The sequence below is a fragment of the Streptomyces ardesiacus genome, assembly GCF_003112575.1.
In the GTDB taxonomy this organism is placed as follows: Bacteria; Actinomycetota; Actinomycetes; order Streptomycetales; family Streptomycetaceae; genus Streptomyces; species Streptomyces ardesiacus.
Genome location: NZ_BEWC01000011.1, coordinates 113,848 through 171,518 on the forward strand (window position 1 = coordinate 113,848; position 57,671 = coordinate 171,518).

45 protein-coding genes (2 of these 45 only partly in view) are annotated in these 57,671 nt (G+C 72.6%); 23 read left to right on the forward strand and 22 right to left on the reverse strand.

The features are described 5' to 3' along the window. The 7 genes from ngcE to Sdi02f_RS32515 all read left to right on the forward strand — a co-directional run. Positions 1–1,276, forward strand: the 3' portion of a protein-coding gene (gene ngcE / locus Sdi02f_RS32485) for an N-acetylglucosamine/diacetylchitobiose ABC transporter substrate-binding protein (RefSeq protein WP_030404414.1). Its footprint begins 173 nt before the window's first position; only the last 1,276 of its 1,449 coding nucleotides appear in the window; its start codon lies beyond the left edge, outside the window; its stop codon occupies positions 1,274–1,276. An 85-nt stretch (positions 1,277–1,361) separates the two neighbouring features. After that, entirely contained in the window at positions 1,362–2,288 is a 927-nt protein-coding gene (locus tag Sdi02f_RS32490) for a carbohydrate ABC transporter permease (RefSeq protein ID WP_108934518.1), read from the forward strand. 3 nt (positions 2,289–2,291) lie between these two features. Then, entirely contained in the window at positions 2,292–3,215 is a 924-nt protein-coding gene (locus Sdi02f_RS32495; RefSeq protein WP_030404412.1) for a carbohydrate ABC transporter permease, read from the forward strand. Positions 3,216–3,428: 213 nt separating this feature from the next. Then, positions 3,429–4,640, forward strand: a complete 1,212-nt coding sequence (locus Sdi02f_RS32500) for an ROK family transcriptional regulator (RefSeq protein ID WP_030404411.1) — start codon at positions 3,429–3,431, stop codon at positions 4,638–4,640. A gap of 133 nt (positions 4,641–4,773) precedes the next feature. Then, positions 4,774–5,877, forward strand: a complete 1,104-nt coding sequence (locus Sdi02f_RS32505; RefSeq protein WP_030404410.1) for an ABC transporter substrate-binding protein — start codon at positions 4,774–4,776, stop codon at positions 5,875–5,877. 159 nt (positions 5,878–6,036) lie between these two features. Then, positions 6,037–6,828 carry an ATP-binding cassette domain-containing protein gene (locus tag Sdi02f_RS32510; RefSeq protein WP_030404409.1) on the forward strand — a complete coding sequence of 264 codons (792 nt, stop codon included), beginning with the start codon at positions 6,037–6,039 and terminating at the stop codon, positions 6,826–6,828. Continuing rightward, complete coding sequence (locus Sdi02f_RS32515) at positions 6,825–8,117, forward strand: sugar ABC transporter permease (protein WP_030404408.1); 1,293 nt, start codon at positions 6,825–6,827, stop codon at positions 8,115–8,117. Before Sdi02f_RS32510 ends, Sdi02f_RS32515 begins: the two co-directional genes overlap by 4 nt. Before the next feature lie 113 nt (positions 8,118–8,230). On the opposite strand, the gene Sdi02f_RS32520 is transcribed toward Sdi02f_RS32515, so the two are convergent. Continuing rightward, positions 8,231–9,754 carry a chitinase gene (locus Sdi02f_RS32520; protein WP_053664834.1) on the reverse strand — a complete coding sequence of 508 codons (1,524 nt, stop codon included), beginning with the start codon at positions 9,752–9,754 and terminating at the stop codon, positions 8,231–8,233. A gap of 419 nt (positions 9,755–10,173) precedes the next feature. On the opposite strand from Sdi02f_RS32520, the gene dxs reads away from it, so the two are divergent. Together dxs and Sdi02f_RS32535 are read left to right on the forward strand one after the other, a co-directional pair. Next, a complete protein-coding gene (gene dxs, locus Sdi02f_RS32530) occupies positions 10,174–12,102 on the forward strand; it encodes a 1-deoxy-D-xylulose-5-phosphate synthase (protein ID WP_030404406.1) in 1,929 nt (642 codons plus the stop codon). Positions 12,103–12,253: 151 nt separating this feature from the next. Next, positions 12,254–13,765 carry an amino acid permease gene (locus Sdi02f_RS32535; protein WP_030404405.1) on the forward strand — a complete coding sequence of 504 codons (1,512 nt, stop codon included), beginning with the start codon at positions 12,254–12,256 and terminating at the stop codon, positions 13,763–13,765. Positions 13,766–13,812: 47 nt separating this feature from the next. On the opposite strand, the gene Sdi02f_RS32540 is transcribed toward Sdi02f_RS32535, so the two are convergent. After that, the gene (locus Sdi02f_RS32540; RefSeq protein WP_030404404.1) at positions 13,813–14,190 is read right to left on the reverse strand and encodes a PIN domain-containing protein; all 378 of its coding nucleotides are present in this window, start codon (positions 14,188–14,190) and stop codon (positions 13,813–13,815) included. A 79-nt stretch (positions 14,191–14,269) separates the two neighbouring features. Here Sdi02f_RS32540 and Sdi02f_RS32545 point away from each other — a divergent pair, with 79 nt between their 5' ends. Both Sdi02f_RS32545 and Sdi02f_RS32550 read left to right on the forward strand, forming a co-directional pair. Beyond that, positions 14,270–15,298: a PLL family lectin gene (locus Sdi02f_RS32545; protein ID WP_030404403.1), complete on the forward strand. Its 1,029-nt coding sequence runs from the start codon at positions 14,270–14,272 to the stop codon at positions 15,296–15,298. Positions 15,299–15,427: 129 nt separating this feature from the next. Further along, the gene (locus tag Sdi02f_RS32550; RefSeq protein ID WP_030404402.1) at positions 15,428–16,552 is read left to right on the forward strand and encodes a PLL family lectin; all 1,125 of its coding nucleotides are present in this window, start codon (positions 15,428–15,430) and stop codon (positions 16,550–16,552) included. A gap of 83 nt (positions 16,553–16,635) precedes the next feature. Here Sdi02f_RS32550 and Sdi02f_RS32555 read toward each other — a convergent pair whose 3' ends face one another. Further along, on the reverse strand, positions 16,636–17,724 hold the full coding sequence (locus tag Sdi02f_RS32555; protein WP_108934519.1) for an LCP family protein: 1,089 nt from the start codon (positions 17,722–17,724) through the stop codon (positions 16,636–16,638). A 376-nt stretch (positions 17,725–18,100) separates the two neighbouring features. Here Sdi02f_RS32555 and Sdi02f_RS32560 point away from each other — a divergent pair, with 376 nt between their 5' ends. Continuing rightward, a complete protein-coding gene (locus tag Sdi02f_RS32560) occupies positions 18,101–21,979 on the forward strand; it encodes a bifunctional glycosyltransferase/CDP-glycerol:glycerophosphate glycerophosphotransferase (RefSeq protein ID WP_438363752.1) in 3,879 nt (1,292 codons plus the stop codon). An 80-nt stretch (positions 21,980–22,059) separates the two neighbouring features. On the opposite strand, the gene Sdi02f_RS32565 is transcribed toward Sdi02f_RS32560, so the two are convergent. After that, positions 22,060–22,968: an endonuclease/exonuclease/phosphatase family protein gene (locus Sdi02f_RS32565; protein ID WP_030404399.1), complete on the reverse strand. Its 909-nt coding sequence runs from the start codon at positions 22,966–22,968 to the stop codon at positions 22,060–22,062. A 71-nt stretch (positions 22,969–23,039) separates the two neighbouring features. Between Sdi02f_RS32565 and Sdi02f_RS32570 the strand changes: the two genes are divergently transcribed. Both Sdi02f_RS32570 and Sdi02f_RS32575 read left to right on the forward strand, forming a co-directional pair. Further along, positions 23,040–24,524 carry a hypothetical protein gene (locus tag Sdi02f_RS32570; RefSeq protein WP_031085481.1) on the forward strand — a complete coding sequence of 495 codons (1,485 nt, stop codon included), beginning with the start codon at positions 23,040–23,042 and terminating at the stop codon, positions 24,522–24,524. Positions 24,525–24,569: 45 nt separating this feature from the next. After that, positions 24,570–26,078, forward strand: a complete 1,509-nt coding sequence (locus Sdi02f_RS32575; RefSeq protein WP_030404397.1) for a hypothetical protein — start codon at positions 24,570–24,572, stop codon at positions 26,076–26,078. A 63-nt stretch (positions 26,079–26,141) separates the two neighbouring features. Here the strand turns inward: Sdi02f_RS32575 and Sdi02f_RS32580 are convergent, their stop codons facing one another. The 5 genes from Sdi02f_RS32580 to Sdi02f_RS32600 form a co-directional block, all read right to left on the reverse strand. Further along, entirely contained in the window at positions 26,142–28,271 is a 2,130-nt protein-coding gene (locus Sdi02f_RS32580) for a 3-hydroxyacyl-CoA dehydrogenase NAD-binding domain-containing protein (protein ID WP_108934520.1), read from the reverse strand. After that, the gene (locus Sdi02f_RS32585) at positions 28,268–29,485 is read right to left on the reverse strand and encodes a thiolase family protein (protein ID WP_030404395.1); all 1,218 of its coding nucleotides are present in this window, start codon (positions 29,483–29,485) and stop codon (positions 28,268–28,270) included. The genes Sdi02f_RS32580 and Sdi02f_RS32585 overlap by 4 nt, the downstream gene beginning before the upstream one ends. 205 nt (positions 29,486–29,690) lie before the next feature. Next, on the reverse strand, positions 29,691–30,977 hold the full coding sequence (locus tag Sdi02f_RS32590) for a ribonuclease D (RefSeq protein ID WP_030404394.1): 1,287 nt from the start codon (positions 30,975–30,977) through the stop codon (positions 29,691–29,693). 188 nt (positions 30,978–31,165) lie between these two features. Beyond that, the gene (locus tag Sdi02f_RS32595) at positions 31,166–31,828 is read right to left on the reverse strand and encodes a response regulator transcription factor (RefSeq protein ID WP_003972894.1); all 663 of its coding nucleotides are present in this window, start codon (positions 31,826–31,828) and stop codon (positions 31,166–31,168) included. A 289-nt stretch (positions 31,829–32,117) separates the two neighbouring features. Next, positions 32,118–32,825, reverse strand: a complete 708-nt coding sequence (locus tag Sdi02f_RS32600) for a DUF3000 domain-containing protein (RefSeq protein ID WP_108934521.1) — start codon at positions 32,823–32,825, stop codon at positions 32,118–32,120. Positions 32,826–32,975: 150 nt separating this feature from the next. Between Sdi02f_RS32600 and hemE the strand changes: the two genes are divergently transcribed. Beyond that, complete coding sequence (gene hemE, locus Sdi02f_RS32605) at positions 32,976–34,043, forward strand: uroporphyrinogen decarboxylase (RefSeq protein ID WP_030404392.1); 1,068 nt, start codon at positions 32,976–32,978, stop codon at positions 34,041–34,043. 261 nt (positions 34,044–34,304) lie between these two features. Here hemE and Sdi02f_RS32610 read toward each other — a convergent pair whose 3' ends face one another. Next, complete coding sequence (locus Sdi02f_RS32610; RefSeq protein ID WP_108934522.1) at positions 34,305–35,825, reverse strand: glycoside hydrolase family 3 protein; 1,521 nt, start codon at positions 35,823–35,825, stop codon at positions 34,305–34,307. A 459-nt stretch (positions 35,826–36,284) separates the two neighbouring features. On the opposite strand from Sdi02f_RS32610, the gene Sdi02f_RS32615 reads away from it, so the two are divergent. Genes Sdi02f_RS32615 through Sdi02f_RS32635 form a run of 5 tightly spaced genes read left to right on the forward strand, consistent with a single transcriptional unit; the run spans position 36,285 to position 41,650 of the window. After that, a complete protein-coding gene (locus Sdi02f_RS32615) occupies positions 36,285–37,376 on the forward strand; it encodes a phytanoyl-CoA dioxygenase family protein (RefSeq protein ID WP_108934523.1) in 1,092 nt (363 codons plus the stop codon). Next, positions 37,358–38,683 carry a DUF6271 family protein gene (locus tag Sdi02f_RS32620; RefSeq protein ID WP_030404389.1) on the forward strand — a complete coding sequence of 442 codons (1,326 nt, stop codon included), beginning with the start codon at positions 37,358–37,360 and terminating at the stop codon, positions 38,681–38,683. Before Sdi02f_RS32615 ends, Sdi02f_RS32620 begins: the two co-directional genes overlap by 19 nt. After that, complete coding sequence (locus tag Sdi02f_RS32625; protein WP_108934524.1) at positions 38,680–39,900, forward strand: type III PLP-dependent enzyme; 1,221 nt, start codon at positions 38,680–38,682, stop codon at positions 39,898–39,900. Before Sdi02f_RS32620 ends, Sdi02f_RS32625 begins: the two co-directional genes overlap by 4 nt. Further along, complete coding sequence (locus tag Sdi02f_RS32630; RefSeq protein WP_107087430.1) at positions 39,893–40,447, forward strand: GNAT family N-acetyltransferase; 555 nt, start codon at positions 39,893–39,895, stop codon at positions 40,445–40,447. The genes Sdi02f_RS32625 and Sdi02f_RS32630 overlap by 8 nt, the downstream gene beginning before the upstream one ends. A gap of 6 nt (positions 40,448–40,453) precedes the next feature. Then, a complete protein-coding gene (locus Sdi02f_RS32635) occupies positions 40,454–41,650 on the forward strand; it encodes an MFS transporter (protein WP_030404386.1) in 1,197 nt (398 codons plus the stop codon). 7 nt (positions 41,651–41,657) lie between these two features. On the opposite strand, the gene Sdi02f_RS32640 is transcribed toward Sdi02f_RS32635, so the two are convergent. Further along, complete coding sequence (locus Sdi02f_RS32640; protein WP_031085466.1) at positions 41,658–42,476, reverse strand: rhomboid family intramembrane serine protease; 819 nt, start codon at positions 42,474–42,476, stop codon at positions 41,658–41,660. A gap of 134 nt (positions 42,477–42,610) precedes the next feature. Here Sdi02f_RS32640 and Sdi02f_RS32645 point away from each other — a divergent pair, with 134 nt between their 5' ends. Next, positions 42,611–42,955, forward strand: a complete 345-nt coding sequence (locus tag Sdi02f_RS32645) for a hypothetical protein (protein WP_053664819.1) — start codon at positions 42,611–42,613, stop codon at positions 42,953–42,955. 45 nt (positions 42,956–43,000) lie between these two features. On the opposite strand, the gene Sdi02f_RS32650 is transcribed toward Sdi02f_RS32645, so the two are convergent. Then, entirely contained in the window at positions 43,001–44,398 is a 1,398-nt protein-coding gene (locus Sdi02f_RS32650) for an FAD-dependent oxidoreductase (RefSeq protein ID WP_030404383.1), read from the reverse strand. A 37-nt stretch (positions 44,399–44,435) separates the two neighbouring features. After that, positions 44,436–45,407 (reverse strand): DUF4349 domain-containing protein, encoded by a 972-nt coding sequence (locus Sdi02f_RS32655; protein WP_108934525.1) that lies wholly within the window; start codon positions 45,405–45,407, stop codon positions 44,436–44,438. 456 nt (positions 45,408–45,863) lie between these two features. On the opposite strand from Sdi02f_RS32655, the gene hemG reads away from it, so the two are divergent. Together hemG and hemQ are read left to right on the forward strand one after the other, a co-directional pair. Next, on the forward strand, positions 45,864–47,348 hold the full coding sequence (gene hemG, locus Sdi02f_RS32660; RefSeq protein WP_108934526.1) for a protoporphyrinogen oxidase: 1,485 nt from the start codon (positions 45,864–45,866) through the stop codon (positions 47,346–47,348). A 5-nt stretch (positions 47,349–47,353) separates the two neighbouring features. Beyond that, complete coding sequence (gene hemQ, locus Sdi02f_RS32665) at positions 47,354–48,085, forward strand: hydrogen peroxide-dependent heme synthase (RefSeq protein ID WP_030404097.1); 732 nt, start codon at positions 47,354–47,356, stop codon at positions 48,083–48,085. Here the strand turns inward: hemQ and Sdi02f_RS32670 are convergent, their stop codons facing one another. The 9 genes from Sdi02f_RS32670 to Sdi02f_RS32710 form a co-directional block, all read right to left on the reverse strand. Beyond that, complete coding sequence (locus tag Sdi02f_RS32670; RefSeq protein WP_108934527.1) at positions 48,086–49,687, reverse strand: alpha/beta hydrolase; 1,602 nt, start codon at positions 49,685–49,687, stop codon at positions 48,086–48,088. Between the two features lie 117 nt (positions 49,688–49,804). After that, on the reverse strand, positions 49,805–50,602 hold the full coding sequence (locus Sdi02f_RS32675) for a TIGR04222 domain-containing membrane protein (RefSeq protein ID WP_108934528.1): 798 nt from the start codon (positions 50,600–50,602) through the stop codon (positions 49,805–49,807). A gap of 114 nt (positions 50,603–50,716) precedes the next feature. After that, complete coding sequence (locus Sdi02f_RS32680) at positions 50,717–52,033, reverse strand: MbnB/TglH/ChrH family RiPP precursor modification enzyme (protein ID WP_031085461.1); 1,317 nt, start codon at positions 52,031–52,033, stop codon at positions 50,717–50,719. Between the two features lie 103 nt (positions 52,034–52,136). Further along, entirely contained in the window at positions 52,137–52,895 is a 759-nt protein-coding gene (locus Sdi02f_RS32685; protein WP_055468895.1) for an aminoacyl-tRNA hydrolase, read from the reverse strand. Positions 52,896–52,961: 66 nt separating this feature from the next. Beyond that, entirely contained in the window at positions 52,962–53,201 is a 240-nt protein-coding gene (locus Sdi02f_RS32690) for a hypothetical protein (RefSeq protein WP_108934529.1), read from the reverse strand. A gap of 17 nt (positions 53,202–53,218) precedes the next feature. Further along, positions 53,219–54,106, reverse strand: a complete 888-nt coding sequence (locus Sdi02f_RS32695; protein WP_031085457.1) for a polysaccharide deacetylase family protein — start codon at positions 54,104–54,106, stop codon at positions 53,219–53,221. Positions 54,107–54,199: 93 nt separating this feature from the next. Next, a complete protein-coding gene (locus Sdi02f_RS32700; RefSeq protein ID WP_031085454.1) occupies positions 54,200–55,720 on the reverse strand; it encodes an FAD-dependent oxidoreductase in 1,521 nt (506 codons plus the stop codon). A gap of 66 nt (positions 55,721–55,786) precedes the next feature. After that, on the reverse strand, positions 55,787–57,154 hold the full coding sequence (locus tag Sdi02f_RS32705; protein WP_030404105.1) for a PhoX family protein: 1,368 nt from the start codon (positions 57,152–57,154) through the stop codon (positions 55,787–55,789). Between the two features lie 170 nt (positions 57,155–57,324). Next, positions 57,325–57,671, reverse strand: the 3' portion of a protein-coding gene (locus Sdi02f_RS32710) for a SulP family inorganic anion transporter (protein WP_031085452.1). The gene runs 1,144 nt beyond the window's last position; only the last 347 of its 1,491 coding nucleotides appear in the window; the start codon falls outside the window, past its right edge; it ends in the stop codon at positions 57,325–57,327.

The window sequence follows — 57,671 nt, forward strand, 5'->3', positions numbered from 1 at the left end:
GAACCCGCTGGCGGTCAACGAGAGCGCCCAGATGGAGTTCGTCCTCTTCGACGGAGGCTTCGGCAAGGAGTACGCCGAGGACGCCGTGAAGCTGTACGAGAAGGCCTTTCCGAAGGCCAAGGTGAAGTTCGCCGCCACCCAGAAGATCCAGTCGACCCTGCAGCCGCGCTTCAACGGCGGCAACCCGCCCGACCTCGTCGACAACTCCGGCGCCGAGCAGATGGACATGGGCGTCCTGGTGGGCAAGAAGCAGCTCGCCGACCTCACCCCGCTGCTGGACGCCCCCTCCTACGACGACCCGAGCAAGAAGGTCCGCGACACGCTGCGCCCCGGCATCGTGGAGATGGGCCAGTTCGACGGCGACCCGGTCTGGATCCTGTACTACGCCTACACGGTCTACGGGAACTGGTACTCCCAGAAGGCCCTGGACTCCCTGGACGCGGAGTACCCCAAGACCTGGGACGAGATGATCGCGGTCTGCAAGAAGGCCAAGAAGAAGGGCATGGCCGGCTGGACCTACGCCGGCAAGTACCCGTACTACATCCCCTTCTCGATGTCCCCGATGATCGCCAAGGTCGGCGGCCGCGAGGTGCTCGACGCCATCGACAACCTCGAGCCGAACGCCTGGAAGCACCCGGCCGTCAAGACCGTCTTCGAGGCCTGGTACGAGCTGTACAAGGGCGGTTACGTCCTCAAGGGCACCCCGGGCCTGGACCACATCCAGTCGCAGACCGCGTGGGCCAAGGGCGACGCCCTGTTCCTCCCCAACGGCTCCTGGGTGGAGAACGAGTCGGCCAAGGTCATCCCCGCCGACTTCGGCCTCGCCGTCTCCGCCCCGCCCGGCATCGACGACAGCGACAAGATGCCCTTCGGCACCATCTGGGCCTCCGGCGGCGAGCCCTTCATCGTCCCCGCCAAGGCGGCCAACGGCTCCGGCGGTATGGAGCAGCTGCGCATCATGCTCAGCGAGGAGTCCTCCAAGAACTTCACGAGCAAGGTGAAGTCGCTGAGCGCCTACAACGGCGGCACCGACGGCATCGAGCTGACCCCGGGCCTCAAGTCCGGTGTCGCGGCGCTCGAACTGGCCGGCGACAACGTGGTGAACCCGCGCATGCAGGACTGGTACGTGCAGCTCCAGAAGGAGAAGATCGGCGTCTCCTGCCTGGGCGAGATGATGGCGGGCCGGATGACCCCCGCCGAGACCATCAAGAAGATCCAGGGCTACGCGGACGAAGCCGCCAAGGACTCGTCGATCAAGCACTACAAGCACCAGTGAGGACGCGTCACCAGGGCCTGTCCGGCGCCACCGCGCCGGGCGGGCCCTGGCGGCGCCATCCGCGCGCAGATCGGGGTCGGTAGCAATGCAGCACGGCAAGTACCGGTTCATCGTGGGGTTCCTCGCGGTCCCCCTGGGACTGTACGCGCTCTTCGTCATCTGGCCGTTCATCCAGTCCATCTACTACTCGTTCACGGACTGGACCGGGCTGAGTCCCGAGTTCAAGATGGTCGGCTTCGACAACTACTCGCGGATGCTCGACGACGACATCTTCTGGAAGTCGTTGCAGCACAGCGTGATCTTCGCCCTGCTGGTGCCGTTGGTGACACTCAGCCTGGCACTGTTCTTCGCCTTCATGATCAACGTGGGGGGACGCCGCCGCCGCGGCGGGCCCGCCATCTCCGGCGTGCGCGGCTCGGGCGTCTACAAGATCGTGTACTTCTTCCCGCAGGTGCTCTCCATCGCGATCGTCGCCCTGCTGTTCCAGTTCGCCTACAACCCGGACAGCGGCGCGATCAACTCCCTGCTGCGCGGGATCGGCCTCGACTCCGTCCAGCCCCTGTGGCTCGGCGACCCCAGCATCGCCCTGTGGTGCGTGATGGCGGTGCTCGTCTGGTCGACGGTCGGCTTCTTCGTGGTGCTCTTCTCCGCGGGCATGGCCTCCATCCCGGCGGAGCTGTACGAGGCCGCGCTGCTGGACGGGGCGAACCGCGCCACCACCTTCTTCAAGGTGACCCTGCCGCTGCTGTGGGACACCGTGCAGTCCGGCTGGGTCTACATGGGCATCCTCGCGCTGGGCGCCGAGTCCTTCGCGGTCGTGCAGATCATGACGACCGGACCCGGCGGACCCGACTACTCGACCACCGTCATGGTCCTGTACGTGTACCAGAAGGCGTTCCGTGACGGTCAGGCCGCCTACGCCACCACCATCGGCGTCGCCCTGCTCGTCGTCACGCTGGCCTTCGCCGCCGTCGTGACGCGGCTGGGCCGGCGCGAGCGGCTGGAGTTCTGATCCATGAAGACGACCGAGACCCCCGCCCCCGTGCCCGCGGAGCCCGGCACGCCCGTCCTGAAGACCCAGGCCGCCCCCGGTGGACCGAAGAAGGGGAAGAAGGAGGGCACCACCCTCAACGTCTTCTCCCACGGCGTCCTGGTCATCTGGGCGATCATGGTCGGTATGCCGCTGGTGTGGGCGGTGATGACCTCCTTCAAGGACGACGCCTCCATCTTCGGCTCGCCCTGGTCGCTGCCCGACAAGCTGCACTTCGACAACTGGTCGCGGGCCTGGTCCCAGGCGCACATGAGCGACTACTTCCTCAACACCGTCCTGGTCGTGGGCGGTTCGCTCATCGGCACCCTGGTGCTGGGTTCCATGGCGGCCTACGTCCTGGCCCGGTTCGACTTTCCGGGGAACCGGTTCATCTATTACTTGTTCATCGCCGGCATGAGTTTCCCGATCATGCTCGCCCTGGTCCCGTTGTTCTACGTCGTGGACAACATGGGAATGCTGAACACCATCCACGGGCTGATCCTGGTCTACATCGCCTATTCGCTGCCCTTCACGGTGTTCTTCCTGACCGGGTTCTTCCGCAGCCTGCCCAGTTCGGTGGCGGAGGCCGCGTTCGTCGACGGGGCCTCGCACACCCGGACGTTCTTCCAGGTCATGCTGCCGATGGCCAAGCCCGGCCTGATCAGCGTGGGGATCTTCAACTTCCTGGGCCAGTGGAACCAGTACATGCTGCCGACCGTGCTGAACACGGACCCGGACAAGCACGTCCTCACCCAGGGCCTGGTGCAGCTGGCGGTCAGCCAGGGGTACAAGGGCGACTGGTCGGGCCTGTTCGCCGGCCTGGTCATGGCGATGCTGCCGGTGCTGGCCGCATACATCATCTTCCAGCGCCAGGTCGTCCAGGGGCTCACGGCGGGCGCGCTGAAGTAGCGCCCGGCCCGGTCCCGGACCCCCGGGACCTCACCCGCATGCCGCTCCCGGTGCCCGGGGGCGGCATGCTCGTGTGTGCGCAGCCGCACTCACGGGATACCCGGATGCCGTTCAACCTCTTGACGGTAGGTGACCCGAACGGCTCTGCTTAGGGTTCACTAGTTGCACATGGAAGGGGCCTCATCGAAGCGGCCCCGCGCGCAGGAGGTCGTCGTGGAGACTCCCGGGTCGCAGTCGTCGCTGCACCGAGCCAACCTGGAACGCGTCGTACGGGCGGTACGGCTCGCCGGTTCGCTCACGCAGGCGGAGATCGCGAGGACGACGGGCCTGTCCGCGGCCACGGTCTCCAACATCGTCCGGGAGCTGAAGGACGGCGGAACGGTCGAGGTCACGCCCACCTCCGCGGGCGGCCGGCGGGCCCGCAGCGTCTCGCTGAGCGGCGACGCCGGGATCGTCATCGGCGTGGACTTCGGCCACACCCACCTGCGCGTCGCCGTCGGCAACCTCGCCCACCAGGTGCTCGCCGAGGAGTCCGAGCCCCTGGACGTCGACGCGTCCGCGGCCCAGGGCTTCGACCGGGCGGAACAACTGGTCAGCCGTCTGATCGCGGCCACCGGCGTGGACCGCGCCAAGATCGCCGGGGTGGGCCTCGGCGTGCCCGGCCCGATCGACGTGGAGTCCGGGACGCTGGGCTCCACCGCGATCCTGCCCGGCTGGGGCGGCACCCGGCCCGCCGAGGAGCTGCGGGGCCGGCTCGGCGTACCGGTGCACGTGGACAACGACGCCAACCTCGGCGCCCTGGGCGAGCTGGTCTGGGGCAGCGGCCGGGGCGTGCGGGACCTGGCGTACATCAAGGTCGCCAGCGGTGTCGGCGCCGGTCTGGTGATCAACGGGAAGATCTACCGCGGACCCGGCGGCACGGCGGGCGAAATCGGGCACATCACCCTCGACGAGGCCGGTCCCGTCTGCCGATGCGGAAACCGGGGTTGCCTGGAGACCTTCGCGGCAGCACGCTATGTGCTTCCGCTCCTCCAGCCCAGCCACGGCACCGATCTCACGATGGAGGGCGTGGTGCGGCTGGCCCGGGACGGTGACCCCGGTTGCCGTCGGGTGATCGCCGACGTCGGCCGTCACATCGGCAGTGGAGTCGCCAACCTCTGCAACCTGCTCAACCCGAGCCGAGTCGTCCTCGGCGGTGATCTCGCCGAGGCCGGGGAGCTGGTGCTCGGGCCGATAAGGGAGTCCGTCGGGCGTTACGCCATCCCCAGCGCGGCGCGCCAACTGTCCGTACTTCCGGGGGCCCTTGGAGGCCGTGCGGAGGTGCTCGGGGCGCTCGCGCTGGCCCTGAGCGAGATGGGCGATTCGACGCTGTTGGACGGATCTGCGACCGGCGCTCTGCCGACGGCCACGCCTGCCTTCACTTAGAGCACGGATGGCACCGTTGTCATCTCGTTAAGGATTTACTTCTTGACGTCGCACGTGCGGCCGAGTTGACTTCCAGCCACCTCGGCCGCAACGTCGCGGCCTCGTCAGGGAGGTTTCTGAAGTGAACACGCGTATGCGTCGTGCCGCCGTTGCCCTCGCCGCTGGTGCCATGGCCGTGTCCCTCGCCGCCTGTGGCAGCGCCAAGGAGTCCGGCGACGGCAACGAATCGTCCGACTCGGCGGCGAAGAAGGGCGACGACATCACGGTCGGTCTGCTCCTTCCGGAGAACCAGACCGCGCGGTACGAGAAGTTCGACAAGCCCATGATCGAGAAGAAGGTCAAGGAGCTCACGAACAACAAGGGCAAGGTCGTCTACAACAACGCCAAGCAGGACGCCAGCCTGCAGAACCAGCAGGTCGAGACGATGATCACCAACAAGGTGGACGTGCTGATCATCGACGCGGTGGACTTCAAGGCCATCGCCGGCTCGGTGAAGAAGGCCCACGACGCCGGCATCAAGGTCGTCGCCTTCGACCGCCTGGCCGAGGGCCCGATCGACGCCTACACCTCGTTCGACAACGTGACCGTCGGCAAGACGCAGGGCGAGGCCCTCCTGAAGGCGCTGGGCGACAAGGCCAAGGACAGCCAGATCGTCATGATGAACGGTTCCTCCACGGACCCGAACGCCGCCCAGTTCAAGGAGGGCGCCCACTCCGTCCTCGACGGCAAGGTGAAGATCGGCCGCGAGTACGACACCAAGGAGTGGAAGCCGGAGAACGCCAACGCCAACATGGACGCGGCGATCTCCGCGCTCGGCAAGGACAAGATCGACGGCGTCTACTCGGCCAACGACGGCATGGCGGGCGGCTCCATCACCGCCCTCAAGCGCGCCGGCATCACGAACATCCCGGTCACCGGCCAGGACGCCGAACTCGCGGGCGTGCAGCGCATCGTCACCGGTGAGCAGTACATGAGCGTCTTCAAGTCCTACCCCAAGGAGGCCGAGACCGCGGCCGAGATGGCCGTCGCGCTGGCCAAGGGCGAGTCGCTGGACTCCATCGCCAACGACAAGGTCGACAGCGCCACGACCAAGGGCGTTCCCACCGTCATCGTCCCGGTCGTCGCACTGACCAAGGACAACATCAAGGAGACCGTCATCAAGGACGGCTTCTACACGGTGGACGAGATCTGCACGGCCAAGTACAAGGCCGCGTGCGACAAGATCGGCCTCAAGTAAGCGGACCCGCGTCCCGCGCCGCCCGAGCGGCCCGGACCGACCGCCCCGGCTCCTCCGGCGCCCCGCAGTCATCAGCCCCGCAAGCTACGCGGGGCGCCGGACGGAACACCCCCCAACAAACTTCTGCACAACCTCCCGCCGGGTCAGGCGGCGAAGGAGATGGTTCACGTGTCCGCTACGCCCGTGCTGGCGTTGCGCGGGGTCTCCAAGCGATTCGGTGCCGTCCAGGCGCTCACCGACGTCGAGCTTGAGGTCCACGCCGGTGAGGTGGTCGCCCTGGTGGGCGACAACGGTGCCGGAAAGTCCACGCTGGTCAAGACGATCGCCGGCGTGCACCCCATCGATGAAGGCGCCATCGAGTGGGACGGAAAGTCCGTCACGATCAACAAGCCGCACGACGCCCAGAACCTGGGCATCGCGACCGTCTACCAGGACCTCGCGCTGTGCGACAACATCGACGTGGTCGGCAACCTCTTCCTCGGCCGGGAGATCCGCCGCCGCGGCGTCCTGGACGAGGTGGAGATGGAGCGCCGCTCCCGCGAGCTGCTGGACACGCTGTCCATCCGCATCCCCAGCGTCCGCATCCCGATCGCCTCGCTCTCCGGCGGCCAGCGCCAGGTGGTGGCGATCGCCCGGTCCATGCTCGGCGAGCCCAAGCTGGTCATCCTCGACGAGCCCACCGCCGCCCTCGGCGTCGAGCAGACCGCGCAGGTCCTCGACCTCGTGGAGCGGCTGCGCGAGCGCGGCCACGCCGTCATCCTCATCAGCCACAACATGGCCGACGTCAAGGCGGTCGCCGACAAGGTCGCCGTCCTGCGCCTCGGGCGCAACAACGGCATCTTCGAGGTCAAGTCGACCTCGCAGGAAGAGATCATCTCCGCCATCACCGGCGCCACGGAGAACGCCGTGACCCGTCGTGCGGCGCGCACCAATGGGGAGATCAAGAAGTGAGCATCGACAAGACCTCCACCCCCGCCGAGGACAAGGCGGTCGGGAACCCCGCCGCGGCCTCCGGCGCGGCCACCGCGGTCGACCCGCGGCTGCTGGTGCGCGAGCAGGGACTCGCGGGCTACCTCGGCGAGTTCAAGCGGAAGATGAAGGCCGGTGACCTCGGGTCCATACCGGTCGTCGTCGGACTGCTGATCATCTGGGCCATCTTCACCAGCCTGAACTCCAACTTCCTCACCGCCGGCAACTTCTCCGACATGTCGGTCGCCATGGTCGGCACCGGCATGATCGCTGTCGGCATCGTCTTCGTCCTGCTGCTCGGCGAGATCGACCTGTCGGTCGGCTCGGTCAGCGGTGTCGCGGGCGCCACCTTCGCGGTGCTCAGCGTCACCCACGGCATGAACGAGTGGCTCGCCCTGGTGCTGGCCGTCCTCACCGGCACCGTGGCCGGCGCCATCCACGGCTTCGTCTTCGCCCGCATCGGTGTGCCGGCCTTCGCCGTGACGCTGGCCGGCCTGCTGTTCTGGCAGGGCTTCATGCTGCAGATCCTGGGCAGCAACGGCACGATCAACCTCGACTCCGAGGGTGTGGTCGTGAAGATGACCAGCTACTACTTCAGCGACGTGGCCGCCGCCTACGGCCTGGCGGTCGTGGTGACCGCGGGGTACTTCCTCACCGCGTTCTTCGACAACCGCCGCCGCGAGGCCGTGGGGGTCCCCTCCCGGCCGCTGAACGAGATCATCGTGCGCACGGTGCTGCTCGCGGTCCTGGCCTTCGCCGTGGCGATCGTCTTCAACCAGTACAAGGGCCTGCCGCTGGCCGTGGTGATCTTCCTGGCGTTCCTGCTGCTCACGGACTTCGTCCTGCGCCGCACCGCCTACGGTCGCAAGATCTTCGCGCTCGGCGGCAGCGTCGAGGCGTCCCGCCGTGCCGGCATCAACGTGGAACTGATCCGGATCTCGGTCTTCGCGATCGCCGGCGGTTTCGCCGCGATCGGCGGTCTGTTCGTGGCGTCGAAGATCGCCGCGGCCAACCAGGGCGCGGGCACCGGCGAGTTCCTGATGAACGTCATCGCCGCGGCCGTGATCGGCGGCACGTCCCTGTTCGGCGGCCGCGGCCGCACCTGGGACGCGCTGCTCGGTGTGATGGTCATCGTCTCGATCCAGTACGGCCTCGCCCTGGAGGGCATCGCCTCGCCGGTCCAGTACATGATCACCGGTGGCGTGCTGCTGGCGACCGTCGTCATCGACGCGATCACCCGCAAGACGCAGAAGACGGCCGGCCGCGCGTAGCACCGCCCCGCACGGCCGACTACGGTCCGTCCACCCGCCCCGCTGAGCCCTGGGCGGGCGGGCGGACCGCTTCGTTCGCAGGGCTGTGCCCTACCGCGGGGTCCTCGTGGTCGTCAGCAGGCGCCGAGGTCCTGCCAGACGCCCCACTGGCCGGTGGTCCCGGGCTCCTCGCCGGTCGTCCACCACTTGGCCTTCCAGGTGTGCCCCTGGTGGGAGACCTGCTGGCCGCCGGTGTAGACCGCGCCCGCGCTCCACGGGGCGGCGGTGCACTGGCTGCCGTTGCCGCCGGTGACGGTCAGGGAGTACGTGGCGCTGTGGCTGCCGGACGCGCTGGTGCCGGTGACGGTGACGGAGTACGTCCCCGAGACCGCCCGGTCGGTGGTGGCGAGGGTGAGGGTCGACTGCCCGCCCGCCGTGACCGAGGCGGGACTGAAGGACGCGGTGACCCCCGCCGGGACCCCGCTCGCGCTGAACCGCACCGTCTCCGCCGTCCCCGACTTCACCGCGGTCTTCACCGTGGTGGTGGCCGAGGCGCCCGCGGTCACCGTGCCGGAGGCCGGGGCGGCGGAGAGGGAGAAGTCGTTGGCCGGGGCGGTGCCGCCGCCGGTGAAGGGCGCGAAGATGTGCGAGAAGTCCCAGGTGTTCTGCTGGATGCCGGAGCAGTTGTCGGCCGCGCCGCCGCCCGCGCAGGTGCCGTTGTCCCGCTGGAGCGCCCAGAAGGAGAGCGTGTTGATGCCCTGCTTGAGGGCCCAGTCGTAGACGGTGCGGGCGTTGGCCAGGGTGAAGGTCTCCGCCGGGCCGAAGTCGTCGACGCCGATCATCTCGATGACGCCGATCATGTGCCACAGCTCGGCGGAGGACTTGGCCGGGTAGAGCCGGGCCAGCACGTCGTGCAGGCCCTGGGTGGCCGTCTGCGTGTCCTTGGCCATGTCGTGCTGCTGGTTGTCGTAGTAGTCGAACGTCATGAGGTTCACGACGTCGACCTTCGTGCCGTTCTTCACGGCGTTCTCGAGCAGGGCGACGCCGTTGCCCGCCAGACCCCGGGTGGTGGTGGGCAGCGTGTAGGAGATCTCGACGGTCCGGCCGTTCGCGGCGGCCCAGTCCTGGACCAGCTTGATCGCCTTGTTGCGGCGGTCGATGCCCGCGGTGTTGTCCAGCGAGTCGATCTCGATGTCCATGTCGAGCCGGGTGACGTCGTAGGTCGTGATGACCTTCTCGTAGGCCGCGGCGATCTGCTGGACGTCGGTGCAGCTGTCGGCGATCTCGGTGCCCGTGGTGTCGGCCGTGTAGCCGCCGAACGAGGGGATGACGTCGCCGCCGTTCGCCTGGATGGTGTCGACGTCGGCACCGAAGGTCGACTGCGCGATCGGCATCGACGTGTCGCCGTTCCAGTACGGCGTGCAGGAGCCCGCGGTGGCCGTCTGGAGGAAGGCCATCGTCAGGTGCTTGGCACCCGACTGGGCGGACAGCGCGGCCGGGCTCTCGCCGGTCCAGGCCTCGAAGTACGGGGCGAAGACCCGGTCCGGCAGCGGGGTCGCCGCCTCGGCGGCGCCGGTGCCGGAGAGGGCGAGGCCCACCGCGGCCACGGTGGTGGCGGCCGCGGTGAGGGCCGCGCGGAAGGAACGCATGCGTCTCATGTCAGTCCCGGTGTGTGTGGGGAGGAACGTCGATTCCCGTGCTGTGCTGGGGTGTTGCCGGGTACGGGGATATCGCCGGAGGACTGGGGGACGCAATGGTCTGGACCAGAATGGGACTAGACCAATCTGCGGGGCCGGACGTCACCGGGCCTGGACACCGTGCGCCCGGACGGACTGGACCACCCGGGTAAAGGTGTCCCCAAGCCGGTCGGGGGTGTGCCGGACGGCGCGGACGGGGAAACGGGGGGAAACGGGGAGACGGGGGAAACGGGGAAGGCGTCGACCGGCGACACGTAGAACGGCCCGCCGGTGGGTAAGGCCGAACGCGTGACGTACGACGCACCGCCCGGACACGTTCCGCCGGAGCGGAACATTAGACTCGACGAGCCCGGCAACAGCTCTACTGCAAGGAGGCACGGGTGCCGCTGCTGACCCGCATCACGGGACCGCGCGATCTGGACCGGCTCAGCCTGGAAGAGCTGAATCGGCTGGCCGAGGAGATCCGTACCTTCCTCGTCGACGCCGTCTCCAAGACCGGCGGCCACCTCGGCCCCAACCTCGGCGTGGTGGAACTCACCCTCGCCCTGCACCGCGTCTTCGACTCGCCGAAGGACAAGGTGCTCTGGGACACCGGCCACCAGTCCTACGTGCACAAGCTGCTCACCGGCCGCCAGGACTTCTCGAAGCTCAAGATGAAGGGCGGCCTGTCCGGCTACCCCTCGCAGGCCGAGTCCGAGCACGACGTCATCGAGAACAGCCACGCCTCCACCGTGCTGGGCTGGGCCGACGGCATCGCCAAGGCCAACCAGGTCCTGCGGCGCGACGACCACGTCGTCGCCGTCATCGGCGACGGCGCCCTCACCGGCGGCATGGCCTGGGAGGCGCTGAACAACATCGCCGCCGCCAAGGACCGCCCCCTGGTCATCGTCGTCAACGACAACGAGCGCTCCTACGCCCCCACCATCGGCGGTCTCGCCAACCACCTGGCGACTCTGCGCACCACCGACGGCTACGAGCGCTTCCTGGCCCGCACCAAGGAGGTCCTGGAGCGCACCCCGGTCGTCGGCCGCCCGCTCTACGACACCCTGCACGGCGCCAAGAAGGGCCTGAAGGACTTCATCGCCCCCCAGGGCATGTTCGAGGACCTCGGCCTCAAGTACGTCGGCCCGATCGACGGCCACGACCTGGAGGCCCTGGAGTCCGCCCTCACCCGCGCCAAGCGCTTCGGCGGCCCGGTGATCGTGCACTGCCTCACCGAGAAGGGCCGCGGCTACCAGCCCGCCCTCCAGGACGAGGCCGACCGCTTCCACGCCGTCGGCAAGATCCACCCCGACACCGGCCTGCCCATCTCCACCTCCGGCGCCGACTGGACGTCCGTCTTCGGCGACGAGATGCTCGAGCTCGGCAAGGAGCGCGAGGACGTCGTCGCCATCACGGCCGCGATGCTCCAGCCGGTCGGCCTGGACAAGTTCGCCAAGGCCTTCCCCGACCGCGTCTACGACGTCGGCATCGCCGAGCAGCACGGCGCCGTCTCCGCGGCCGGTCTCGCCCACGGCGGCGTCCACCCGGTCTTCGCCGTGTACGCCACCTTCCTCAACCGTGCCTTCGACCAGGTCCTCATGGACGTCGCCCTGCACAAGTGCGGCGTGACGTTCGTGCTCGACCGGGCCGGCGTCACCGGCACCGACGGCGCCTCCCACAACGGCATGTGGGACATGTCGATCCTCCAGGTCGTCCCCGGCCTCAGGCTCGCCGCCCCGCGCGACGCCGACCAGGTCCGCGCCCAGCTCCGCGAGGCCGTCGCGGTGGACGACGCGCCGACCGTGGTCCGCTTCTCCAAGGGCGCCGTCGGCCCCGCCGTACCCGCCGTCGGCCGCGTCGGCGGCATGGACGTGCTGCGCGCCCCCGGGACCGAGACCCCCGACGTGCTCCTGGTCTCCGTCGGCGCCCTCGCGCCGATGTGCCTGGAGGTGGCGGACCTCCTGGACAAGCAGGGCATCTCCACCACCGTCGTCGACCCCCGCTGGGTCAAGCCCGTCGACGAGGCCATGGCCCCGCTCGCCGAGCGCCACCGCGTGGTCGTCACCGTCGAGGACAACTCCCGCGTCGGCGGGGTCGGCGCCGCCGTCGCCCAGGCCCTGCGCGACGCCGGCGTCGACGTGCCGCTGCGCGACTTCGGCATCCCGCCGCGCTTCCTCGACCACGCCTCCCGCGCCGAGGTCCTCGCCGAGATCGGGCTCACCGCGCCCGACATCGCGCGCCAGGTCACCGGCCTGGTCGCCAAGCTCGACGGCAAGTACGACCGCGCGGGCGCCGAGGTGGACCAGGTGGAGGCCGCGCGCGACTGACGCCGCGCACCCCGCGCTCCGCCGGACGGGCCGGTCGCGCCACTCGTTGCAGTGGCGCGACCGGCCCATCCGCGTGAAATCGCCCATGCCGGGGCATACGCAGTACGCCCCCTCTCGATCATGTCGAGGACGACAAGCGTGGGAGGTCCCCGTGAGCAACACCCTCTTCAGGACCAAGAAGATCGAGCAGTCCATCCGTGACACGGAGGAACCGGAGCACGCGCTCAAGAAATCCCTGTCGGCACTGGACCTGACCGTCTTCGGCATCGGCGTCGTCATCGGCACCGGCATCTTCGTACTGACCGGCACCGTCGCCAAGAACAACGCGGGACCCGCCGTCGCCCTCGCGTTCGTCGTCGCCGGAGTCGTCTGCGCGCTCGCCGCGCTGTGCTACGCCGAGTTCGCCTCCACCGTCCCGGTGGCCGGCTCCGCGTACACCTTCTCCTACGCCTCCCTGGGCGAACTGCCCGCCTGGATCATCGGCTGGGACCTGGTCCTGGAGTTCGCGCTCGGCACGGCGGTGGTGGCCGTCGGCTGGTCGGGCTACATCCGCTCGCTGTTGGACAACGCCGGCTGGCACATCCCCGCCGAGCTGGGCGGACGGGACGGCGCCCAGGGCTTCGGCTTCGACATCCTCGCCGCCGCCCTGGTGCTGGTGCTCACCGCCATCCTCGTGCTCGGCATGAAGCTGTCGGCACGGATCACCTCGCTCGTCGTCGCCATCAAGGTGGCCGTCGTCCTCATCGTGATCATCGCGGGTGCCTTCTTCGTCAAGAGCGCCAACTACGACCCCTTCATCCCGAAGTCGCAGCCCGTCGAGGCGGGCGGGGGACTGCACTCACCACTGATCCAGCTGATGTTCGGCTGGGCGCCGTCGAACTTCGGCGTGATGGGCATCTTCACGGCCGCCTCGGTCGTCTTCTTCGCCTTCATCGGCTTCGACATCGTCGCCACCGCCGCCGAGGAGACCAGGAACCCGCAGCGCGACATGCCGCGCGGCATCCTCGGCTCCCTGGTGATCTGCACCCTCCTGTACGTGGGCGTCTCGATCGTCGTCACCGGCATGGAGCACTACACCAAGCTCTCCGTGGACGCCCCGCTCGCCGACGCGTTCAAGGCCACCGGGCATCCCTTCTTCTCCGGGGTGATCAGCTTCGGCGCCGCCGTCGGCCTGACGGTGGTCTGCATGATCCTTCTCCTCGGCCAGAGCCGGGTCTTCTTCGCGATGAGCCGCGACGGCCTGCTGCCGCGCTTCTTCTCCCACGTCCACCCGAGGTTCCGCACCCCCTACCGGCCGACCATCCTGCTCGGCGTCGTCATCGCGATCGTCGCCGGTTTCACCAGCCTCAGCGAACTGGCCGAGCTGGTGAACATCGGTACGCTCTTCGCCTTCGTCGTCGTCGCGATCAGCGTGATCATCCTGCGCAGGACCCGCCCCGACCTGCCCCGCGCCTTCCGTACCCCGCTGGTCCCGCTGCTGCCCGTCGTCTCCGTGGCCGCCTCGCTGTGGCTGATGCTCAACCTGCCCGCCGAGACCTGGGTGCGGTTCGGCATCTGGATGGCGATCGGCTTCGTCGTGTACTTCTTCTACGGCCGCACCCACAGCCGCCTGGCCCGCGGCGAGGACACCCCGGCCGAGCCGGCCGCGCCGAACGGTCCGTAGCGGGGCGGGGGCGCGTGCGTCGGCGGCCCGTGGGCGCCTCCCGGCCGTCACTCGGGCCGTACCGTCCTGGGCCCCGCCACCTGAGCCCCCAGCTCCGTCACCCGGCGGCGCAGTCCGCGGTCGGCCGTCACCACCAGGACGGCACGGCCGCCCGCCGCCCGCGCGACCAGCTCGACCATGTGGTCGTCCCCGCTGCCGGGCGCGGACTCGACCCGTACGCCGGGCACGGACTCCACCCCGCGGGCCGCGCCCTCGACCACGAGCACCACCTCCACGGGCCCCGCCCGCCCCGGCACCCCGTCCGCCGCCAGCCGGTCCCGCAGCCGCTCGGCGGCACCGCGCCGGTCCCGCCACCAGCCGTCGGGCACCGAGCCGACGACGTTCGCGGCGTCGACGATCACCAGCAGGGATGCGTTGTGGTCCATCCCGCCAGGGTGGCACGGCTCCCCGTCCGCAGCCGTACCCGACCGACACGGAGCCGAGGGCCCCGCTTAGAGTGATCCGGTGAATGGCGACTGGCTCCTTACCGGCCGCGACGGCCGCCTCAGTGTCTACCTCCCGTCCCACGGCGCCGCCCTGTGGCGTGCCGAACGCACGCCCGAGGGCCCCTGGGAGGCCCCGCGCCGCATCGGCGGCGACCAGGAACTGCGCCCGGACGGCGGCCTCGCGGCCGGCCGGGGAGCGAACGGCTACACCCACCTGGTCGCCTGGCGCCCCACCGGCGCCGGCCGCTGCGTCCTCGTGCACACCACGCACTTCCGGCCGCGGCTCGCGCCCCTGGACTGGCAGCCCGTCGGCCACCCCAACAAGCAGGGCGACCGCACCGGAACCCCCGCCGTGGCGGTCGACGCGCGGGGACGCGCCCACGTCTTCGTCCGCAACGGCGGCGGCGGCCTGAGCATGGTGGCCGAGCAGGAGAAGGGCGGCTGGGACCCGTGGCGGGACCTGAAGGGCCGCGGCGTCCAGGAGGCGCCGGCGGCCGTGACGTCCGACGCCGGCCTGGTCGAGGCGTACGCGCCCGTCGAGGGCGGCATCGCGCACTGGAGCCAGGACAAGCCGGGCGCCCGGCCGGCCCTGGGGGAGCGCCTCGACGCGGCGGTCCGTCCGGGCACCCTGCGCGCCCTGGCCACCTCCGCCGAGCACACCACGGTCTTCTTCACCGACGACGGCACCGGTGAGCTGTGCGCCTGGCGCCCCGGCGGAAAGGCCGTCCCGCTGGTCCCCGCCGCGGGCCCCGGTCCCGTGTCCGCCGTCCGCACCGTCATAGACGGCCACGACTGCACCCTCGTCGCCCAGCGCGCGGCGGGCAGCGGCCGCGTCGCCTTCGCCGCCTACCCCTCGGAACTGGAGGAGATGGGCGCGTCCTGGACCGAGTCGGGCCCCGTCCTGCCGGCCGACGCGACCGTCTCCCTGGCCCTGGACGCCGACGGCCGCCTGGTGGCGGCGTCCCTGTCCCCGTCGAGCGGTCAGTTGCTGCTGAGCCGGCGCAAGGACGAGGCGGGGCTGGCGCTCGGGGCGTGGGAAGCGGTCTGAGCGGTCCGGCCCCGTCCCGGCCGCCCGGCGACCGGCTCATGGGGAACTGGTGAACGAACGGCATATGATGTTCGGCGTTCGACGGTCCCTGTCCGAGGTGGGGCGGGCTTCAGGAAGGTGCAGCAGGCCATGCGGAAAAGGTCGGCAGGCCCCGTCGGCGCCGTCCGCCGGACCGGTCCCGGTGACGGGGGGCGGGAGCGCGGCGTCGTGCCGGCACCGGCCCACGGCGACTGGCTCACCCTGGGCAAGGACGGACGGCTCAGCCTCTACGCGCCCACCGACGGCGGCCTGCTGCGCTGGACGGAGACCGCCGTGGGCGGCCCCGCGTGGAGCGGACCGCACTTCGTCCCCGTCCAGGGACTGACCGACCTGACGGTCGTTCAGGGGGCGGACACCTACGTCCACTTCCTCGGCCGAAGAGAGCGGGAGCGGGCCGACGGCGGCACCGGTGTCGATGTCGTGCACGCCATCCAGTACCAGACCGGACTGGCCTTCACCGAGTGGCGCTCGCTCGGCAACCCCCACCGCGACCCCGCACAGGGCCGGGCGCTGGGACGGCCCGTCGGTGCCGTCGCGGCCGACGGGACCGTGCACGTCCTCGTGCCGGACGCGCACGGAGGTCTCGCGCTGCGCCGGGAGGCCCCGAACGGCAAGTGGCGTGCCTGGGAGGACCTGTCCGGCACCGGGATCGACACCCCGCCCGCGACCGTCTCCCTCGCCGGGGGACGGGTGGAGGTCTGCGCCGCCACCGCGTCCGGTGTCCTGCTGTGGCGCCAGGCCGCGCCCGGCGGCGACTTCGAAGGTCCCCGGGGCCTGGCCCTGCGGCCGGTGCCGGGCACGGTCGGCGCGCTGGAGACGGGGCCGGAGCGCGCCACGTTCTTCTGGGCCGACGCCGGCACGGGCGGCGTCGGCGCCTGGCGGGAGGGCGACTGGCCCGTCGCGCTGGGCGGTGCGCCGACCGGGGAGCCCTGCGCCCGGCTGCGCACGGTGGTGGACGGCTACGACAGTGTCGTCCTCGCCTGCCGGGACCGGGACGGCTCCGCCGTGCTCGGCGTGGGCGGCACGGAGAACGAGGCCGCCGGATTCTGGTGGTACGCCCTGGGCGAGTCCTGCCGGGGCGTCCCCGCGCTGGCCCGGGACGGCCACGGGCGGGTGGTGATGGCGCTGATCGGAGGCGACGGCACACCGAAGGTGGCCCGTCAGGAGGCCGGCAGCGGCCTGACCCTCACCCGCTGGCGGTCCCTGGAGGACTGAGCGGCTGTCACCGGACGTCGCGCCGGCCCCGCCCGACGGGCCCGCGCGGGTCGTCCGGCGGGCCCGTCCTCACGGAAGGGGAGTCAGCCGCCGGTCGCGGGCGACTTCTTCGCGGACTCGGGGATCTCGGAGTCCGAGCGCACGGCCTTCCACAGGTCGCCCGCCTGGGGTTCGGCGGCCACGACCCGGTTGGGGTCGACCTTGTCGTAGGCCACCGGAAGCATGATCGTCTCCATGGTCGCGGGGTCGACCCCGTTCATGCTGCGGGCGAAGTCCGCCAGGCTGGTCAGCGAGGCCAGGTCGGAATCGGTGGTGAGGGCCGCGGTGAGCGTGTCGGCGATCTTGTAGGTCTTGGTGGGGCTGCCGAACAGGTCCTGCTTCTTGACCTCGCTCAACAGCGCCATCAGAAACTGCTGCTGCAGTCCGATACGGCCGAGGTCGCTGCCGTCGCCCACCCCGTGCCGGGTCCGCACGAAGGCCAGGGACTGGGTGCCGTCCAGGGTGTGGGTGCCGGCGCTCAGGTCGAGACCGCTGGAGCTGTCCTTGATGGGCTCGTCGATGGTGACGGGCACTCCGCCGATGGCGTCGACCAGTCCCTTGAAGCCGGCGAAGTCGATCTCCATGTAGTGGTCCATGCGGATGCCGGACATCTTCTCGACCGTCTTGACCACACAGGCGGGCCCGGCCTGCGAGTACACGGAGTTGAACATCACCCGCTCCGCCTGCGGCAGGTCGGACCCGTCGGACGTGGTGCACTGCGGGCGGATGACGAGGGTGTCGCGCGGGATGCTGATCGCGACGGCCTCCTTGCGACCCTCGGGTATGTGCACCACCAGGGCGGTGTCCGAACGCGCCCCGGCGACCTTGCCGGTGCCGAGCGAGGCGTTGTCCCCGGCCCGCGAGTCCGAGCCCAGGACCAGGAGGTTCTGTCCCGACGTCGGCAGCTTCTCGGGGCGGTCGTCGCCGAGGGCCTTGTCGAGGTCCACCCCGTCGATGTTGCCGTTCAGGCTGCTGTAGAGCCAGTAGCCGGTGCCGCCGACGGCGAGCAGCAGCACCACCAGGGACAGGAGGACGATCCGGCCCCAGCGTCTGCGGCGGCGTGGGGTGCGGCGGCCGCCGTCCGGCGCGGCCCGGCGGGCACGCCGGGGCTCCGTCGTGGCGCTGTGCGACATGGTGTTCGGTTCCTCTCCTCACGGGCTCCGCGGAGACGGAGTCGCAGGGCCCGGGTGGGGGGAGGCCGGCCCGCTGTGCGGTCGTGTCAGTGCGAGAACTCTATATGCACCCACACGCAGGGATTTGACGAGCGGGGAACCATAGCGGGTAACAGCGATGTACGCCACATTAACTGGTCTTGACCGCCCATAAGAGTGACATAAGATATGGCGAACCTGTGACGGCTGTGAAGGGGGGCTTTCCGGCCGTCCGGGGTGTTCCCGGTGACGCATGAGGCGGTTGAGGGGGCCGCGAGCCGACACCGGTCAGGGGTGGGGACGTCCAGTGCGGACTGATAGCAGCCCGCTGGGCGAAATGTCTTGGTAGGAGTACGAGTTGGTGGAACATCCGCGTCTGAGTATTGTCGTGCCCTTTCAGGACGTCGAGACCTACCTGGCCGAGTGCCTGGAGTCGATCGCACGGCAGTCCTTCCGCGACTTCGAGGTGATCCTCGTCGACGACGGCTCCACCGACGGCTCGTCACGCATCGCCGCCGACTTCTGCGCGGCCGACCCGCGGTTCCGCCTGATCCGCCAGGAGCCGCACGGCCCCGGGCACGCGCGCAACACGGGGCTGCGGGCCATGCACCCCCAGGGCGAGTTCCTCGCCTTCGTGGACGGCGACGACGTCATCCCCGAGTACGCCTACGGCCTGCTGGTGCGCACCCTGGAGGGGTCCGACTCGGACTTCGTGTCGGGCAACGTGCAGATGATGAACTCCACGAAGAAGTGGCAGTCACCGCTGCACAAGGGCCCGATGCAGAAGAACCGGCGCGGCACCCACATCACCAGGTTCGAGGCGCTGATCTACGACCGGACGGTCTGGAACAAGATGTTCCGGCGGTCCTTCTGGGACCACCACTACATCGCGTTCCCCGAGGGCGTCATGTACGAGGACTCCTGGGTCAACATGTACGCCCACTTCCGGGCCGCCAAGGTCGACGTGATCACCGACATCGTCTACTTCTGGCGCCGGCGCGAAGGCGGGGCCGCGCCGTCCATCACCCAGCGCCACACCGAACTGTCCAACCTGCGCGACCGGGTAGCGGCGGTGCAGTCGGTCAGCCGCTTCCTCGCGGACCGGCGCTCGCGCCAGTACGAGGAGAGCAAGCGCAAGTACGACATGGCCTGCCTGAAGTCCGACCTGATGCTGCACCTCAAGGTGCTGCCGGACGCGGACGACGAGTACCGCCAGTCGTTCATGCAGTGGGCCAACGAGTTCCTCGACGAGGCCGACCTCACCATCATCGACGAACTGCCCGCCGACGCCCGGGTCAAGTGGCTCCTGGTGCGCGAGTGGCGGCTGGCCGAGCTCCTGGAGGTCATCGAGTTCGAGCGCCGCGGCGGCCCGATGCCCGTGCAGCGCCGGTTCCACCGCTACCTGAAGTACCCCTACCTCGGCGACCGCGGCGTCGGGCTCGACAAGAAGGCGTTCCGGCTCGACAAGGAACTCTCCCTGCACGGCACGCTCGGCGGCGCCCGCTGGAGCACCAACGGCCACCTGCTGACCCTGACGGGGACCGCGTACGTGCGCTTCATCAACGTGCACAAGCGGCACATGTCGGTGAAGGCGATCGCCCTGCGGAACAAGAAGCAGGGGCGCATGGTGATCACCACGGCCAAGACCACCTACGCGCCCCAGGCCACCGAACACTCCAACCAGAATCGTTACTGCTACGACTGGGCCGGCTTCGAGGCCCGGATCGACACGACCCGTCTCAAGCGCAAGGGGCAGTGGGTCGAGGGGACCTGGGACGTGGCCACCGGTGTCCTCAGCCGCGGGCTGTTCCGGTACCGGGGCATCGACCGCGGCGGGGCCGGGACCGCGGCCAACCCCCCGTACCGCTACGTCGACAAGAACACCCGCATCCTCCCGCTCTTCCTCCAGGGCAAGCTGAAGCTCCGGGTCGAGGTCGTGCGCTGCCGGATCACCGCGCACCGCGTCGTCGGCGACCAACTGGAGCTGCGCGGCGTGTACCTCGGCCCGCGCGTGCCCGAGTGGGGCAAGCTGCGCGTCACCAGCCTGAGCGGCTCGGGGCAGCACGACGGCAAGGTCTACTTCACCGCGGGCGGCGACGGCTGGTGCACCTTCGCGGCCCGGCTTCCGCTGCGCTCGCTGGTGCCCTCCTTCCGGGCCGACGCCGACGCCGACGCGGACGTCCCGCAGTCCTGGAGCATGGGCAGCAACGGCTGGAAGACGACCCTCCACGTGGAGGGCCGCAAGATGACCATCTACCCGGTCATGGCCGAGGACACGCCGGACGGCCACTACCGCATGCCCGACGGGCTGCAGACCCGGGAGGGCGACCGCGAGGTCGTGGTCCACCGCAACGGCTCGGGCTACCTGGTGCTCTTCGAACGGGCCACCCTGCCCACGGCGACGGCGTTCACCTGGCGTGCCGACGGGATGCTGGAGATCCACGGCCAGTACCTGGCCGCCGACCGCCTGTCGGCGCAGGAGTACCGGGACGCGCACCTGGTGGTCCGCTCCCGGGCGCACGGCGCGGAACGCGAGATCCCGATCGAGTGGCACGGCAACGAGTTCCGCTGCCTCTTCTCCCCGGCCGCCATGCGGACCCTGGCCGGGGACATCCCGCTCGCGGCCGGCCGCTGGGACTTCTTCCTGCGCCGCCAGGACCTGTCGTCCGTGGCCAGGGAGGACCGCCTCGAAGACCTCATGGTCAAGATCGAGCAGGACCTCGTCCCCGCCTTCCCCGAGGAGTACGAGGAGAACGAGCGCCGCTACGAACTCCAGGCCGAGGCGTACGACCGGCTCTCCCTGCTGGTCCACTCGGCCATGCCCGACCACGCCCGCGGTCCCTACCGGCAGAAGCTGCTGCGCACCAAGGCGTACCCGGCGGCCCGCCGGCAGCGGGTGCGCCCCGCCGTCCTCTTCGACGCCTTCAAGGGCACCCAGTACTCGGACAGCCCCCGGGCCCTGCACGAGGAGCTGCTGCGGCGCGGCACCGACCTCGAGCACCTGTGGGTGGTGCGGGACGACCAGGTGGACGTGCCGGACACGGCGATCCCCATCCGCATGTGGTCGCCCGAATGGTACGAGGCCCTCGCCACCAGCAGGTACGTCGTCGCCAACAACCACCTCCCGGACTGGTTCCAGAAGCGGGAGGGCCAGATCGTCGTCCAGACCTGGCACGGCACCCCGCTGAAGAAGATCGGCCACGACATCGAGTCGATCCACTTCGCCGACCAGCGCTACCTGGAGCGGGTCGACAAGGAGGTGCAGAACTGGGACATGCTGGTGTCGCCCAACAGCTTCTCCACCCCCATCCTCCAGCGCGCCTTCGGCTTCCCCGGCGAGATGGTGGAGTCGGGCTACCCGCGCAACGACATCCTGCGGCTGCCCGGCACCGAGCAGCGCGAGCGCGAGATCCGGGCCCGGATCGGCCTGCCCGAGGGCAAGCGGGTCGTCATGTACGCCCCCACGTGGCGCGACGACCAGTACTACGCGCCCGGCAAGTACAAGCTCGACTTCCGCATCGACCTCGCCGACGCCCGCGCCAGGCTCGGCGAGGAGCACGTCCTGCTGGTCCGCCGCCACCCCAACGTCGTCGACCCGGTGCCGGGCGCGGGCGACGGCTTCGTCTTCGACGTCTCCGACTACCCGGACATGGCCGACCTCTCCCTGATCACCGACATCATGATCACGGACTACTCGTCCCTCATGTTCGACTTCGTCAACACCGGCCGCCCCATCCTCTTCTTCACCTACGACCTGGAGCACTACCGGGACACCCTGCGCGGCTTCTACTTCGACTTCGCCGGCAGCGCCCCGGGCCCCCTGCTGGACACCTCCGAGGTCCTGGTGTCGGCGGTGGAGCAGATCGACCGCGTCCAGGAGGCCTACGCCGAGCGGTACCGCTGGTTCCAGCGGGAGTTCTGCGACCTGGACGACGGCCACGCCTCCGCGCGCCTGGCCGACCGGATGCTCGTGGCGGGCGGGGACCTCGCGCCCGGGCAGGCCCTCGCGCCGGCCGTCGGCACCGTCGGCACCCGGCAGTCGGGACGCCCCATGACCCCGGTGCGGGGACGGACGAGCAGCTGGTTCTCCACGCCGCGCCGGCCGGTGCCCGCGCAGACCGCTCCCGCCCAGGCCGTGAACACGCCGGCCGCGCTTCCCGCACCGCCCGGCGCGGAGCACACCGCCGGCGCGTGGAGCGGGCCGGCGAGGACCGAGCAGCCGGCCTGCACCCCATGACCACGCCGTCGTCCGCGCGTCCGGCGCCCGGCCCGCACCACGCCCTTGGGGCGGAGGCCGGACGCCCGTCCCGCGTCGCCTCAGCGGACGGCCACCCGCATCAGCAGCGCCCGGTGGTCGGAGACCCCGGTGTCGCGCAGCGTGCACGCGGAGACGGGCAACCCGGTGAACAGGTAGTCGAGTTTGTGACCGGACACGTGCGTCGGCCGGGCCGACCGGTCCGCGGCGCCGCTCTGGTCGCACTCCCGGTACACGTCGTAGACGACGGACGGCCACACCCGGGAAGAGGGATTGCGCGCGCCCGGCGGGTTCAGGTTGAAGTCGCCGCCGAACACGACGCGCCGCCCCGGCACCGCCGCGACCAACGCCGTCAACTGGGCGTCCCGGTACTCCCGGCCGGGGTGCGCGCGGTCGGAGCCGGGCAGGCTGAGATGGGCGTTGCACACCCGGACGCCGACGGCCCCGACGTCCGCGCACAGGATGCCGCGCCGCACTCCGGCCACCGGCTGACGCGAGGGGACCTGCCGTACGGAGGACAGTGGGCGGTCCGAGAGGATCGCGATGCCCGCCGTGCCCAGGCCCCGCCCCTCGCAGTGGACCCTCCCCTCGTTCCCGGCGCCGGTGCGCCAGGTGTAGGGACGGAAGGCCAGCCGCCAGGAGCCGCCGAGCGCGGCGCGCACCGACTCGGCGTGCGTGGCGCAGGCCTCCTGGAGCAGCACGACATCGGCCCCGGCCCGCACGAGCCGTTCCACCGCCCGCCGTTTCGCCGCGGCCCCGCCGGTGTCCGCGCAACCCCACTGCCGGACGCCGCACATGTTCCAGGTGGCCACCGTCAGGGTGCTCGCGGAGTGGCGCAGCCGCGCGCTGTGCGTGACGGCCGGGCTCAGCAGCACGGCGAGGACGCCCGACACCACGAGCACCGCGACCAGGGCGGGCAGCCCGGGGCGGGGGCGACGGCGGGGTGTGGGCGGGGAAGCCGCGGGAGGCATCCCGACATCATGTCCGATCAGATGATTCGGAGCCAATCCGACGATCTGCCCCTGAGAGTGGAGTTCCGTACATGGCGAAAGCACCCACGAGCGGCCGGAAGGTGTTCAACGGGATCGAGGCGTCGGGGGCGTTCCCGGTCGAGTACCGGTTCTCGCACGCCAAGAGCGGCAACCGCCACCTCGTCGTGGTGTTCGCCAACTTCTCGGCACCCGAGGACTACGGCTGGTCCAACGGGGTCTTCGACAACGTGCGCGCCAACATCCTGTGGATCCGCGACCGCTTCGACGGCTCGAACGCCTACTACCTCTGCCGGAACATGGACTTCGGCCTGGCCGACTCGGTCCAGACGCTCATCTCGAACGTGACGCGGTCGCTCGGGCTCACGCCGGACCAGGTCACGCTGTGGGGCGGCTCCAAGGGCGGCAGCGCCGCACTCTACTTCGGGCTGCGGTACGGCTACCGGAACATCGTGGCGATCGTCCCGCAGTTCCTCGTCGGCGACGCCCTGGAGAAGCGGCATCCGAAGGTCTCCGCCTACATGCTCGGCGAGGGACCGCAGGCGCCGCACAACGCCCGCGTCCTGGACGCCCTCCTGCCCGACCTGGTGCGCGCCGGTGCCAACCCCGGGGCCAACATCTACGTGCTCTCCTCGCCGCAGGACGAGCACTACACCGTGCAGGTGGAGCCGTTCCTCGGGATGTTCCAGGGCTACGAGAACTTCAACTTCCTGTACAGCGAGTCCCCGACGATCACCGGCCACGCCACGGTGACGCGGCGCAACGTCCCGGCGCTGGTGGGTCTGCTGAACCTGCTGGCCGACGGCTACGCCCCGCGCCTCGGCTTCGTGCGGCACGCGGCCGAGGAGTTCGACCGCGACCAGTCGGACATCACCGCCTACCTCTCGGCCACCTCGAAGGTGCAGGACACCGACGCGTTCGCGCCCCCGGTGGTCACCGCGCCCGCCTACAACGGCGAACTCGCCGACACCGGCGTCCGCTTCGAGGGGCTGGCCCCGGGAGCGGTCCGGGTGAGCATGTGGAAGAACGGCAAGTTCGTGGCCTCGCCGGACGTGGCGGCCGACGGCACCTGGTCCTGGCAGTCGGCCAAGCCGTGGGCGACGGGCAAGCACGTGGTCAAGGTCTTCGCGGTGGACCCGGCGGGCTTCCACTCCAGCCGGGTCGAGGTGCCCTTCACGGTGGTGACCGCGCCCGCGACCGGCGCCGCCCCAGCCGTGCCCGCCCCGGCCGTGCCCGCCCCGCCCGTCGTCTCCGTGCCCGCGCCGCAGCAGCAGGTGGGCGCGTCCTTCGTCTTCCACGGCACCGCCCCGGGCGCGGTGCAGGTGGGCTTCCAGGAGAACGGCGTCTTCCTGGGCGCGGTGGCGGTCGCGCCGGACGGGCTCTGGAGCTGGGACCCGGGCTGGGCCTGGCCGGAGGGGCCGCACCTGGTGGAGGTCGTCGCGGTGGACGCGCACGGTGCGCAGTCCGCGCCCGGCCCGGCCGGCTTCACCGTCGCCGGCACCCTCGTGCCCGCCGGTCACCTCCCGCCGCGGTACTGAACCGACGGCCCCTTACGACGAACACCTCACGACTGGAAGCCACACATGCCGAACGCACCGTCGAAAGCGCGCGAGCTGCTCAGCGGGACCGACACCTCGGGCGCGTATCCCGTCGAGTACCGGTTCACCCACGGGAAGGGCGGGAACCGCCATCTCGTCGTCGTGTTCTCCAACTTCGGGGTGCCCGACGACTACGGCTGGTCGAACGGCGTCCTCAACCCGGTGCGGGCCAACATCCTCTGGATCCGCGACCGGTTCCGCGGCATGCGCAGCTACTACCTGTGCGAGGGGATGGACTTCTCCCTGGAGCAGTCCGTGATCGGTGTCATCTCCAAGGTGATGAACGCACTGGAACTGACCCCGGACCGCGTGACGCTGTGGGGCGGCTCCAAGGGCGGCAGCGCGGCACTCTACTTCGGCCTGCGCTACGGCTTCGGCAACATCGTCTCCATCGTCCCGCAGTTCCTGATCGGCACCTACGTGAAGACCGTGCACCCCAAGGTCGCCCGGTTCATGCTGGGAGAGGGGGTGCCGGAGGAGAACGTCAGGACGGTCGACGCGCTCCTGCCCGACCTGGTGCGCTCGGGCGTCGGCCGGCAGGCCAACATCTACCTGCTCTCCTCGCCGCAGGACGAGCAGTACAAGGAACAGGTGGAGCCGTTCCTCGGACTCTTCCAGGGATACGACAACTTCAACTTCATCTACAGCGAATCCCCGCACATCACCCGCCACTCGGACGTCACCCGGCGCAACGTCCCCTTCCTCATGGGACTCATCAACATGCTCGCCGACGGACTGCCCCCGCGGCTGGGCATGGTGCGCAACGGCTACGAGGAGCCGCAGCGGGACACCTCGGCCATCAAGACGTACCTGGCCGCCACCTCGACGGAGAGGCCCAGCTCCATCGCCATGCCGGTGGTGACCCACCCGGTGGCGGACTCCGAGGTGCCGGTGAACGGCGTGTACTTCACCGGGTCCGCACCCGGCGCCGTACGGGTGAGCCTGTGGGAGCACGGGAAGTTCCTGGGGTCGCCGGCCGTGGCCGCGGACGGCACCTGGTCCTGGCAGCGGGACAAGCCGTGGAGCAAGGGCAAGCACCTGGTGAAGGCCGTCGCGTGGGACCCGGAGGGACGCAAGACCAAGGGGACCGTCGTCCCGTTCACCGCCCTCGCCGCCGACGCGGCCCCCGGGGCGGGCGGGGCTGCGGCGCCGGGCGCGGCGCCGGTCGACGCGGGCTCCCCGCTCGGGGGGCTGCCCGCGCCGATGGTCCACTCCCCGGTGGCGTACGAACAGATGGCGACCCCGGCGGTGCGCTTCACCGGCCTGGCCCGGGGCGCCGCGCAGGTGGGGTTCCGGGCGGGCGGCACGCTGCTCGGCGGGACGCCCGTCGCGGCCGACGGACGCTGGGCCTGGGACCCGGGCTGGCCGTGGCAGGAGGGCCGGCACGCGGTGGAGGTGTTCGCGGTGGACGCCGTGGGGAACGAGTCACCCGCCACGCAGGTCCCCTTCGCCGTGGTCCACGCCCCCGCGGGCGCGACGCCGTACGGCTACTGACCCGGCCGAGACACGCGAAGGGCCCCCGCCGGACGGCGGGGGCCCTTCACCGGACTACGGGGACTACGCCGGGACCGACGCCACCCCCGCCTCCAGGAACGGCTTGCCGTTCACGCGCTCCGAGACGCCCTCGCGGTCCAGGTACGGCGTGATGCCGCCCAGGTGGAAGGGCCAGCCGGCGCCGGTGATCAGGCAGAGGTCGATGTCCTGGGCCTCGGCGACGACGCCCTCGTCGAGCATCAGGCCGATCTCCTGGGCCACCGCGTCCAGGACGCGGTCGCGGACCTGCTCCTCGGTCAGGACGGTGTCGCCCTGCTTGAGGAGGGCGGCGACCTCCGGGTCCAGTTCGGGCTTGCCGCTGTCGTAGACGTAGAAGCCGCGCTTGCCCGCCTCGACGACCGCCTTCAGGTTCGGGGAGACCGTGAAGCGCTCGGGGAAGGCCCGGTTGAGGGTCTCCGAGACGTGCAGGCCGATGGCCGGGCCGACCAGTTCGAGGAGGACCAGCGGGGACATCGGCAGGCCGAGGGGCTCCACCGCCTTCTCCGCCACCGGCACCGGGGTGCCCTCGTCGATGACGTTCTGGATCTCGCCCATGAAGCGGGTCAGGATGCGGTTCACGACGAACGCCGGGGCGTCCTTGACCAGGACCGCGGTCTTCTTCAGCTTCTTGGCGACGCCGAACGCCGTGGCCAGCGAGGCCTCGTCGGTCTGCTCGCCGCGGACGATCTCCAGCAGGGGGAGGACCGCGACCGGGTTGAAGAAGTGGAAGCCGACGACCCGCTCGGGGTGCTTCAGCTTCGACGCCATCTCCGAGACGGAGAGGGAGGAGGTGTTCGTCGCGAGGATCGCGTGCGCCGGGGCGACCGCCTCGACCTCCGCGAAGACCTTCTGCTTGACGCCCATCTCCTCGAAGACGGCCTCGATGACGAAGTCGGCGTCCGCGAAGCCCTCGGCCTTGTCCAGGACGCCGGTCACCAGGGCCTTGAGGCGGTTGGCCTTGTCCTGGTTGACGCGGCCCTTGCCGAGCAGCTTGTCGATCTCGGCGTGGACGTAGCCCACGCCCTTGTCGACGCGCTCCTGGTCGATGTCGGTCAGGACGACCGGCACCTCCAGGCGGCGCAGGAAGAGCAGCGCGAGCTGGCTCGCCATCAGGCCGGCGCCGACCACGCCCACCTTGCTGACCGGGCGGGCCAGCGACTTGTCCGGGGCGCCCGCGGGGCGCTTGCCGCGCTTCTGGACCAGGTTGAAGGCGTAGATGCCGGAGCGGAGTTCGCCGCCCATGATCAGGTCGGCGAGGGCCTGGTCCTCGGCGTCGTAACCCTGCTGGAGGTCGCCGTTCTTGGCGGCGGCGATGATGTCCAGCGCGCGGTAGGCGGCCGGGGCGGCGCCGTGCACCTTGCCGTCGGCGAGGAAGCGGCCCTTGGCGACGGCCTGGTCCCAGGCCTCGCCGCGGTCGACCACGGGACGCTCGACGACGATCTCGCCCTTGAGGACGGACGCCGTCCAGATCAGCGACTGCTCCAGGAAGTCGGCGCCCTCGAAGATCGCGTCCGCGATGCCGAGTTCGAAGACCTGCTTGCCCTTGAGCTGCCTGTTCTGGTTGAGGCTGTTCTCGATGATGACCGAGACGGCCTTGTCGGCGCCGATCAGGTTCGGCAGCAGCGTGCAGCCGCCCCAGCCGGGGACCAGGCCGAGGAAGACCTCGGGGAGCGAGAAGGCGGGGAGCGCCGCCGACACCGTGCGGTACGCGCAGTGCAGGCCGATCTCCACGCCGCCGCCCATCGCCGCGCCGTTGTAGTACGCGAAGGTCGGCACGGCCAGGTGCGCCAGCCGCTTGAAGACGTCGTGGCCGCCCTTGCCGATGGCCAGCGCGTCCTCGTGCCGCTTCAGCAGCTCGACGCCCTTGAGGTCGGCGCCGACCGCGAAGATGAACGGCTTGCCGGTGACGCCGACGCCGACGATGTCGCCGTCCGCGGCCTCCTTCTCGACCTGGTCGATCGCGGCGTCGATGTTCGCCAGCGACTGCGGGCCGAGCGTGGTCGGCTTGGTGTGGTCGTGGCCGTTGTCCAGGGTGATCAGCGCGAACCGGCCCGCGCCCAGGGGCAGGTCGAAGTGGCGTACGTGCGCCTGCGTGACGACCTCGCCCGGGAACAGCTCGGCCGCACCCTTCAGCAGCTCTGCGGTGGTGCTCACTTGTCCCCCTCGAAGTGCGGGTTCTCCCAGATGACCGTCGCGCCCATGCCGAAGCCGACGCACATGGTCGTCAGGCCGTAGCGGACCTCCGGCTGCTCCTCGAACTGGCGGGCGAGCTGCGTCATCAGCCGCACGCCGGAGGAGGCCAGCGGGTGGCCGAAGGCGATGGCGCCGCCGTACTGGTTGACGCGGGCGTCGTCGTCGGCGATGCCGTAGTGCTCCAGGAACGCGAGGACCTGGACGGCGAAGGCCTCGTTGATCTCGAACAGGCCGATGTCGGAGATCGACAGACCGGCCTGGGCCAGGGCCTTCTCCGTGGCCGGGATCGGGCCGTAGCCCATGACCTCGGGCTCGACGCCCGCGAAGGCGTAGGAGACCAGCCGCATCTTGACCGGCAGGCCGTTCTCGCGGGCGAAGTCCTCGCTCGCGATGATCGACGCGGTCGCGCCGTCGTTCAGACCGGCCGCGTTGCCGGCGGTGACCCGGCCGTGCACGCGGAACGGAGTCTTCAGGCCCGCCAGGTTCTCCAGCGTGGTGCCCGGGCGCATCGGCTCGTCGGCGGTGACCAGGCCCCAGCCCGTCTCGCCCGCCTCTTCGTTGGTCCGGCGCACCGAGACCGGCACCAGGTCGGCCTGGATCTGGCCGTTCGCGTAGGCCTTGGCGGCCTTCTCCTGCGAGCGCACGGCGTACTCGTCGGCGCGCCGCTTGGTGATGCTCGGGTAGCGGTCGTGCAGGTTCTCGGCGGTCATGCCCATGAACAGCGCGGACTCGTCGACCAGCTTCTCGCTGACGAACCGCGGGTTCGGGTCGACGCCCTCGCCCATCGGGTGGCGGCCCATGTGCTCGACACCGCCCGCGACGGCGACGTCGTACGCGCCGAAGGCGACCGATCCGGCCACCGTGGTGACGGCGGTCAGGGCGCCCGCGCACATGCGGTCGATGGAGTAGCCCGGGACCGAGGTGGGCAGGCCCGCCAGGATGCCGGCGGTGCGGCCGATGGTCAGGCCCTGGTCGCCGATCTGCGTGGTCGCGGCGACGGCGACCTCGTCGATCTTCTTGGGGTCGAGACCGGGGTTGCGGCGCAGCAGCTCCCGGATCGCCTTCACGACCAGGTCGTCGGCGCGGGTCTCGTGGTAGATGCCCTTCGGGCCCGCCTTGCCGAACGGGGTGCGGACGCCGTCGACGAAGACGACGTCCCTGACGGTACGAGGCACGATGGCTCTCCTCCAGGGTGCGGGATGGCACTGCTGCGGCACGCATGCACTGAGCGCGCGCTCAGCCCCATGCTACTTATGAGTAACGTAGCTGCCCAGTCCCCCCGGCCGGAGCGGCGAAGGTCACACCGCCCGTCACACCACCGGAGCACCGCCCGGCCGGGCATCCACCTCGGATTCCGGCCGGAAACCGCCGTCGCGCCGCCTACGCCCCCTCGCCGCTCAGCGCGGCGACCAGGACCGGTGTCACCTGCTCCACCTGCCAGGGGCGGGCCCCGTGCCCGGCGAGGGCCGCGCTCACGGACTCGGCGTCGACCGTCTCGGGCGGCTGCCAGCAGACCCGGCGCACGGTGTCCGGCGTGATCAGGTTCTCCTGGGGCATGTTCAGCCGCTCCGCCAGCGCCGTCACCCCCGCGCGTGCCGCGGTCAGCCGGGCCGCGGCGGCCGGGTCCTTGTCGGCCCAGGCCCGCGGCGGCGGGGGGCCGGTCACCGGCTGGCCGGGCTGCGGCAACTGGGACTCGGACAGCGCCCTGGCCCGGTCGACCGACATCTGCCACTGCTCCAGTTGCCGGCGGTTCACCCGCCCGAAGCCGTTCAGCGCGGCCAGCGCGTGCGCGTTGGGCGGCAGGGCGAGCGCGGCCTCGACGATGGCCGCGTCCCCGAGCACCTTGCCGGGGGAGACGTCCCGGCGCTGCGCGATCCGGTCCCGCGCCTGCCACAGCTCCCGCACCACGGCGAGCTGGCGGCGCCGGCGCACCTTGTGCATGCCGGACGTACGGCGCCACGGGTCCTTGCGCGGCTCGGCCGGCGGGGCCGACGCGATCGCGTCGAACTCCTGACGGGCCCACTCCAGCTTGCCCTGGCGGTCCAGCTCCTTCTCCAGGGCGTCCCGCAGGTCGACCAGCAGCTCGACGTCGAGCGCGGCGTAGCGCAGCCACGGCTCGGGCAGCGGGCGCGTGGACCAGTCGACGGCCGAGTGGCCCTTCTCCAGGACGAAACCCAGGACGTTCTCCACCATCGCGCCGAGACCGACGCGCGGGAACCCGGCGAGCCGCCCGGCCAGCTCGGTGTCGAAGATGCGGGCGGGGACCATCCCTATGTCCCGCAGGCACGGCAGGTCCTGGGTGGCGGCGTGCAGCACCCACTCCGCGTCGGCGAGCGCGGCGCCGAGACCGGAGAGGTCGGGGCAGGCCACCGGGTCGATCAGCGCCGTCCCCGCGCCCTCGCGGCGCAGTTGCACCAGGTACGCGCGCTGTCCGTAGCGGTACCCGGAGGCGCGCTCGGCGTCGACGGCGACGGGGCCGCTCCCGCCCGCGAAGGCGGCGGTCACCCCGGCGAGGGCGTCCGCGTCGGCGATCACCGGCGGAATGCCCTCGCGGGGTTCGAGCAAGGGGATCGGCGCCCGGCTCACAGAAGATCCGGCGTCGTCCGGAGGGGCGCCTCCGGTGGTTCGCAGTGGACGGTCTGCTGCGGTTTCGTGGGCGTCGGTCACCTGTCAAGGGTATCGGTGGATCGACGGCGCCCGCCGACGGAACGTTCCGTCGGCGGGCGCCGGGGGGTCGTAAACCAGTCAGGTCAGTGAATCATCGGCTTCATGAGCGGCGATTCCGGAGCGGTGGGGGAGATGAGGGAGGGGGAGGGGAGAGCGGGAACAAGGCGGGCTGAGGAACGGCCGGGCGGTCAGTGGATGATGCCCGTGCGCAGGGCCACCGCGACCATCCCGGCGCGGTCGCCCGTGCCGAGCTTGCGGGCGATGCGGGCCAGGTGGCTCTTGACGGTGAGGGCGGACAGGCCCATCGAGACGCCGATCGCCTTGTTCGACTGCCCCTCCGCCACCAGCCGCAGCACCTCGACCTCACGGCCGGAGAGCTCGCGGTAGCCGCCCGGGTGGCTCGGGGCGCCCGGGGGACGGCGGTGCAGACGGGCGGCGGCGGCGCCGATGGGGGCGGCGCCCGGCCGGGTGGGGAGCCCGACGTTGGTGCGGGTGCCGGTGACGACGTAGCCCTTCACGCCGCCGGCCAGGGCGTTGCGCACGGCGCCGATGTCGTCGGCGGCGGACAGGGCGAGCCCGTTGGGCCAGCCCGCGGCGCGGGTCTCCGACAGCAGGGTCAGGCCGGAGCCGTCGGGGAGATGGACGTCGGCGACGCAGATGTCGCGGGGGTTGCCGATGCGGGGACGAGCCTCCGCGACGGACGAGGCCTCGATGACGTCGCGCACACCGAGCGCCCACAGGTGGCGGGTGACGGTGGAACGGACGCGGGGGTCGGCCACGACCACCATGGCGGTCGGCTTGTTCGGGCGGTAGGCGACCAGGCTTGCAGGCTGCTCGAGGAGAACGGACACCAGGCCTCCTGGGGTGCGGGGACGGGGCCGGCTCATGGGGGAAGCCGGGACGAACCGTGCTTTCAAGGTCACAGTCGTCTTCGGCACCGAAGGCGTCCGCCTTTAGAGAATGATCACGATCTGGTGAGTAACAATCCGAGCAATTCGGACACGCTGTCGATCATTCGAAGATCGAACGGTTTCACACTTTGTCGATACGAGCCCGAAAGTGGCCGTGTCGACAAAGTGACGGAACCTCCTCCGGGCGTGCGGATCCCACGCCCGGACACAGGAACGGGAGCTGGTGCGCTCAGCGGGACTGCGGACCGCGCCGCTGAGGCAGCGTCACCACCGAGGCATCGCCCGGCGCGGCCGGCGGCAGGCCCGCGACCTGGGCCAGCAGGTCGCACCACGAGGCGAGGTGCGCCGCGGTGTCCGGCACACCGCCCAGGCCCTCGCGGGGGGTCCAGGACGCCCGGATCTCGATCTGCGAGGCGGACGGGCGGGCCGAGAGCCCTCCGAAGTAGTGGGAACTCGCACGCGTGACCGTGCCGCTGGGCTCGCCGTACGTCAGCCCGCGCGCCTGGAGCGCGCCGGTCAGCCAGGACCAGCACACGTCCGGCAGCAGCGGATCCGCCGCCATCTCCGGTTCCAGCTCCGCCCGCACCAGCGTCACCAGCCGGAAGGTGCCTTGCCAGGCGTCGTGCCCGGCCGGGTCGTGCAGGAGCACCAGCCGCCCGTCCGCCAGGTCCTCGTCGCCGTCGACGACCGCCGCCTCGAGCGCGTACGCGTGGGGCGCGAGCCGCTGCGGTGCGCGGGTCGCCTCCACCTCGATCTGCGGCCGCAGCCGCGCGGCGCGCAGCGCCTCCACGGCGGCCGTGAAGGCCGGCGGTACCGTGCTCCCACCGGTTCCGCCGGTTCCGTCGTGACTCCCCTTGTGCCGGGCCTCTTCCTCGGTCCCCCTCGCGTCGTCCATTCCGCCAGCGCCGTCCGACAGTCGTCCCTGAGCCGCAGCCATGCGGGGAACATTAAGCGGAACGGCGGCCCGGCGCAGGGAGGGACACCCGCGTGCGGGCGCGATGTCCGGAACGCGCGGTCCTGCGGGGCGTGCGGGAGCCTTCCCACCCGAGGTCCGGTGCGGTGCGGGGGGCATGCGAGACTTGCCGGTGTGAGTGCCAACCAGAGCCCCGTGGGCATGCAGCCGACCGCCACGTACGACTCCGCGTTCCTCAAGGCGTGCAGGCGTGAGCCGGTGCCGCACACGCCCGTGTGGTTCATGCGGCAGGCCGGGCGCTCGCTGCCGGAGTACCTGAAGGTGCGCGAGGGCATCCCGATGCTCGAGTCCTGCATGCGGCCGGAACTGGTCGCCGAGATCACCCTCCAGCCGGTGCGGCGCCACCGCGTGGACGCGGCGATCTACTTCAGCGACATCGTGGTCCCGCTCAAGGCCATCGGCATCGACCTCGACATCAAGCCGGGCGTCGGCCCGGTCGTCGCCGAGCCGATCCGCACCCGCGCGGACCTGGCGCGGCTGCGCGACCTCACCCCCGAGGACGTCACCTACGTCACCGAGGCCTTCGGCCTGCTCACCCGCGAGCTGGGCGCCACCCCGCTGATCGGCTTCGCGGGCGCGCCGTTCACGCTGGCCAGCTACCTCGTGGAGGGCGGCCCGTCCCGCAACCACGAGCACACCAAGGCCCTCATGTACGGCGACCCGCAGCTGTGGGCCGACCTCCTGGACCGGCTCGCCGGCATCACGGCCGCCTTCCTGAAGGTGCAGATCGAGGCGGGCGCGAGCGCCGTCCAGCTCTTCGACTCCTGGGTCGGCGCGCTGTCCCCGGCGGACTACCGCCGCTCGGTGCTGCCCGCCTCCCGCAAGGTCTTCGAGGCCGTCTCCGGGTACGGCGTGCCGCGCATCCACTTCGGCGTCGGCACCGGCGAACTGCTGGGTCTGCTCGGCGAGGCCGGGGCGGACGTCGTCGGCGTCGACTGGCGCGTCCCGCTGGACGAGGCGGCCCGCCGTGTCGGCCCCGGCAAGGCGCTCCAGGGCAACCTGGACCCGGCCGTCCTCTTCGCCGGCCGGGAGGCGGTCGAGACCAAGACCCGCGAGATCCTGGACGCGGCGGCGGACCTGGAGGGCCACGTCTTCAACCTCGGCCACGGCGTCCTGCCGACCACCGACCCGGACGCGCTGACCCGCCTCGTGGAGTACGTCCACACCCGGACCGCCCGCTGAAGCCGGGTCCGCCCGTCTGACATCCCGGGGCGACCACGCCCCCCCGCGTCGGTCACCCCGCTCCGCGCTCGGGCGCGACGGGGTACGGCTGGCGCCCCCCGGCTCGGCCGCGTGGGCGCGGTCGGCGGCTGCTGGGGGCGTGACGCGGCGCGGCGGGCGGTGGGTGTCCCGGCTCGGCCCGCAGGCGTGATCCGGCGCGGCCGGCCACCAGCGGGCCCCGCCCTCCCGGAGCGCCCGGCGCGGCGGCCGGCGGTCGCCCGTTCAGCCCACGGCCGCCCCCGTGAGGACCTCCGCCGCGGCCAGGCCCGAAGCCGCGCTCGCGCCGTGGGTGAAGATCTGGGCCGGTGCGGCCGCGGTGGTGCACGGCAGGCCCATTTCCACGACGATCGCGTCCGGGCGGGCGGCGGTCAGACCGGTCACGGCACGGCTCATCCAGGCGTGCCGGGCCGCGTCGCGGGCGACGATCACCAGGGGGCGCCCCGCGGCCGGTTCGAGGGCGCAGCTCTCCAGTGCCACCGTCCCCTCCTCCAGCTCCTGCCCGCGCACCCGCACGGAGGTCGTGCCGGGCAGCCGCTCCCGCAGCGGGGCGGCCACACCCCACGGGGTCTCCTTGCCGATGGCCATGTTGGTCACCGGGGCCAGCTCGACCACGTGCGGCGCGGCCGTCAGCGGGAGCGCCGCCCGCGCGGCCCCGGTGAGGCGCACGGCCCGGCGCGCGGCGACGTGCCCGATGCCGTCCCCGGAGGTCTCCCCGGCGGCCCCGGCCGCCCGCAGCCCGGCCGACCAGCGGGCGAACTCCCGTACCCGGGCCGCCGCATCGGCCAGCCGCTCCTCGGGCAGCTCCCCGCCCGTCACCGCGGTGACCAGCGCCTTGACCAGCAGCGCGACGGTGGCCTCCTCGGCGCTCTCGCCGCCGACGCAGACGGCGTCCACCCCGGCGGCGACGGCCTTCGCCGTGGCGCCGTCGATGCCGTACCGGCGGGTGACCGCTCCCATCTCGATGGCGTCGCTCACGATCAGGCCGTCGAAGCCCAACTCGTCGCGGAGCAGGCCCTGGAGGATCCGCGGGCTCAGCGTGGCCGGGAGGTCGGGGTCGTAGGCGGGCACCAGCAGGTGGCCGCTCATCACCGCGCGCACCCCGGCGGCGACGGCGGCCCGGAACGGGGGCAGCGCCTGGGCGGCGATCTCGTCCGGCCCCGCCGTGTACGCGGGCAGGTCGTGGTGGGAGTCGACGGCGACGTCCCCGTGGCCGGGGAAGTGCTTGGCGCAGGCGGCGACGCCGGACGACTGGAGGCCGCGGATCCACGCGGTGGTGTGCCGGGAGACCACGTCGGGGTCCGCACCGAAGGAGCGGACGCCGATGATCGGGTTGTCCGGGTTGGAGTTGACGTCCGCGCTCGGCGCGTAGTCGAGGCTCACCCCGGCGGCGCGCAACTGCCGGCCGAGGTCGGCGGCGACGGCCCCGGTCAGCTCCGCGTCGTCGACGGTGCCGAGGGCGAAGTTGCCCGGGCGGGAGGAGCCGGTGGCGGACTCGATACGGGTGACGTCGCCCGCCTCCTCGTCGATCGCGACGATCAGGTCGGGGTTCTCGGCGCGGAGTCGGGCGGTCAGCCGGGCGACCTGCTCGGGGGAGACGATGTTGCGGGAGAACAGCACGACGGAGGACAGCCCGTCGCCGATGTCGCGCAGGATCCAGTCGGGAGCCTCGGTGCCCACGAAACCCGGCTGCAGGACGGAGAGCGCGAGCCGCCGCAACGCGCTGCTGTGCTTGCTGGAGGACATCGGCCGCGCCTTTCGGATGGAGTCTTGGTATAGACCAAGCGGGTGCGCGTTCAGGTTAACCAGACGTGTCAAGGGTGCCGGGAACCGAACTCGGAAGTAACAACTCCGCAGCCCCGAGGGGGTGTTGACACCTTCCCTTGGTCTAGTCCATTGTGAGGCGCAAGTTCGGCGAGGGGCCCATGCGACCCCAGTTTCCGCGCCGGACGCCAGCCGCGACCGGACTGCGCAGACCGCCGTCGTGGCGACGACTTCCGTGACGACCACCCCGGACGAGACGACCCTTTCCGGACGGGGGCGCGGACCGGGGAGCACCCGTCCGATCCGCCCCGTCCGCCCGCTCCCGCCCCGTGCCGCGAGCGGGCTCCCGCTGCCACCACCGACCTCATGTGCGACGGCCGACCACCGTCGCACGCACCGCCGTTGCCCGCACGGGGCGACGGCGAGGATCTGGAGCACCGCATGGCAACGCCCGATTCCTACCTCCACCGAGCCCCCTGCGACCGGCCCTACTTCAGCGCGGACGCCGACACCTACCTGGCCCGCACCCAGTTGCGCGACCTCGACAAGACGCGTCCGCTGCGGGTGCTGTCCGAGGAGGACTTCGCCCACTGGCAGACGTACGGCTACGTCGTCGTCAAGGAGGCGATACCCGCCGGCTCCGCACGCCGGCTGCTCGACTTCGCCTGGGAGTTCCAGGGGCTCGACCCCGATCGCCCCGAGACCTGGTACCAGGACCGCGAGTACCGCTCCGACCTCGACCGGGAGCTGCACATCTACGGCTTCGTCGAGGCGTACCACCACCAGCTCCTGTGGGACAGCCGCCAGACGCAGCGCGTCTACGACGCCTTCGTCGACGTGTGGGACTGCGAGGAGCTGTGGGTCACCCTGGACCGGCTCAACCTCAACCCGCCCAACGTGGGCAACCGCGACCGCGCGCTGATCGACAAGCCGGACCGGGGCTTCGACATCGAACTGCACTGGGACGTCGACACCTCCCAGGGCGTCCTGCCGCAGCGCGTGCAGGGCATCATCGCGCTCAACGACACCAAGCCCGACCACGGCGGATTCCAGTGCTGCCCCGAGCTGTTCAGGCGCTTCGACCGCTGGAAGGCCCTCCAGCCCGACGACCGCGACCCCATCCGCCCCGCGATCGACCGCGAGGACATGCCCGTCGTGCGGCCCGACCTGGAGGCCGGCGACCTGCTCATCTGGAACGGCCTGCTCGCCCACGGCGTCGCACCCAACGTCTCCGGCGAGGGCGTCCGCGCGGTGCAGTACCTGTCGATGATGCCCGCGCTGGAGACCCACCGCGCCCTGCGCGACTCCCGGGTCGACTCCTGGCGCACCCTCGCCACCCCCGACTGGAACGCCACCCTCCTCGGTGACGCCCGCCGGCCCGAGTCCGAGCGCTACGGCCCCGCCGAACTGACCGGGCTGGGTGCCAGGTTGCTGGGCCTGGAGTCCTGGCACACGGACGCCGGCACCGGCGGCGACACGGACGAGGCGACCGACGAGGCCACCGGGGACGCCGCATGCGCCGTATCTGCCTGACCCTGCCCACCAACCGGCCCTGCCCGGACACGATCACGGCCCTGGGCGAGGAAGCCGCCTACGCCGCCGACCACTTCGACATCGATGTCCACCTGCTGGTCCTCGACTCCTGCCCGGCCGAGGACCGCGCCGCCCACGCCGGGGCGTTGCGACGGCTGCCGGACCACCCCCGGATCACCGCGCACCACCTCGACGAGGCCGCCCAGCGCGACTTCCTCACCCGGGTGATCGCGCGCTCCGGCAACGCCAAACCCGGGCTGCTCCTGGAGCTGATGCTCCCCGGCGGCCTGTCCTACGGCGCCTGCACCAACCGCGCCTTCCTGATCGCGGCCGCGCTCGGCTGCGAATCGGTCCACCGCCGGGACTCCGACAGCCGCTACCAGCGCGTGGACGGCCGTACGGTCTTCCCCGTCCACCACGAACTGGCCTCCCTCGGGGCCCGCGCCGCCGACGCCGTGCCCCACGTCACCGCGTCGCGGCTCCCGGAGCCGCTGCTCGGACGCCGCGTCGCCATGGTGGGCGGCTCCTTCGTGGGGGAACTCTCCGTCGACATCGCGCAGATACGGGACGCCGACCCCGGTGTCTACCGCGACGTCGTCTCCCTGTGGGCGCCCGAGCACTGGTCCGCCGAACGGAAGCGGGAGCTGGTCGAGGAGTCCTTCACCGGCGCCGGCACCGAGCCCTTCACGTCCGACCACGCGCTGCTGACGGTGGTCGACCCGATGCGCGTGGACATGTGCAACATCGCCTTCCACGGCCCGACGGTCAGCGAACGCGTGCCGCTGCCGCCCGCCCGGGACACCATCGGCAGCGACTACTTCCTCATCCACCTCGTGCACGACGCCGGGCTGCCCGGCGTGCTGCACAACCGCAACATCGTCAACTACTACACCGGCGAACGCAGGACCGGACCCGGCTTCCTCGCCTACCAGACCCGTTTCGTCAAGTTCCTGCTGTCGATGCTCTACTTCCACCACGTCTACGACCGCATGGCCGAGGCGGGCGGCACGCTGCTCGACGAGCACGGCCGGGCCCGCTCCGACGCCGTCGCCGCCCTGGCCCGCGAGAGCACCGGACTCGACACCGCGGAGAACACCCGCAGGCTCGACGCCCTCGACACCGCCTACCGGCGGCTCGGCGGCAGGTACGCCGAGTTCGCCGGCCACCTGGCCGGCCGCCGCGCCCGCCTCCTCGACGAGGCACGCGACGACATGGCCGACTTCGCCCTCCTCACGGAGGCGTGGGAGGCCATGGTGGCCGCGGCCCGGGCCACCCCCGTCGCCGCGCCCGCGGGAGCGCTCCGGTGAGCGCCGCGAGCACGGTGAGCGGCGCGGGCCCCGGCGCGTCCCTGGCCGCCGCCCTCGCCGCCGCACCCGGCGACCGGATCGTGTACGACCTGGCCGGCATCGAGGGGCGCCTCGACGCCCTGCGCCACGAACTGCCCGGCGTCGAGGTCCGGTTCGCGATGAAGGCCTGCCCGCTCGACGAGGTCCTCACCGCGCTGGCCCGCCGGGGAGCCGGGGCCGACGCGGCGAGCCCCGGTGAGGTCGAGCAGGCGCTGCGGGCCGGGATGCCGGCCGGCCGTGTGCACTACGGCAACACCGTCAAGTCCGACCGGAACATCGCCGAGGCGTACCGGCTGGGCGTGCGCACCTTCGCCACCGACAGCCTCCAGGACGTGACCGCCCTGGCCCGGCACGCCCCGGGCGCCCGGGTGTTCTGCCGGGTGGCGACCGGCGGAGCGGGGGCGGTGTGGGGGCTGAGCAACAAGTTCGGCTGCCCGCCCGGCGACGCCGTCCGCGTCCTGGCCGCGGCCCGGGACGCCGGGCTCGTGCCCGCGGGCCTGTCCGTGCACGTCGGCTCCCAGCAGATGACCGGGGAGGCGTGGCACGGCGCCGTCGAGGACCTGGGCGGCGTACTGCGCGCCCTCGGCCGCCGCGGCATCCGCGTCGACCACGTCAACCTCGGCGGCGGCCTGCCCGCCCTCGGCTACCACGACCGGCGCGGCGCCCGCCTCGACCCACCGCTGGACAAGATCTTCGCCGTGATCCGGGAGGGCATGGACGACCTGCGCCGGATCCACGGCGGCCCGCTGGACTTCGTCGTCGAACCCGGACGGCACCTGGTCGCCGACCACGGCGCGATCCGCGCCCACGTCACCCGCCTCGCCGAGCGCCGGGCCGCGAACGGCGAACGGCAGCACTGGCTGTACCTGAGCTGCGGCAAGTTCAACGGCCTGTACGAGATGGACGCCCTCCAGTACCCGCTGGTCTTCCCGGGCCACGACCCCGACGGCCCGCACGTCCCGGCCGTGGTGGCGGGACCCACCTGCGACAGCGACGACGCCTACTCCCACGAGGCGGGGCTCGTCCGGGTGCCCGCGGCGCTGGCCTCGGGCGACCCCGTCTGGGTGCTGTCCTGCGGCGCCTACGCGACCAGCTACACGACCCTGGGCTTCAACGGCTTCGCCCCGCTCCCGCACGCCTTCGCGGACCGCCCGGAGGGGGCCGTCGCGGATGACTGACACCGTGCGCGTACGCCCCCTCGCCGACGGGGACTGGGACGCGGTCGTGACGCTGGAGCGGGACGCCTACGGCGGCCTCGGCCTGTCGGAGGGCCGGGCCGCGCTGCAGTCCAGGGCGGCGGCGTCGCCCGACACCTGCTTCGTCGTGGACGTCGGCGCCCGCACGGCCGGCTACGTGCTCGCGCTGCCGTACCCGCCGCACCGCTACCCGGACCTGACGCGGACGGAGGAGGCCGGGGACGCCGTCCCGCCCGGGAACCTCCACCTGCACGACATCGTGGTCGCCCCGGGCCTGCGTCGCCGAGGGCTCGCCCGGCACCTCCTGCACCACCTCACCGGCACCGCCCGGGCCCGCGGGGACCGGCGGATCTCCCTGGTCGCCGTGGGCGGCACCGAGCGGTTCTGGTCGGCACGCGGATTCGTGCCCGAGCCCGGGGTGGTGCCCGTCGACGCGTACGGCGGCGGCGCCGTCTACATGTCCAGGCCGGTCGCCGCCGCCCGCCCGTCCCCCCTCCCGCCCGCACCCACCCTGCGCGAAGTGAGCTGATTGCGCGTGTCCCGTCTCCACGACCCCTTCCTGCGCGGCCAGTTGGCGATCGCCGCGCTGTTCCTGTCCCTCGGCTTCCAGTACGCCACCTGGGCCGCGCGCATCCCGGCCATCAAGACCGACCTGGACCTGAGCGCGGCCGAGGTCGGGGTGCTCCTGATGGCCGCGGGGGTCGGCGCCGCGGTGTCCTTCCCGGCGGTCGCCTGGCTGATGCGCCGCATGGGCTCGCGCCGCCTCGCGCTGCTGTCCCAGCTGGGCCTGGCCCTGCTGCTGCTCGCCCTGGCGGCGGCACCCGACTACCCCGTCGCCCTGCTGGTGATGTGCGCCGACGGCGTCCTCGTGGGCTGCCTGAACGTGGCCATGAACGCGCAGGGCGCGGCCCTGGAGGCACGGCACGAACGCAACACGATGGCGAGGCTGCACGCCGTCTTCAGCGCGGGCTCCCTGCTCGCGGCGCTGCTCGCCTCCGGCATGACCGCCGCCACCGGATCGGTCGCGGCGCACTTCGCCGCCGCCGCCGTCCTGCTCGTCGCGCTGGGCGCCACCGCGCGCACCGGACTGCTCGACGAGGACGCCCCGGCCGGCGCGCAGGCCCCCGCCGAGCCGAAGCCGGACCGCCGCCGCTGGACGCTCCCCTCCCGCCTGACCCTGTGGATGTGCTGCGCCATGGTCTTCGGCACCGTGGCCGAGGGCGCCATGAACGACTGGTCCGCCCTCTACCTCAAGGACATCGCCAGGGCGTCGGCGGAACTCGCCCCGCTCGGCATCGCCGTGGTGTCCGGGATGATGGTCGTCGCCCGCCTCTTCGCCGACGGCTGGCGCAGCCGCTGGGGCGACGGACGGGTCGTCCTGCTCGGCAGCGCCGTCGCCGGCACCGGCCTCGCCCTCGCCCTGGTCAGCGGCGGCGTCGCACCGGCGCTCGCGGGCTTCGCCTGCATGGGCCTGGGCATCGCCGCCGTGACCCCCTGCGTCTACGCCGCCGCCGCCCGGCAGGGCTCGGACGCGCTGACGCTGGTCGCCGCCATGGGCACCACGGGACTGCTGGCCGGTCCGCCGCTCATCGGCTTCATCGCCGGCGCGAGCGACCTGGCGTGGGGCATGGGCGCCGTGGCCGCGTCGGCGGGCGCCGTCGCGCTGTGCAGCACCCGCATCCGCTGGACCGCCCCCGACCCCGTCGCACAGGGCGGGGCGACCCCCGCCTGAGGGCCGCTCACCACCCGGGACGCGCCCGCCTGCCGAACAGCAGCCCGCGCGGCTCGGGCGGGGGCGGCGTGCCCCGCCTGAGCGGCCAGGCGATCAGCATGCCGACGACGAAGCCGACGACGTGGGCCACGTACGCCACCGTGCCCGCGTGGGAGACCGCGCCGCCGGAGGAGTAGACCGCCTGCAGGACGAACCAGAAGCCGAGCACCACCCAGGCCGGCAGCCGCAGCGGCAGGAAGATCAGGAAGGGCACCAGGACCCACACGCGGGCCCGCGGATACAGCACCAGATAGGCGCCTAGCACCCCGGCGATCGCGCCCGACGCGCCGATCAGCGGGGCGGCCGAGTCCGCGTTGAGAAGGGCGAAGCCGTACGTCGCCGCGTAGCCGCAGACGCCGTAGAACAGCAGGAAGGGGAGGTGGCCCATCCGGTCCTCGACGTTGTTGCCGAAGATCCACAGGAACAGCATGTTGCCCAGCAGGTGCAGCCAGCCGCCGTGCAGGAACATCGCCGTCAGGACGCTCAGCTCCGGCGACTTGTCGTAGCCCGGCGGCGCGACCACGCAGCCGGGCCCCTGCGGGCCGATCCCCACCGCGCCGGTGGGCACCAGGCGCGGCATCCGGTGCTGGAGCAACTCCTGCGGCACGGCCGCCCAGTGGTCCAGGAACGCCTGCTGGTCGCACATCTGCGCCAGGCTGCCGTCGCCCGTCACCGACCCGGTCATGCCGGGGGTGAACAGGAACACCAGGACGTTCGCGAGGATCAGCGCGTACGTCACCCACGGGGTGCGGCGCGCCGGGTTCACATCATGGACGGGAATGACCACGAGTCACTCCTGCCCGCCCGGCCGACGGTGAACCGGTTCGCCCGTTGAACGCCTCCGTCCGTGTGTACGTATGCCCTCTCAACCGCCCGTGGTCCGGGGAAGGCGGGGCGCGGGGACGACGTGAGGAACAGGCGATGAACGAACGGGTCACACCGGCTCCGGCCCTGCACGCCCTGCCCGACGGCGAGGCCGAGGTCGCCCTCGTGCTGCGGCTGCCCTGGGAGGACGTCGCCCGGCTCGGTCAGGAGGCGGGGAGGCTGGCCGCGCAGACGCAGCGGCCGGTCACGCTGGACGAGGCGGTGAGCCGCCGGCTGCGCACCACACGGGCCGCGACCCACGCCCGGCCGGCCGGCGAGCAGCCGCCCGCGGTGAGCGCCCCCGTGCCGGCGACCGGCCCGGCCCCGGTGTCCTCCCTGCCCGCCCGGCCCCCGGCCGAGCAGGCACGGCAGGCCATCGACCGCATCAACGGGACGGCCTAGCCCCGGCCCGGCGCCCCCGGCGCCCCCGTCGGTCCTGCCGCCCGCTCAGCCCTGCTGCTCCACCGCCCGGACCGTCTTGCGGGCGGCCACCAGCACCGGGTCCCACACGGGGGAGAAGGGCGGCGCGTAACCGAGGTCCAGGGCGGTCATCTGCTCGACCGTCATCCCGGCCGTGAGGGCCACGGCGGCGACGTCGACCCGTTTGCCCGCGCCCTCACGGCCGACGATCTGCACGCCGAGCAGCCGCCCGGTGCGGCGCTCGGCCAGCATCTTCACCGTCATGGGGGAGGCGTTCGGGTAGTAGCCCGCGCGGCTGGTGGACTCGATGGTCGCCGTCACGAACCGCAGGCCCGCCCGCAGCGCGTCCTTCTCCCTGAGGCCGGTCCGCGCGATCTCCAGGTCGCACACCTTGCTGACCGCCGTGCCGACCACGCCCGGGAAGGTGGCGTAACCGCCGCCCGCGTTGGTGCCGATGACCTGCCCGTGCTTGTTGGCGTGCGTGCCCAGCGGAATGTGCCGCTCCTGGCCCGAGACCAGGTCGAGCACCTCCACGCAGTCGCCGCCCGCCCAGATGTTCCCGTGGCCGCGCACCCGCATCGCCCGGTCGGTCAGCAGCCCGCCGTGCGAGCCGAGCGGCAGCCCCGCGGCCCGGGCGAGTCCCGTCTCGGGACGTACGCCGATGCCGAGCACCACCACGTCCGCCGGGAACTCGGCGTCCCGGGTCGCCACCGCCCGGACCCGGCCGTCGTCCCCGGTCAGCACCTCGGTGACCTCGGCACCGTTCACCATGGTGATGCCGAGGCCCTCCATGGCCGTGCGCACCATGCGGCCCATGTCGGGGTCCAGGGTCGCCATCGGCTCCCGGCCGCGGTTGACGACCGTCACCTCATAACCCCGGTTGATCAGCGCCTCGGCCATCTCCACGCCGATGTACCCGGCGCCGACGACCACCGCGCGGCGGCCACGCGTGCGGGCCAGCGTGTCGAGCAGCGCCTGCCCGTCGTCCAGCGTCTGCACCCCGTGCACGCCGGGCGCGTCGACGCCCGGCAGCTCCGGCCGGACCGGCCGTGCCCCGGTACCGATCACCAGCTTGTCGTACGACGTCCAGGACTCGGCCCCGGAATCGACGTCACGCGCGCGTACCCGCCCGCCGGCCACGTCGATCTCCGTGACCTCGGTGCGCATCCTGAGGTCGATGTGCCGGGCGCGGTGCTCCTCGGGCGTGCGGGCGATCAGGTCGTCCCGGCCGGGCACGTCGCCGCCGACCCAGTACGGGATGCCGCACGCCGAGAACGAGGTGAAGTGCCCGCGCTCGAAGGCCACGATCTCCAGCTCGTCCGGCCCCTTCAGCCGGCGCGCCTGGGACGCCGCGGACATCCCCGCGGCGTCCCCGCCGATCACGACCAGCCGCTCTCTCTTCCCGCCCCCGGCGCTCATGTCCATGCGCACACGCTACGTGGACGGGACCCCTCACGGCCCTTCAGGCCCCTTCGGCCCCGCGCCCCGTCTCGTCGCCGCGCGGTGCCTCCGGGCGGCGCGGCAGCCGGGGGCGTACGACCCGCAGCCACAGCAGCACGAGGAGCGCCGCCAGGACCGCGAACGGCAGCACCGCGCCGAGCACCACCGCCAGCCAGCGCAGCATCGTCACGAAGGCGTCCCAGCCGCCGGCCAGCGCGTCCAGGAACCCGGGGTCCTCGTCCTCCTTCTCCCCGGCGTGCTTCACCGGGGTCTCCGACAGGGAGAGGGTGACGGTGGCCAGGCTCGTGCGGTCCTTCAGGGACGCCTGCCGGGCGAGCAGCGCCTCCAGCTCCGCCTGACGGGTGCTCAGCTCGCCCTCCAGGGTCACCACGTCGTCCAGCTCCGTCGCCCGGTCCATCAGCTCCCGGACGCGGGCCACGCTGGCGCGCTGCGACGCGACGCGGCTGTCCACGTCCACCACCTGGTCGGTGACGTCCTCGGCCTTCGCCTCCCGGCTGAGCAGCTTCCCGGCGCCCGCCAGTTCGTCGAGCACGGCCTCGTAACGCTCCACGGGCACGCGCAGCGTCACCCGGGTCCGCTCGTGGCCCTCCGCGTCACGGGTGGTGGACTCGTCACCGACGTAACCGCCCGCGTTCTCGGTCGCGGTGCGGGCCGCGGCGAGCGCCGTCGGCGTGTCCTTGACCTGCACGCTCAGGGAGACGGTGCGGATGATGTGGTTCGGGGCGAGTTCGGGCGGCGCGCTCGCACCCGTCCCGGCGGCACCGGGCCGGCCGCCGGCCTGTGATCCGGCCCCCTGCGCGTCCTTCTGCGGTGCCGCCGCCTCGGCCCTGCCGCCCGCGTCGGAGCCGGAGTCCGAGGCGCTGCAGCCGCCGAGGGCGAGCCCCGCGCCCAGCAGCAGACCGGCCAGGGCACGGGCGCGCGAAGCGGACCTCCGGGCCGCCGGTCGTCTCGACTCCTGTCGTCGTGCCTGCATCGTGGGTCCCCCCGGGTTCGTGGCAACTGATGTCTCTACGACGCGCGAAGGCGCCCCCGGGACGGCGCGGAACGGTTCCGAAGAGATCACGGTCCGGACTCGCGGTCCGCGGGGACGAGGCCGCGCGGGGCGGATGCCGGGCCGGGCGGGGGCGGGCGACGGGACGGCTCGGGGGCGGGAACCGGCGTGGGGCGGGCTGCGCGACAGCGCCGGAACCGGCGGGGGCGCGGGCGACGGGACGGGAACGAAGACGGGCGAAGGCGGGTGGCCCGGGTCCGTGAGCGGCGCGGCGCGGGGCGGGGCGGACGCGTGCGCGTGCCGGTGCGCCTCACGGGTGCCGCGCGGGGGCCGGCGCGGCACCCGTGAGCCCGGTGTCGGGGGCGGCGCCACCCGCGCCCGGTGTCGCAGCCGACGGCCCCCGGGCCCGGTGTCGGTGGGGTCTGAGACGCTGGGGGTATGAGCGCAAGCGAGACTCCGGCGGGGGACGTCCCCCCGGACACGGGACCCGGACACGTCGTCGTCGTCGGAGCCGGCATCGCCGGACTGGCCGCCGCCCACCGCCTCCTGGAGGGCGGTGCGCGGGTGACCGTCCTGGAGGCGTCCGACCGTGTCGGCGGCAAGCTGCTGCCCGGCGAGATCGCCGGCGTACGCGTCGACCTCGGTGCCGAGTCGATGCTGGCCCGCCGCCCCGAGGCCGTCGGCCTGGCCCGCGCCGCCGGGCTCGCCGACCGCCTCCAGCCGCCGTCCACCGCGACGGCCTCCCTGTGGACCCGCGGAGCCCTGCGCCCCATGCCCAAGGGCCACGTCATGGGCGTCCCCGGCACCGCCGCCGCCCTGTCCGGCGTGCTCTCCGAGGAGGGCCTCGCCCGCATCGGGCGCGACGCCGACCTGCCCCGCACCGAGGTCGGCGACGACGTGGCCGTGGGGGAGTACGTCGCCGCGCGCCTGGGCCGCGAGGTCGTCGACCGCCTCGTCGAGCCGCTCCTGGGCGGTGTCTACGCGGGCGACGCCTACCGCATCTCCCTGCGTTCGGCCGTGCCCCAGCTCTTCGAGGCCGCCCGCACCCACACCTCCCTCACCGAGGCGGTCCGCGCCCTCCAGGGCCGCACGGCCACCTCACCCCCGAGCGGCCCCGTGTTCATGGGCATCGAGGGCGGCATCGGCACCCTTCCGCCCGCGGTCGCCGCGTCGGTCCGCGCGCGCGGCGGCGAGATCCTCACCGGGGCGCCCGTCACCGAGTTGCGGCGCACCGCGTCCGACGGCTGGCGGATCGTCGCCGGCGACCGGGTCCTGCACGCCGGCGCGGTCGTCGTCGCCGTCCCGGCCGGGCCCGCCGCGGAGCTGCTGCGCGCCGAGGCGCCCGCCGCCGCGGCCGAGCTGTCCGCCGTCGAGTACGCCTCGATGGCCCTGATCACCCTCGCCTACCGCCGCTCCGACGCCGCGGCGCTCCCCGAGGGCAGCGGCTTCCTCGTGCCCCCGGTCGACGGGCGCACCATCAAGGCGGCCACCTTCGCCTCCCGCAAGTGGGGCTGGATCGCCGACGAGGACCCGGACGTGGTCGTCCTGCGCACCTCGGTGGGCCGCTACGGCGACACGGCGGTCCTCGGCCGGGACGACGAGGGCCTGGTCGCCGTCGCCCGGCACGACCTGGGCGAGGCCACCGGCCTGACCGCCGAGCCCGTCGCCACCCGCATCACCCGCTGGCGGGACGGCCTGCCGCAGTACCCCGTCGGCCACCACGCGCGCGTGGCCCGCCTGCGCGAGCACGTCGCGAAACTCCCCGGGCTCGCGGTGTGCGGAGCGGCGTACGACGGCGTCGGCATCCCGGCGAGCATCGCGAGCGCGTACGCGGCCGCCGACCAGATCCGGGGCGACCTGCGCGGTGTGGAGCAGCTCACGGCCCACCCGGTGCAGAGTCTGCACGGCGGAGCGGGAGAATAGGGACCATGAGTGACGACGCCTCCACCCCCGCCGCCGAGCGGATCCCCAACAAGGGCAAGCTGGCCAAGGACCTCAACGAGGTCATCCGCTACACCCTCTGGTCCGTCTTCAAGCTCAAGGACACCCTCCCCGAGGACCGCGCCGGGTACGCCGACGAGGTCCAGGAGCTGTTCGACCAGCTCGCCGCGAAGGACGTGACGATCCGCGGCACCTACGACCTGTCCGGTCTGCGGGCCGACGCCGATCTGATGATCTGGTGGCACGCCGAGACCGCCGACCAGCTCCAGGAGGCGTACAACCTCTTCCGCCGCACGAAGCTCGGCCGTGCGCTGGAGCCGGTCTGGTCGAACATGGCGCTGCACCGCCCCGCCGAGTTCAACCGCTCGCACATCCCGGCCTTCCTGGCCGACGAGACGCCGCGGAACTACATCAGCGTCTACCCGTTCGTGCGCTCGTACGACTGGTACCTGCTGCCCGACGAGGACCGCCGCCGCATGCTCGCCGACCACGGCAAGATGGCCCGCGGCTACCCGGACGTGCGCGCCAACACGGTCGCCTCCTTCTCGCTGGGCGACTACGAGTGGATCCTCGCCTTCGAGGCCGACGAACTGCACCGCATCGTCGACCTCATGCGCCACCTGCGGGGCTCCGAGGCCCGCCGCCACGTCCGCGAGGAGATCCCGTTCTTCACCGGGCGCCGCAAGGACATCGGCGAGCTGGTCGCCGGGCTGGCCTAGTCAGGCCCTCGGCGCCGCGGCCTGCCTCGGCTCCGGTTCCGGGCGCGGGGCGCAGGACGCGTCCCGCGCCGGGAGGCGGCCGTCCAGCAGGTACGCCTCCAGGTGGGCGTTGACGCAGGCGTTCGGGCCGGCGGCGACGCCGTGCGTCCCCGCGTCCCGCTCGGTCACCAGCACCGAGCCCGCCAGCCGCCGCCGCAGCTCCAGCGCGCCCTCGTACGGGGTCGCCGCGTCCCGTTCGGCGGCCAGGATCAGCGTAGGCGGCAGCTCACCCGGTGCGGTGCGCACGTCGAGCGGCTGCTGCCGGGGCGCCCGCCAGTAGGCGCAGGGCAGGTTGGTCCACACGTTGTCCCACGTCTCGAACGGCGCCCGGCGGGCCAGCCGCGTGTTGTCCCGGTCCCAGACCCCGAAGTCGGTGGGCCAGGGCGCGTCGTTGCACTCGACGGCCGTGTACACGGCGTTGGAGTTCTCCGCCCCGGCCGCGCCCTCCCCGGTCCGCGTCCCCGCCTGGTCGATCAGCGGCTGCGGATCGCCCTTCAGGTACGCCGACAGCGCCTCGGCGCGGCGGGGCCAGTAGTCGTCGTAGTACCCGGCCTTCAGCATCGCGCCCTGCAACTGGGCGGGCCCCACCGTCCCGCCCGCCGGCTCGGCCGCCAGTCGCGCGCCCGCCTCCTCGTAGGCGTCCTGCACCTTCCGCGGCCGGTCCCCGAGCCCGTACACGTCGTCGTGCCCGGCGACCCACTTCTTGAAGTCCTCCCAGCGGTCCTCGAACGCCTCGGACTGGTCGAGGTTGTTGCGGTACCAGACCTGCTCCGGGTCCGGGTTCACCACCGCGTCGAACACCATCCGCCGTACGTGCGAGGGGAACAGCTCGGCGTACAGCGCGCCGAGGTAGGTGCCGTACGACCCGCCCATGAAGGTGAGCCGCCGCTCGCCCAGCGCGGCGCGGACGACCTCCAGGTCGCGGGCGTTGTTGAGCGAGTGGTAGTGCCGCAGCGCGTCCCCGCCCCGCTCCGCGCAGCCGCGGGCGTACGCCTCCGCCTCGGCGGCGCGCTCCTTCTTGTACGCCTCCGAGGGCCGCGCCGGTGCGGGCCGCGGTCCCTTGAAGAAGTCGCCGGGGTCCTGGCAGGACAGCGGCGCGGAGGGCGCGACCCCGCGCGGGGCGTAGCCGACGAGGTCGTAGGCGGCCGCGAGCCGCTTCCACTCGGGCACCATGCCGACCAGCGGGAAGTACAGCCCGGAGGCGCCGGGGCCGCCCGGGTTGTAGACGAGGGCGCCCTGTCCGGGGACCGTGCGCCCGGCGTCGTCCGGGTCCTTGCGGGTGGCCCGCACGCGGCTGACGGTCAGCTCGATCCGCTCGCCGTCGGGACGGGCGTAGTCCAGGGGCACGGCGACCGTGCCGCAGCGCATGCCGTCCGGCAGCTCCTCCGCCCTCGGGCACGCCCCGAACTCGATCCCGGCCGCCGCCGCGCGCCCGGCGGCCACGGCGGTGCCGCGCGCCTCGGCGGACCCGGGCCCGGCCGCGGGCGCCGCCTGCGCCGGGACGGCGGTGAGGGTGGTCAGCAGCAAGGACCCGGCGGCCGAGTAGAGGGCGGCAGCTCGCATCGCGTATCCCTTCGGTGGCACGGGGAGTGACACAAGGGATGGTTGGTTCACCGGCCGGGCGGGGCAAGCACCGCCGGCGCATGTCGGCGCCGAGTGCCCCCGTACGCCCCCGGCGCGTCAGGCCCGGCGCTCCCAGCGGTCCCCGGCGTACTTCTCCCGGTGGGCGAAGGCCGCACGCAGGTCCGGCTCGCCGATCGCGTGGACGCCCCGCACGGCGACCGAGGTGAGGAAGGTCCGGTCGTCGGCCGTGCCGTCGGCCTGCCGGACGAGGGCGCCGACCAGCCGCTGTCCGGCCGGGGAGGCCCAGCGCGCGTACGGGTGGATCTCCATGCGCGTGATGGCCAGGCAGCCGAGGGTCAGGGCGAGCGGCAGCGCGAACCAGAGGGCGATGAGCAGGCGCGGCTCGGTGGCGGGCAGGGGCAGGGCCAGGGAGACCAGGCCGAGCGCGCACACGGCCGCCGCGGCGGCCCGCACCCGGCGCACCCCGGCCGCGACGCCGCCGGTACCGCCGTCGGGCAGGGCCAGGCCCGCTCCGACCAGCCGGTCGGCCAGGCCCCGTACCGCGTCGGCCGCGGCGGCCGCGGTCCGCACCGGCGCTATCCGGGACTGCCCTTGCGGCCCTATCGCCCCTATGACCGACCGCTCCATGTCGTCCCGGCCGCAGGGGTCCACGACGGTCGCCCAGCCGGTGTGCGCGAGCAGCAGCCGTCGCTGGCGCGCCATGGAGACGAGCGTCAGGTCGGCCACCCGCCGCGGACCGCCGGACAGGAACGCCGCCTCGTACAGCGTCAGCGTGTGCTCACGGACGACGGCGTGCGGGTCGACGGCCGCCGCGCGCACCGCGGCCAGGCACAGCCGCAGGCACGCGACACCGGCGACGGCCCACGCCGCCAGGAGGAAGAGGACCCAGAACATGCCGTACTTCTATGCCAAAAGGTTTCGCCGGCGCCATGCCCTGTTCACATTCCGGGACGCGGTGTTGCGGGTATGTGACGTTCCGTTCGGCGGTGTCCCCCGGGACCGCTCCGTTCAGCGGCGCAGCAGCACGCGCCTGGCCGCACGGGCCAGTCGGACCCCGGGACGCGACGAGCGGGGCACCGGCCCCGACCGCTCCAGCCACCACGCGCGCAACGCCCGCCGCACGCCGGGATCGTCACCCGGTGCCGTGCGCAGCAGGTGCGCGACGAAGTCGAGGGCGTCGCGACGGTAGCCGCCGGTCATCGGGCGCCCCCGCGCGTAGGCGAGGAAGGCCGGCCGGTACCGCGGGCCCAGGATCACGGGCAGTTCGGGCGCGACCTTGCCGACCACGTCGGCCCGCTTGCCGGCGAGCGCACGCGCCTGCACCCCGAGCCGCACCGGGTCGAACCCCTCGGGCACCGGCGCCCCCGCGACCAGCGCGGACAACAACGCGGCCTGCGCGAGCCCGAGCCGCTGCCGTACGGCGTCGCCGGCGGCCGGGACGGAACCCGGGCCCGGCGTGCGCGGCGCCGCCCCGCCCCCGGAAGCCGGCCCGCGCAGGGTCCGGCCCCGCTCCACGGCGTCGCGGATCGCCTCCACCTCGGCGCGCAACTCGTCGCCCTCGGGGAAGTTCTCGTCCCGCTCCAGCAGGACGCCCGGCGGCGCGACCCGTGCGGCGAGGTCCGTCAGGATGTCGAGGACCGGCCGCGGAACCGGGTGGGCGTGACTGTCGTGCCAGACGCCGTCCCGTTCGAAGCCGCCCGCGACATGGACGTAGGCGAGGGCCTCCAGGGGCAGTTCGGCGAGCGCCTCGGCCGGGTCCGCGCCGAGGTTGACGTGGTTGGTGTGCAGGTTGGCCACGTCGATCAGCAGCCGTACGCCGGTCCGGTCCGCCAGTTCGTACAGGAACTGCCCCTCCGTCAGCTCCTCGCCCGGCCAGGCGACGAGCGCGGCGATGTTCTCCACGGCCAGCGGCACGGGCAGCGCGTCCTGCGCGATGCGCACGTTCTCGCACAGCACGTCGAGGGCGTCCCGGGTGCGCGGCACCGGCAGCAGGTGCCCCGCCTCCAGCACCGGCGAGGCGGTCGGCGCGCCGCCCGCCCGCACGAACGCGATGTGCTCGGTGACCAGCGGCGATGCCAGGACCTCCGCCCGCTCGGCGAGCGCCGCCAGGCGCCCCGGATCCGGCCGGCCGGCGCCGCCGAGCCCGAGGGAGACGCCGTGCGGCACGACGGTCACCCCGCGCTCGCGCAGCCGCAGCAGCGAGTCGGGCAGATGCCCGGGACACAGGTTCTCCGACACGGCCTCGACCCAGTCGATGCCGGGCATCCGCTCGACGACGTCCGCGATCTCCGGCCGCCATCCGATGCCGGTGCCCAGCCGCGTCATTGGCTCCATGCTCGTCCGCCCCTCCCCGTCGCTCCGACGGGTTATCGCCCCGGACACCGGCCGCGAACCGCGCGGGCCACGCCTTCAGAGCAAATCTTGAGGTTCAGGCCCCCGGCGCCCCGCCCGGCGGGGTCCGCAGGGCCGGGTGGTCCGCCACCACCGTGCACGAGCCCGGCGCGATCTCCGTGAACCCGGCGTCGCGCACCACCGGCAGACCGCCGGCGGTGAGGTCCGGCCAGCGGGCCGGGTCCGCGGTCCGCACCGACAGCGGGAAGCCCGCGTCGCGCCACGCCGCCCGCTCGCCGTCCGACAGCTCCCACCAGGCGAGCTGCGCGCCGTGACCGGCCTGCGCCATCGCCTTGCCCGCCGACATGTCCAGGCCGGGGTTCAGCCAGAGCACCGGCGCGCAGGGGTCGGCGCCGGCCGGCGGCTCGGGGTCGTCGAGGTCGGTGCCGGAGACCTGGAGACGGGCCAGGTCCTTGGGCCAGCCGTCCAGCGGGACCGGCGGGAAGACCCGCACCTCGGCGCTCTTGCCGGTGACCGTGACGCCGGGCAGCGCCCCGGCCCGGCGCCACTCCGCGCCCCGGGCCCGCCTGACGACCTTGCGGATGCGCGCGTCCTGCCAGTCCCGCATCGCCCGTGCCCACGCGCCGTCACCGGTCGACCGCGCGTCGGCGAGCATCACCAGGACCGCCCGGGCCGCGGTCTCCAGGGCGTCGGTACGGGCCGGGGGAGCCGCCCGCTCGATGCGCACGACGAGCGGCAGCACGAACTGCGGCGCGAGGTCGCGGTCGCCGGGCTCGGGCCGGAAGGGGCCGTCCGGGACGGGAACGGGGGCGGGTGCGGTCGGGTCGTTGCTCACGCCCTCCAGTCTGCCAAGCCCGCCGCTCGCGGGCGCACGGCCCCATACCGCGCGCGAGGCGACCGGTCAGCCCGTGCAGGCCGTGCGCTGCGCCTCCTGCCACTCGCAGACCGGGCAGAGCGTGATGCCCTTGTACGACTCGGGGTACTCCGTCTGCTCCCGGCACAGGACGCACTCCGCGTACGGCGGGCCGTCGGCCACGGGCGGGTGGGGCGCCGTGCCGATCAGGGAATATCCGCCGGGGTCGCAGCCGCAGCCGGAGCCGGAGCCGGAGCCGTCCGGGGCGGGGTCGTGGTCGCTGCTCATGCCTCCAGCGTAGGACGTCAGCCGTGCCCGTCGGCGGCGCCGATCAGCTCGGAGACCTTGGCGAAGCGGTAGCCCTGGCGGCGCAGTTCGGGCACCACCGCCCGCACCACCTGCTCGGTCACCGGGGCGGCGCTGCGGGTGCAGTGCATGACGACGACCGAACCCGGCCGCACCCCGTCGAGGACCTGCCGGGTCACCGCGTCGGCGTCGGTCGCGAAGGCGTCCCCGCTCACCACGTCCCACTGCACGGCGGTGACCCCGGTGGCCGACAGCTCCTTGCGGACCGCGTCGTCGTAGCAGCCGCCGGGGAAGCGGAAGTAGGGCATCGGGTCCGCTACCCCGGCCTTCTCGAACGCGGTGTACGCCCGCTCCAGGTCCGCGCGCATGTCGTCCTTGGAGACCGTCGGCAGGCCGTAGCAGTCCTCGGTGTAGGCGTAGTGGCTGTAGGAGTGGTTGGCGATCTCGAACTGCGGGTCCCGCCCGATGGAGCGGGCCTCGTCCGGGTACTCCTCGGCCCACCGGCCGGTCATGAAGACCGTGGCGGGCACCTTCAGCTTCCGCAGCGTCGCGATCAGCGCGGGATTGTCGAACCGTTCCCCCGCCGCCGCCCGCGGCCCCTGGTCGGCGGTCATGTCGGCGTCGAAGGTGAGGGCGACCAGCTTGCCGTCCTTCGCGGCGTCCGTGCGGGGGCCGTGCTCGAAGACGGGCGTCAGGCCCGCCGGGCCGGGGGCGAGTGTCGGAGGCCCGGAGGGGGCCGGCTTCGAGGCGGTGGCGGACGGCGAGGACGGTGCGGACGGCGCGGACGGCGCCGGCCGGGGGGCCTGCGGGGTCTCGGCGGTTCCGCAGGCGGTGAGGGCGGCGCCCAGGACACAGAGCGCGGTGGCGCGTCGTACAAGAGTGATCACCGTACGACCGTAGAAGTGGGATGTTCGGTTTGTATGACCGTGCGGGCCGACCTGCCGCCCCGGTCACCCGCCCGGACCAGAACCCGGCCGCCGTCAGATGTCCCGCTGCTCCAGCGGCTTCGTCGCCGGGCCCTCGATCACCTTGCCGTCCGTGTCGAAGCGGGAGCCGTGACAGGGGCACTCCCAGGCGCGCTCGGCCGCGTTGAAGCCGACCAGGCAGCCCAGGTGGGTGCAGCGCGCCGAGACCGCGTGCAGCGTGCCCGCCTCGTCCCGGTAGACCGCGAGCCGGTCACCGCCCGCCCGGACCACCGCGCCCTCGCCCGGCGGCAGCGCGTCCACCGGCGGCACAGGCCGCAGCCGGTCGCCGACGAAGTGCCGGGCCACCTCCGCCTGCGTCTTGAGCAGCGCCGGCGCCTCGCGCACCGCCGTGCGCAGCCGGCGCGGGTCGTACAGCCCGCTCCACGCGCACTCCTCGCCGGTGATCTGCGCCGTCAGCAGCCGGCCCGCCATCATGCCGCCGCTCAGTCCCCAGCCGCCGAAGCCGGTGGCGACGTACGTGTGGTGCGCGCCCGGGTGCATCGGGCCCACCATCGGCACGGTGTCCGTGGGGTCGATGTCCTGAGTGGCCCAGGCGTGGGTGCGCTCCACGCCGGGGAAGTGCTCGTCCGCCCAGGCGGCCAGGGTCCCGAAGCGCTCCCGGGTGTCGCCCGTGCCCGGCGTGAAGTGCTCCCCGGTGACCACGAGCAGGCGGCGGCCGTCGTCCAGGGGCGCGGTGCGCACCGAGCGGGTGTTCTCCTCCGGCGTGATGTACATGCCGTCCACGTCGCGGTCCGCCCCGATGCTCCCGGCGACCACCAGCTCGCGGCGGGGGGAGAGACGGGCGAAGAGCAGGGCGCGGTCGAAGACCGGGTAGTGGGTGGCGACCACGACGTCCCGGGCGGTGACCGTCGCCCCCGCCTCCGTCCTCACCCGGCACGGCTCGCCCTCCTCCAGGCCCTGGACGGTGGTGTCCTCGAAGATCCGCCCGCCGTGCGCCTCCAGGTCCGCGGCGAGCGCCCGCAGGTACTTCAGCGGGTGGAACTGGGCCTGACCGGTCACCCGCACGGCGCCCGCCACCGGGAAGGGCAGCCCGGTCTCCGTCACGAAGGACGCCGGCAGCCCCGCCTCCTTCGCGGCGGCCGCCTCAGCCCGCACCTCGTCGACGCGGCCCGGATCGCGGACGTACGTGTACGCGTCGCGCGTCTCCCACTCGCAGTCGACGCCCAGCTCGGCGACGATCCCGGCGGCGCGCTCGATCGCCTCGGACTGCGAGCGGGCGTACAGCCGGGCGCCCTCGGGACCGCGGGTGCGGCGCAGCCTGTCGTAGACCAGGGTGTGCTGGACGGTCAGCTTGGCGCTGGTGTACCCGGTGACGCCGGCGGCGACCCGCCCGGCCTCCAGGACCGCCACGCTCCGCCCGGCCCGCACCAGTTCCCAGGCCGCGCTGAGCCCCGCGACGCCCGCACCGATCACGGCGACGTCGACGTCGAGATCCTCGCCGAGCGCGGGACGCGGCGCGCCGCCCGGTGCCGTCTGAAGCCAGTACGAGCCGTTGACCTGCACGTTCTGAGTCATGCGGCCCGAGTACCCAGGGGTGGGGGCTTCAGTGGCCGGACGGCGTGCCCCGCCGGTGTCCCGCCGTCACCTGCGCCAGGGCCCCGTCACGGCGAAGGTCGTGCCGGGGGTGTAGCAGTTGACGTACATCGTGTCGCCGTCGGGGGAGAAGGTGACGCCGGCGAACTCGCCCCACTCGGGTTCCTCCTCCGTCCCGATGTTCTGGGCGCCGCGGGCCATGGCGTACACCTCCCCGCGCCGGGTCACGCCGAAGACGTGCTGCGCGCCGTTGCCGTCCTCGCAGACCATCAGGCCGCCGCTGGGCGCCAGGCAGATGTTGTCCGGGGACTCGCCCGGCAACTGCACGTCGGTGTCCGGACCGAAGACGATCACCAGGGTGAGCCGGCGCCGCTCGGGGTCGTAGCGCCAGATCTGCCCGTAGTGGTCGGCGGCGGAGCCCTCGTCGCTGTGGGCGAAGGACGACACGAAGTACACGCTCTGCCCGCCCCAGTAGCAGCCCTCCAGCTTCTGCGCGTGGGTGATGCCGCCCCGGCCGAAGTCCTGGAAGCGGATCGGCGTCCCGTCGGCCAGCGGGTCGGGCACGTCCACCCACTCGATGCGGTCGAAGGTGGCGCCCGTCTCCTGGATCGAGGACAGGTCGGGTACACCGGGCACCCGCATCGCCTGGAGCCGGCCGCCCGCCCGCAGCGAGCCCCGGCCGCCCAGCGGCTTCTCCGGCAGGAACCGGTAGAAGAGACCGAACGGCCGTTCGAACGCGTCCTCCGTCTCGTAGACGACCCCGCGCCGCGGGTCCACGGCGATCGCCTCGTGCTGGAAGCGCCCCATCGCGGTCAGCGGCACCGCGCCGGTGCGGTGCGGCTCGACCGGGTCGACCTCGAAGATGAAGCCGTGGTCCTTGGTGTAGCCGTTGGTGCCCGCCCGGTCCTCGGTCTCCTCGCAGGTCAGCCACGTGTGCCAGGGCGTGGGCCCGCCCGCGCAGTTCACGGCGGTACCGGCGATCGCGACCCGCTCGGACAGGACGTGGTTGCGCGAGTCCAGCTCCAGCGCCGTACAGCCGCCCTTGCCCTCCGGGTCGTACGTCAGGCCCTTGACGGTGGGCACGGGGACGCGGCCGTTGGCGCGGTTCTCGTGGTTGCGGACGAGGTGGGTGCGGCCGTGTCTGCCGGGGAAGGCCGACATGCCGTCGTGGTTGGACGGCACCTTTCCCTCGCCGGAGCGCAGTTCGTCGCCCTCACGGGACAGCACCCGGTAGCGGAAGCCCTTGGGCAGGTCGAGCAGGCCGTCGGGGTCGGGGACGAGGGGGCCGTAGCCGCTGTGGCCCAGGGACTGGGCGGCGGCGGTGCCGGCGAAGAGTTCCGAGAGGGCGCCGGTGAAGGCGATGCCTGCGCCGAGGGCTCCGGTACGGGCGAGCACCTCGCGTCGGGTTGCGGACATGGGGAAACCTTCCTGCTGGCGGACAGGACTGTGACCCCGCTGTGTCTATCACCTGCCAGGAGTCCCGGGAACCACGCGTGTGCCTCGTGTCACGGCCCGGCCGGGCGGACGCGAAGGCCGCCCGGCACTTCCCGCGGGGGCGCGCGGGAAGTGCCGGACGGGGTCTGGCGCTACACCCCCGCCTTCGCCGGTTCGGTGACCTTCACCGGGTCCGTGCCGGTGGCGCTGTGCCGTTCCGCCCAGTTCTCCAGGGCGGTGCGGCAGGCATGGTCCAGGTGGTGCAGTCCGGACAGGTCCAGCTCGACCGGGCGGTCCTCGGGCAGCGCCTCCAGGCTCTCCAGCAGCTTCGGCAGCCGCAGGAAGGTGGCGTTGCCCGTCAGGTGGACCTGGACCGGGCCCGCGCCCTTGTCGACGGTCTCCATCCTGAGGTGCGAGGCTTCCCAGGCGGTCTTGACCACGGACAGGGCCAGACCGATCAGCACGCCCTCGAACATGTTCACCGCGACGATCGAGAGCG

Bases quoted from the DNA above. Each gene is read 5' to 3' on its own strand.
- Sdi02f_RS32490 (WP_108934518.1), top strand. From the start codon at position 1,362: ATGCAGCACGGCAAGTACCGGTTCATCGTGGGGTTCCTCGCGGTCCCC.
- Sdi02f_RS32495 (WP_030404412.1), top strand. From the start codon at position 2,292: ATGAAGACGACCGAGACCCCCGCCCCCGTGCCCGCGGAGCCCGGCACG.
- Sdi02f_RS32505 (WP_030404410.1), top strand. From the start codon at position 4,774: ATGCGTCGTGCCGCCGTTGCCCTCGCCGCTGGTGCCATGGCCGTGTCC.
- Sdi02f_RS32510 (WP_030404409.1), top strand. From the start codon at position 6,037: ATGGTTCACGTGTCCGCTACGCCCGTGCTGGCGTTGCGCGGGGTCTCC.
- Sdi02f_RS32520 (WP_053664834.1), bottom strand. From the start codon at position 9,754: ATGAGACGCATGCGTTCCTTCCGCGCGGCCCTCACCGCGGCCGCCACC.
- Sdi02f_RS32540 (WP_030404404.1), bottom strand. From the start codon at position 14,190: ATGGACCACAACGCATCCCTGCTGGTGATCGTCGACGCCGCGAACGTC.
- Sdi02f_RS32550 (WP_030404402.1), top strand. From the start codon at position 15,428: ATGCGGAAAAGGTCGGCAGGCCCCGTCGGCGCCGTCCGCCGGACCGGT.
- Sdi02f_RS32555 (WP_108934519.1), bottom strand. From the start codon at position 17,724: ATGTCGCACAGCGCCACGACGGAGCCCCGGCGTGCCCGCCGGGCCGCG.
- Sdi02f_RS32565 (WP_030404399.1), bottom strand. From the start codon at position 22,968: ATGCCTCCCGCGGCTTCCCCGCCCACACCCCGCCGTCGCCCCCGCCCC.
- Sdi02f_RS32570 (WP_031085481.1), top strand. From the start codon at position 23,040: ATGGCGAAAGCACCCACGAGCGGCCGGAAGGTGTTCAACGGGATCGAG.
- Sdi02f_RS32575 (WP_030404397.1), top strand. From the start codon at position 24,570: ATGCCGAACGCACCGTCGAAAGCGCGCGAGCTGCTCAGCGGGACCGAC.
- Sdi02f_RS32600 (WP_108934521.1), bottom strand. From the start codon at position 32,825: ATGGCTGCGGCTCAGGGACGACTGTCGGACGGCGCTGGCGGAATGGAC.
- Sdi02f_RS32610 (WP_108934522.1), bottom strand. From the start codon at position 35,825: ATGTCCTCCAGCAAGCACAGCAGCGCGTTGCGGCGGCTCGCGCTCTCC.
- Sdi02f_RS32615 (WP_108934523.1), top strand. From the start codon at position 36,285: ATGGCAACGCCCGATTCCTACCTCCACCGAGCCCCCTGCGACCGGCCC.
- Sdi02f_RS32620 (WP_030404389.1), top strand. From the start codon at position 37,358: ATGCGCCGTATCTGCCTGACCCTGCCCACCAACCGGCCCTGCCCGGAC.
- Sdi02f_RS32630 (WP_107087430.1), top strand. From the start codon at position 39,893: ATGACTGACACCGTGCGCGTACGCCCCCTCGCCGACGGGGACTGGGAC.
- Sdi02f_RS32645 (WP_053664819.1), top strand. From the start codon at position 42,611: ATGAACGAACGGGTCACACCGGCTCCGGCCCTGCACGCCCTGCCCGAC.
- Sdi02f_RS32650 (WP_030404383.1), bottom strand. From the start codon at position 44,398: ATGGACATGAGCGCCGGGGGCGGGAAGAGAGAGCGGCTGGTCGTGATC.
- Sdi02f_RS32655 (WP_108934525.1), bottom strand. From the start codon at position 45,407: ATGCAGGCACGACGACAGGAGTCGAGACGACCGGCGGCCCGGAGGTCC.
- hemG (WP_108934526.1), top strand. From the start codon at position 45,864: ATGAGCGCAAGCGAGACTCCGGCGGGGGACGTCCCCCCGGACACGGGA.
- hemQ (WP_030404097.1), top strand. From the start codon at position 47,354: ATGAGTGACGACGCCTCCACCCCCGCCGCCGAGCGGATCCCCAACAAG.
- Sdi02f_RS32670 (WP_108934527.1), bottom strand. From the start codon at position 49,687: ATGCGAGCTGCCGCCCTCTACTCGGCCGCCGGGTCCTTGCTGCTGACC.
- Sdi02f_RS32675 (WP_108934528.1), bottom strand. From the start codon at position 50,602: ATGTTCTGGGTCCTCTTCCTCCTGGCGGCGTGGGCCGTCGCCGGTGTC.
- Sdi02f_RS32680 (WP_031085461.1), bottom strand. From the start codon at position 52,033: ATGACGCGGCTGGGCACCGGCATCGGATGGCGGCCGGAGATCGCGGAC.
- Sdi02f_RS32690 (WP_108934529.1), bottom strand. From the start codon at position 53,201: ATGAGCAGCGACCACGACCCCGCCCCGGACGGCTCCGGCTCCGGCTCC.
- Sdi02f_RS32700 (WP_031085454.1), bottom strand. From the start codon at position 55,720: ATGACTCAGAACGTGCAGGTCAACGGCTCGTACTGGCTTCAGACGGCA.
- Sdi02f_RS32705 (WP_030404105.1), bottom strand. From the start codon at position 57,154: ATGTCCGCAACCCGACGCGAGGTGCTCGCCCGTACCGGAGCCCTCGGC.